49 protein-coding genes, 1 other RNA gene and 1 other annotated feature (1 of these 51 only partly in view) are annotated in these 57671 nt (G+C 33.3%); of the genes, 36 read left to right on the plus strand and 14 right to left on the minus strand.

Translation table 11 applies throughout. From position 1 onward, the window contains the following. Window positions 1-164 precede the first annotated feature (164 nt). The 3 genes from thyA (at window position 165) to NQ558_RS07450 (ending at window position 2998) form a co-directional block, all read left to right on the plus strand. Window positions 165-1013, plus strand: a complete 849-nt coding sequence (gene thyA, locus NQ558_RS07440) for a thymidylate synthase (RefSeq protein WP_005364040.1) — start codon at window positions 165-167, stop codon at window positions 1011-1013. Window positions 1014-1101: 88 nt separating this feature from the next. After that, a complete protein-coding gene (locus tag NQ558_RS07445) occupies window positions 1102-1590 on the plus strand; it encodes a dihydrofolate reductase (RefSeq protein ID WP_005364041.1) in 489 nt (162 codons plus the stop codon). A gap of 142 nt (window positions 1591-1732) precedes the next feature. Then, on the plus strand, window positions 1733-2998 hold the full coding sequence (locus tag NQ558_RS07450) for a peptidoglycan-binding protein (protein ID WP_005364042.1): 1266 nt from the start codon (window positions 1733-1735) through the stop codon (window positions 2996-2998). A gap of 82 nt (window positions 2999-3080) precedes the next feature. Here NQ558_RS07450 and NQ558_RS07455 read toward each other — a convergent pair whose 3' ends face one another. Then, entirely contained in the window at window positions 3081-3716 is a 636-nt protein-coding gene (locus NQ558_RS07455) for an endonuclease III domain-containing protein (RefSeq protein ID WP_005364043.1), read from the minus strand. Between the two features lie 268 nt (window positions 3717-3984). Here NQ558_RS07455 and NQ558_RS07460 point away from each other — a divergent pair, with 268 nt between their 5' ends. The 5 genes from NQ558_RS07460 (at window position 3985) to argS (ending at window position 12242) form a co-directional block, all read left to right on the plus strand. Then, a complete protein-coding gene (locus NQ558_RS07460) occupies window positions 3985-5064 on the plus strand; it encodes a carbamoyl phosphate synthase small subunit (protein WP_005364044.1) in 1080 nt (359 codons plus the stop codon). Continuing rightward, window positions 5057-8254 carry a carbamoyl-phosphate synthase large subunit gene (gene carB / locus NQ558_RS07465; protein WP_005364045.1) on the plus strand — a complete coding sequence of 1066 codons (3198 nt, stop codon included), beginning with the start codon at window positions 5057-5059 and terminating at the stop codon, window positions 8252-8254. The genes NQ558_RS07460 and carB overlap by 8 nt, the downstream gene beginning before the upstream one ends. 109 nt (window positions 8255-8363) lie before the next feature. Further along, window positions 8364-9191: a serine/threonine-protein kinase gene (locus NQ558_RS07470; protein ID WP_005364046.1), complete on the plus strand. Its 828-nt coding sequence runs from the start codon at window positions 8364-8366 to the stop codon at window positions 9189-9191. 55 nt (window positions 9192-9246) lie between these two features. Then, entirely contained in the window at window positions 9247-10476 is a 1230-nt protein-coding gene (locus NQ558_RS07475) for a UTP--glucose-1-phosphate uridylyltransferase (protein ID WP_005364048.1), read from the plus strand. Beyond that, complete coding sequence (gene argS / locus NQ558_RS07480; protein ID WP_005364051.1) at window positions 10476-12242, plus strand: arginine--tRNA ligase; 1767 nt, start codon at window positions 10476-10478, stop codon at window positions 12240-12242. Before NQ558_RS07475 ends, argS begins: the two co-directional genes overlap by 1 nt. Before the next feature lie 169 nt (window positions 12243-12411). On the opposite strand, the gene NQ558_RS07485 is transcribed toward argS, so the two are convergent. Continuing rightward, on the minus strand, window positions 12412-12747 hold the full coding sequence (locus tag NQ558_RS07485) for a hypothetical protein (RefSeq protein WP_005364053.1): 336 nt from the start codon (window positions 12745-12747) through the stop codon (window positions 12412-12414). A gap of 236 nt (window positions 12748-12983) precedes the next feature. Here NQ558_RS07485 and NQ558_RS07490 point away from each other — a divergent pair, with 236 nt between their 5' ends. From NQ558_RS07490 to NQ558_RS07550, 13 genes are all read left to right on the plus strand, one after another. After that, on the plus strand, window positions 12984-13640 hold the full coding sequence (locus NQ558_RS07490) for an HAD hydrolase-like protein (protein WP_005364055.1): 657 nt from the start codon (window positions 12984-12986) through the stop codon (window positions 13638-13640). A 188-nt stretch (window positions 13641-13828) separates the two neighbouring features. Continuing rightward, a complete protein-coding gene (locus NQ558_RS07495) occupies window positions 13829-14719 on the plus strand; it encodes a CPBP family intramembrane glutamic endopeptidase (protein ID WP_005364056.1) in 891 nt (296 codons plus the stop codon). A 65-nt stretch (window positions 14720-14784) separates the two neighbouring features. After that, window positions 14785-15798 carry a glycosyltransferase family 2 protein gene (locus NQ558_RS07500; protein WP_040447410.1) on the plus strand — a complete coding sequence of 338 codons (1014 nt, stop codon included), beginning with the start codon at window positions 14785-14787 and terminating at the stop codon, window positions 15796-15798. Window positions 15799-16027: 229 nt separating this feature from the next. Next, window positions 16028-16231 carry a hypothetical protein gene (locus NQ558_RS07505; RefSeq protein ID WP_005364060.1) on the plus strand — a complete coding sequence of 68 codons (204 nt, stop codon included), beginning with the start codon at window positions 16028-16030 and terminating at the stop codon, window positions 16229-16231. 101 nt (window positions 16232-16332) lie between these two features. Beyond that, window positions 16333-17607, plus strand: a complete 1275-nt coding sequence (locus tag NQ558_RS07510; RefSeq protein WP_005364061.1) for an O-acetylhomoserine aminocarboxypropyltransferase/cysteine synthase family protein — start codon at window positions 16333-16335, stop codon at window positions 17605-17607. A gap of 87 nt (window positions 17608-17694) precedes the next feature. Then, the gene (gene hisA, locus NQ558_RS07515; protein ID WP_005364062.1) at window positions 17695-18471 is read left to right on the plus strand and encodes a phosphoribosylformimino-5-aminoimidazole carboxamide ribotide isomerase; all 777 of its coding nucleotides are present in this window, start codon (window positions 17695-17697) and stop codon (window positions 18469-18471) included. A 63-nt stretch (window positions 18472-18534) separates the two neighbouring features. Continuing rightward, complete coding sequence (locus tag NQ558_RS07520) at window positions 18535-19188, plus strand: ClpP family protease (RefSeq protein ID WP_005364063.1); 654 nt, start codon at window positions 18535-18537, stop codon at window positions 19186-19188. Between the two features lie 346 nt (window positions 19189-19534). After that, the gene (gene yfbR / locus NQ558_RS07525) at window positions 19535-20110 is read left to right on the plus strand and encodes a 5'-deoxynucleotidase (protein WP_040447412.1); all 576 of its coding nucleotides are present in this window, start codon (window positions 19535-19537) and stop codon (window positions 20108-20110) included. A 106-nt stretch (window positions 20111-20216) separates the two neighbouring features. Then, entirely contained in the window at window positions 20217-22319 is a 2103-nt protein-coding gene (locus NQ558_RS07530; RefSeq protein ID WP_005364064.1) for a DNA topoisomerase, read from the plus strand. After that, window positions 22319-24136, plus strand: a complete 1818-nt coding sequence (gene glmS, locus NQ558_RS07535; protein ID WP_005364065.1) for a glutamine--fructose-6-phosphate transaminase (isomerizing) — start codon at window positions 22319-22321, stop codon at window positions 24134-24136. Before NQ558_RS07530 ends, glmS begins: the two co-directional genes overlap by 1 nt. Before the next feature lie 13 nt (window positions 24137-24149). Then, a complete protein-coding gene (locus NQ558_RS07540) occupies window positions 24150-24809 on the plus strand; it encodes an LbetaH domain-containing protein (RefSeq protein ID WP_005364067.1) in 660 nt (219 codons plus the stop codon). Between the two features lie 87 nt (window positions 24810-24896). Further along, a non-coding RNA gene (ssrS, locus tag NQ558_RS07545) (6S RNA) lies at window positions 24897-25074 on the plus strand. 164 nt (window positions 25075-25238) lie between these two features. Next, window positions 25239-26621, plus strand: a complete 1383-nt coding sequence (locus NQ558_RS07550) for a SpoIID/LytB domain-containing protein (protein ID WP_005364068.1) — start codon at window positions 25239-25241, stop codon at window positions 26619-26621. Here the strand turns inward: NQ558_RS07550 and NQ558_RS07555 are convergent. After that, a complete protein-coding gene (locus NQ558_RS07555) occupies window positions 26605-27453 on the minus strand; it encodes a YihY/virulence factor BrkB family protein (RefSeq protein WP_005364070.1) in 849 nt (282 codons plus the stop codon). The two genes, NQ558_RS07550 and NQ558_RS07555, sit on opposite strands and share 17 nt — an antisense overlap. A 137-nt stretch (window positions 27454-27590) precedes the next feature. Here NQ558_RS07555 and NQ558_RS07560 point away from each other — a divergent pair, with 137 nt between their 5' ends. Then, window positions 27591-28565 carry a hypothetical protein gene (locus tag NQ558_RS07560; RefSeq protein WP_005364072.1) on the plus strand — a complete coding sequence of 325 codons (975 nt, stop codon included), beginning with the start codon at window positions 27591-27593 and terminating at the stop codon, window positions 28563-28565. A 52-nt stretch (window positions 28566-28617) separates the two neighbouring features. Here the strand turns inward: NQ558_RS07560 and NQ558_RS07565 are convergent, their stop codons facing one another. The 11 genes from NQ558_RS07565 to NQ558_RS07615 all read right to left on the minus strand — a co-directional run bounded on the left by NQ558_RS07565 (window position 28618) and on the right by NQ558_RS07615 (window position 37803). Next, the gene (locus NQ558_RS07565) at window positions 28618-29424 is read right to left on the minus strand and encodes an InlB B-repeat-containing protein (protein ID WP_005364074.1); all 807 of its coding nucleotides are present in this window, start codon (window positions 29422-29424) and stop codon (window positions 28618-28620) included. A 15-nt stretch (window positions 29425-29439) separates the two neighbouring features. Beyond that, entirely contained in the window at window positions 29440-30246 is an 807-nt protein-coding gene (locus tag NQ558_RS07570; RefSeq protein WP_005364078.1) for an InlB B-repeat-containing protein, read from the minus strand. A gap of 82 nt (window positions 30247-30328) precedes the next feature. Next, entirely contained in the window at window positions 30329-31141 is an 813-nt protein-coding gene (locus NQ558_RS07575) for an InlB B-repeat-containing protein (protein WP_005364080.1), read from the minus strand. A 209-nt stretch (window positions 31142-31350) separates the two neighbouring features. Then, on the minus strand, window positions 31351-31959 hold the full coding sequence (locus tag NQ558_RS07580) for an InlB B-repeat-containing protein (protein ID WP_259907376.1): 609 nt from the start codon (window positions 31957-31959) through the stop codon (window positions 31351-31353). 268 nt (window positions 31960-32227) lie between these two features. Further along, the gene (locus tag NQ558_RS07585) at window positions 32228-32596 is read right to left on the minus strand and encodes a hypothetical protein (protein ID WP_259907377.1); all 369 of its coding nucleotides are present in this window, start codon (window positions 32594-32596) and stop codon (window positions 32228-32230) included. A gap of 126 nt (window positions 32597-32722) precedes the next feature. Next, window positions 32723-33493, minus strand: coding sequence for an InlB B-repeat-containing protein (locus tag NQ558_RS07590; protein WP_259907378.1), 771 nt, complete (start codon window positions 33491-33493; stop codon window positions 32723-32725). Window positions 33494-33508: 15 nt separating this feature from the next. Beyond that, entirely contained in the window at window positions 33509-34312 is an 804-nt protein-coding gene (locus NQ558_RS07595) for an InlB B-repeat-containing protein (RefSeq protein ID WP_005364082.1), read from the minus strand. Between the two features lie 74 nt (window positions 34313-34386). Beyond that, on the minus strand, window positions 34387-35211 hold the full coding sequence (locus NQ558_RS07600; RefSeq protein ID WP_005364084.1) for an InlB B-repeat-containing protein: 825 nt from the start codon (window positions 35209-35211) through the stop codon (window positions 34387-34389). A 15-nt stretch (window positions 35212-35226) separates the two neighbouring features. Further along, window positions 35227-36030 carry an InlB B-repeat-containing protein gene (locus NQ558_RS07605; protein ID WP_005364086.1) on the minus strand — a complete coding sequence of 268 codons (804 nt, stop codon included), beginning with the start codon at window positions 36028-36030 and terminating at the stop codon, window positions 35227-35229. A gap of 82 nt (window positions 36031-36112) precedes the next feature. Continuing rightward, window positions 36113-36925: an InlB B-repeat-containing protein gene (locus NQ558_RS07610; RefSeq protein ID WP_259907379.1), complete on the minus strand. Its 813-nt coding sequence runs from the start codon at window positions 36923-36925 to the stop codon at window positions 36113-36115. Window positions 36926-36999: 74 nt separating this feature from the next. Then, a complete protein-coding gene (locus NQ558_RS07615; protein ID WP_215716540.1) occupies window positions 37000-37803 on the minus strand; it encodes an InlB B-repeat-containing protein in 804 nt (267 codons plus the stop codon). Window positions 37804-37925: 122 nt separating this feature from the next. Between NQ558_RS07615 and NQ558_RS07620 the strand changes: the two genes are divergently transcribed. The 14 genes from NQ558_RS07620 to NQ558_RS07685 all read left to right on the plus strand — a co-directional run. After that, window positions 37926-39065, plus strand: a complete 1140-nt coding sequence (locus NQ558_RS07620; protein ID WP_005363011.1) for a hypothetical protein — start codon at window positions 37926-37928, stop codon at window positions 39063-39065. A gap of 14 nt (window positions 39066-39079) precedes the next feature. Continuing rightward, complete coding sequence (locus NQ558_RS07625) at window positions 39080-41002, plus strand: Ig-like domain-containing protein (protein ID WP_005363009.1); 1923 nt, start codon at window positions 39080-39082, stop codon at window positions 41000-41002. Between the two features lie 13 nt (window positions 41003-41015). Next, window positions 41016-42113, plus strand: coding sequence for a hypothetical protein (locus tag NQ558_RS07630; protein WP_005363007.1), 1098 nt, complete (start codon window positions 41016-41018; stop codon window positions 42111-42113). A 104-nt stretch (window positions 42114-42217) separates the two neighbouring features. Further along, window positions 42218-42477: a binding site (T-box leader), on the plus strand. Between the two features lie 374 nt (window positions 42478-42851). Beyond that, window positions 42852-43871: a phenylalanine--tRNA ligase subunit alpha gene (pheS, locus tag NQ558_RS07635; protein ID WP_005363006.1), complete on the plus strand. Its 1020-nt coding sequence runs from the start codon at window positions 42852-42854 to the stop codon at window positions 43869-43871. 22 nt (window positions 43872-43893) lie between these two features. After that, a complete protein-coding gene (gene pheT / locus NQ558_RS07640; RefSeq protein WP_005363004.1) occupies window positions 43894-46311 on the plus strand; it encodes a phenylalanine--tRNA ligase subunit beta in 2418 nt (805 codons plus the stop codon). A gap of 76 nt (window positions 46312-46387) precedes the next feature. After that, entirely contained in the window at window positions 46388-46840 is a 453-nt protein-coding gene (dtd, locus tag NQ558_RS07645; protein ID WP_005363002.1) for a D-aminoacyl-tRNA deacylase, read from the plus strand. 64 nt (window positions 46841-46904) lie between these two features. Further along, window positions 46905-47933: a tRNA preQ1(34) S-adenosylmethionine ribosyltransferase-isomerase QueA gene (gene queA / locus NQ558_RS07650; RefSeq protein WP_040447137.1), complete on the plus strand. Its 1029-nt coding sequence runs from the start codon at window positions 46905-46907 to the stop codon at window positions 47931-47933. 6 nt (window positions 47934-47939) lie between these two features. Further along, on the plus strand, window positions 47940-49232 hold the full coding sequence (gene aroA, locus NQ558_RS07655; protein ID WP_005362999.1) for a 3-phosphoshikimate 1-carboxyvinyltransferase: 1293 nt from the start codon (window positions 47940-47942) through the stop codon (window positions 49230-49232). Window positions 49233-49387: 155 nt separating this feature from the next. Then, complete coding sequence (locus NQ558_RS07660) at window positions 49388-49612, plus strand: phosphopantetheine-binding protein (protein ID WP_005362997.1); 225 nt, start codon at window positions 49388-49390, stop codon at window positions 49610-49612. A gap of 234 nt (window positions 49613-49846) precedes the next feature. Continuing rightward, window positions 49847-51406, plus strand: coding sequence for a hypothetical protein (locus tag NQ558_RS07665; RefSeq protein ID WP_040447094.1), 1560 nt, complete (start codon window positions 49847-49849; stop codon window positions 51404-51406). A 4-nt stretch (window positions 51407-51410) separates the two neighbouring features. Beyond that, window positions 51411-53024 (plus strand): MBOAT family O-acyltransferase, encoded by a 1614-nt coding sequence (locus NQ558_RS07670; protein ID WP_005362993.1) that lies wholly within the window; start codon window positions 51411-51413, stop codon window positions 53022-53024. Between the two features lie 85 nt (window positions 53025-53109). After that, complete coding sequence (locus NQ558_RS07675; protein WP_005362992.1) at window positions 53110-54594, plus strand: class I adenylate-forming enzyme family protein; 1485 nt, start codon at window positions 53110-53112, stop codon at window positions 54592-54594. Window positions 54595-54654: 60 nt separating this feature from the next. After that, window positions 54655-56076, plus strand: a complete 1422-nt coding sequence (locus NQ558_RS07680) for an SLC13 family permease (protein WP_005362990.1) — start codon at window positions 54655-54657, stop codon at window positions 56074-56076. 55 nt (window positions 56077-56131) lie between these two features. Next, window positions 56132-57671, plus strand: partial view of an Ig-like domain-containing protein gene (locus tag NQ558_RS07685; protein ID WP_005362988.1) — the 5' portion only. 62 nt of this gene lie beyond the right edge of the window; 1540 of the gene's 1602 nt are visible here — the first part of the coding sequence; it begins with the start codon at window positions 56132-56134; its stop codon lies beyond the right edge, outside the window.

A 57671-nucleotide genomic window follows, 5' to 3' on the forward strand; every position in this document is an offset into this window, starting at 1 on the left:
CAAAGTTAAAGGTCAGTAAAAAGTTTAAAAAAAAATTTTTAATCAATGTTTTTTATTTTATTTATAATATGTTATACTATTGAAAAGACAAACAAAAGTAATTGCAGAATGTTTCAAGTTGTTCTGCAATTATTTTTTAGTAATAAATTGATTGGAGAGTGGATATGAGTTACGCAGATAAAATATTTGTTGATATGTGTAGGAATATTTTGGATAATGGTACAGATACAAAAGGCGAAAAGGTTAGACCTAAGTGGGACGACGGATCTTTTGCATACACTATTAAGAAGTTTGGTGTAGTTAACAGATATGATTTAAAGAAGGAATTTCCGGCTATTACACTTAGAAAGACAGGCTTTAAGAATTGTCTTGATGAACTTCTTTGGATTTGGCAGAAGAAGTCTAATAATGTACATGATTTAAACAGCCATATTTGGGATGCATGGGCTGACGAAACAGGTTCTATTGGAAAGGCTTACGGTTATCAGTTGGGAATTAAGCATCATTATAAAGAAGGTGATATGGATCAGGTTGACCGTGTTTTATATGATTTGAAGCACAATCCATATAGCAGAAGAATTATGACTAATATTTATAATCATGAGGATTTGCATGAAATGAATTTATATCCGTGTGCATATAGTATGACTTTTAATGTTACAAAGAATGAAGAAACAGGCAATCTTGTGCTTAATGGTATTTTAAACCAGCGTTCACAGGATGTTTTGACTGCTAACAACTGGAATGTTTGTCAGTATGCAGCGTTAATTCATATGTTTGCTCAGGTTAATGATATGGAAGTCGGCGAATTTATTCACGTTATTGCTGATGCACATATTTATGACAAGCACGTTCCTTTAATTGAAGAGTTGATTACAAGAGAGCAGCATCCGGCACCTAAGCTTTGGATTAATCCGGAAATTAAGAATTTCTACGATTTTACAGTAGATGATTTGAAACTTGAAGATTACGTTACAGGTCCACAGATTAAAAATATTCCTGTAGCTGTTTAACAAGAGCTTGATATTTTGACAATACAATCACACAAAGTTTTAGTATAAATATTATGCTTGTTAGTGAATTTATGAAGGAGAAAACATAATGAATTTAATTGTAGCAGTTGATGAGAATTGGGCTATTGGTTATAACAATGAGTTACTTGTAAGCATTCCTGATGATATGAAGTTTTTTAGAGAAACAACAACAGGCAAGGTTGTTATTATGGGAAGAAAGACTTTGGAAAGTTTTCCGGGAGGTCGTCCATTAAAGAATAGAGTGAATATTGTTATTACTAAGAAAGAAGATTATGAAGTTGACGGAGCAGTTGTTGTTCACAGCGTTGAAGAAGCAGTGAAGGAAGCTTCAAAATACGACGAAAATGACGTTTTTGTAATTGGTGGCGGAAGTATTTACAAAGCTATGCTTCCATACTGCAATACAGCTTATGTAACATATATTAATCAGGCATATTCAGCAGATACTTTCATACCTAATTTGGATAAAGAGGTTGACTGGGTTTTGGCTGATGAAAGTGACGAAAATACTTATTTTGATATTGAATATTTCTTTAGAACATATAAAAGAAAATAATTATTAAAATACATATCCGGGCGTGTCCCAAGGTCGTTTTTCCACCATTGTGTAAACACAGGTGGGAAAACGGCCTTTTGACATTGTAATATAATTTTGTTATCTGCATATATTATAAAGATTAAGTTTGTATGGTAATTTTATGTTAATAAAAATGCAGGTAGGAGAGCAGGACAGAGGTGAGTTGCAGGTTAATGTAACGGATTCTGACAATGCTCCCATTAGGGATGCAAGGGTAACTATCAGTGAGCCTGAAACAGCCATTAATCCCAACAGTCCCATTGAAAGGCTTGAAACGGATGTTTCCGGGCAGACTCAGATTGTGGATTTAAATACTCCACCATTGGAATATAGTCTTAATGAAAATAATGAGAATATGCCTTATGCCAATTATAATATTCAAATTGAGGCACCGGGCTATGAAACGGAAAATATTAGTAATGTGGAGATTTTGCCTGATTCACTATCACTTCAAGATGTGCGTATGAGAAGGCGTGAAGGTGAACAGGTGGAGAATATAGATATTGATCCCCATACCCTTTATGCTGAGTATCCGGAAAAGATTCCTGAGGACGAAATTAAAGATGTAAATGAACCGGGGGAAATTGTTTTAAGCAGAGTTGTTATACCTGAATATGTTGTGGTTCACAATGGAACGCCTTCAAGCAATGCAAGGGATTATTATGTAACATATAAAGATTATATTAAAAACGTGGCTTCATCGGAAATATATGCAACGTGGCCTAGGGCAACTATTGAGGCAAACGTGCTTGCAATTATGTCATTTACCTTAAACAGGGTTTACACTGAGTGGTATAGAAACAAAGGCTACGATTTTACCATTACATCCTCAACGGCATATGACCAAAAATGGATTTATGGAAGAAATATTTTCCAGTCTATTGATGAGGTTGTTGACGAGATTTTCAACCAATATCTTTCAAGACCTGATGTAAGGCAGCCAATTCTTACTCAGTATTGCGATGGAAAAAGAGTTACCTGTCCTAATTGGCTTAGCCAGTGGGGGTCCTGCAATTTAGGTGAGCAGGGCTTTGGAACGTTAGAAATTATACGAAACTATTATGGCGATGATATGTATATTAACACTGCTGAACAGATTTCAGGCATTCCTGCATCATGGCCCGGCTACGATCTGACTATAGGTGCAAGTGGTCAGAAGGTTATGCAGATGCAGGAACAGCTAGATACCATTGCCAGAGTTTACACAGCCATTCCAAGAGTTTCAGCAGATGGAGTTTTCGGTGAAGGTACTCAGGCTTCGGTGAGGGCATTCCAAAAGATTTTTGATTTGCCACAAACAGGGGAGGTAGATTTTAGTACGTGGTACAAAATATCTCAGATTTACGTTGGCATAACAAGAATAGCAGAAGGAATCCCCAGAGGATAAAAATAAAGAAGCATATTCATTTGCCATATTTTTTCAAAAAGATTGAAAAATGCAAAGTGGATATGCTCCTTTTTATAATGTTTTATTTTATATTCTTTTTACACACATCATTTAAACAGCAACGGTCGCAATGAGGTGCTGTTCTAGCAGTACAGATTTCCCTTCCGTGATATACAAGTCGGTGGCAGAAGTCACTGCCTTCCTCGGGAGGGATAATTTTCCAGAGAGCCATTTCAACTTTCTTAGGCTCCTTAATGTTGTCTACAAGTCCCATTCGGTTTACAAGTCTTATGCAGTGAGTGTCAGTTACAATGGCAGGCTTGCCAAAAACATCACCCATTATAAGGTTGGCACTTTTTCGTCCAACTCCCGGAAGTTTTAATAATTGGTTAAAGTCGTCAGGAACTTTGCTGTCAAATTCATCTCTAAGCATTCTCATGCAAAGACTAATATCCCTAGCCTTGCTTCTTCCAAGACCGCAAGGTCTTACAATTTCTTCAATTTCGCTAACATCAGCGTTTGCCAAAGCATCAATTGTTGGAAATTTCTCGTACAAATGAGGCACTACAACGTTTACTCTTGCGTCAGTACACTGAGCAGCAAGTCTTACGCTTATTAACAATTTCCAAGCGTCATTGTAGTCCAAAGTGCAGTCTGCGTCAGGGTATTCTTCTTTTAATCTTTCTATAATAATTTTTGCTAATTCTTTTTTTCTCATAAAGTCTCCGTTTCAAATTGATTAATTACAAAAAATATTATAACATAGTAAGTAGAATTGTTAACAGATTTATATGTATGAATTTTAAATCAAATTTAAAATCAGATAGTAATTTACTTTATATTTTTAAGTATTAAAAAAAATCTAAATTGTTTTAGATATTTTGTTGAATTACGTCACTTTTTTTGGTATAATCTTTACAATTTGAGCAAAAATATTGAAAGATACTTTGACTCACTTAATGAAATGAAGAAAGGAAGACACATTTATGAACGCTTTTCTAATCTTAGAAGACGGTACAGTTTTCAAAGGAACATCTATTGGATCAACAAGAGAGATAATTAGTGAAATCGTATTTAATACATCAATGTGGGGTTATTTAGAAGTATTAACTGATCCTTCATATGCAGGTCAGGCAGTATGTATGACTTACCCATTGATTGGTAACTACGGAATTTGCCACGAGGACATGGAATCACTTAGACCATGGCCGGACGGATATATTGTTAACGAACTTAGCAGAATGCCAAGTAACTTTAGAAGTGATGATACTATTCAGAATTTCTTAGAAGAACATGATATTCCTGGTATTGCGGGAATCGATACAAGAGCTTTAACAAAGATTCTTCGTGAAAAAGGAACAATGAACGGAATGATTACAACTAACGAGAATTACAACCTTGACGAAATACTTCCTAAGATTAAGGAATACAGAGTAACAGGAGTTGTTAAGAAAGTTAGTTGCACTGAAAAGAAAGAATTAAAGGGAGATGGATTTAAGGTAGCTTTATTAGATATTGGTGCAAAGAACAATATTGGAAAATCTCTTAACGAAAGAGGTTGTGACGTTACTATTTATCCATGTGACACACCGGCAGAAGAAATTATTGCGTCAAACCCTGACGGAATTATGTTATCTAATGGTCCCGGGGATCCAAAAGAGTGTGAATATCAGATTGAACAGATTAGAAAATTATACAATACAGATATTCCAATTTTTGCAATCTGCCTTGGACATCAGCTTATGGCACTTGCTACAGGAGCAGATACAAAGAAGATGAAATATGGTCATAGAGGTGGTAATCACCCTGTTAAAGACCTTGCATCAGGACATGTATACATATCTTCACAGAACCACGGATATATGGTTGACGGAGAGACAGTAAATCCTGAAGTTGCAGAAGTAGCTTTCATAAATGTAAATGATAAAACCGTAGAAGGTTTAAGATATAAAAACAAGAGTATTTTTACAGTTCAGTTCCATCCGGAAGCATGCCCTGGTCCACAGGATTCGGACAGACTGTTTGACGAATTTATTCAAATGATGGAGGTGAAGAAGAATGCCTAAAGATCCAAGAATTAAGAAAGTTTTAGTAATAGGTTCAGGTCCAATCGTTATTGGACAGGCTGCAGAGTTTGACTACGCAGGAACACAGGCCTGCCGTTCTTTAAAAGAAGAAGGTTTGGAAGTTGTACTTGTAAACTCTAACCCGGCAACAATTATGACAGATAAGGATATTGCAGATAAGGTATATATTGAACCACTTACTGTACCTGTACTTGAAAAGATTATAGAAAAGGAAAAACCTGACAGTATCTTACCAACACTTGGTGGACAGGCAGGACTTAACCTTGCAATGGAAATCGCAGAAACAGATTTCCTTGAAAAACATGAATGTCGTCTTATTGGTACAACATCAGAAACAATTAAGAAGGCAGAAGACCGTCTTGAGTTTAAAGAGACTATGGAAAAAATCGGTGAGCCATGTGCTCCATCTTTGGTAGTAGAAAATGTTGAAGATGGCATTGCATTTACTAACAAAATCGGTTACCCGGTAGTTCTTCGTCCGGCTTACACATTAGGTGGTAGCGGCGGTGGTATCGCTCACAACCAGGTTGAATTAGTTGAAATCCTTGAAAACGGATTAAGACTTAGCCGTGTAGGTCAGGTTCTTGTTGAAAGATGTATTGCAGGATGGAAAGAAGTAGAATACGAAGTTATGCGTGATAGTGCAGGAAACTGCATCACAGTATGTAACATGGAAAATATTGATCCTGTTGGTGTTCATACAGGTGACAGTATTGTAGTTGCTCCATCACAGACTTTAGGTGATAAGGAACATCAGATGCTTCGTACATCAGCATTAAATATTATTAATGAATTAAACATTACAGGTGGATGTAATGTTCAGTACGCACTTCATCCTGAAAGCTTTGAATATTGTGTAATCGAAGTTAACCCTCGTGTAAGCCGTTCATCAGCTTTGGCTTCTAAGGCTACAGGTTATCCGATTGCAAAGGTTGCAGCAAAGATTGCGTTAGGTTATACACTTGATGAAATCAAGAATGCAATTACTAAGAAAACATATGCAAGTTTTGAACCAACACTTGACTATTGTGTAGTTAAGATTCCAAGACTTCCATTTGACAAATTTATTACAGCCAGCAGAAAGCTGACAACACAGATGAAGGCTACAGGTGAAGTAATGAGTATCTGTAACAACTTTGAAGGTGCTTTAATGAAAGCTATCCGTTCTTTGGAACAGCATGTTGAATGCCTTATGGATTATGATTTTACAGAACTTACAGATGATCAGTTAGAAGATCAGCTTCACGTAGTAGATGATAGAAGAATCTGGGTTATTGCTGAGGCACTTAGAAGAGGCGTAAGCTATGACAAAATTCATGAAATCACAAAGATTGATAAGTGGTTTATTGATAAGATTGCTATTATCGTTGAAATGGAAAATTCACTTAAGAATGAACCTTTAACACCTGAATTATTAAAGGCAGCTAAGAGAATTGAATTCCCTGACACAGTTATTAGCAGATTAACAGGCAAGTCAGAAGACGAAATTAAGCAGATGCGTTATGATAATAACATTGTAGCTTCTTACAAGATGGTTGATACATGTGCAGCAGAATTTGAAGCTGCAACACCTTACTATTATTCAGTATATGGTGGTGAAAACGAATCAGTAGAAACTAATCCGCCAAAGAAGGTACTTGTACTTGGTTCAGGTCCTATCAGAATCGGACAGGGTATTGAATTTGACTTCTGTTCAGTACATTGTACATGGGCATTTAAAGAAGAAGGTTATGAAACAATTATTGTAAATAATAACCCTGAAACGGTATCAACTGACTTTGATATTGCTGACAAGCTTTATTTTGAACCATTAACACCGGAGGATGTTGAAAATATTGTAAACATTGAAAAACCTGACGGTGCAGTTGTTCAGTTCGGTGGTCAGACAGCCATTAAGCTTACTGAAGCACTTATGAAGATGGGCGTTCCTATTCTTGGAACAAAGGCAGAAGACGTAGATGCTGCAGAAGATAGAGAATTATTTGATGAAATCCTTGAAAAATGTAGTATTCCAAGACCTACAGGTGGAACTGTATTTACAGCAGAAGAAGCTAAGGAAGTTGCTAACAGATTAGGATATCCTGTTCTTGTAAGACCTTCTTACGTACTTGGTGGTCAGGGAATGCAGATTGCAACATGTGATGAAGAAGTAGAAGAATTTATGGAAATCATCAACAGAATTGCTCAGGATCATCCAATTTTGGTAGATAAATATTTACAGGGAACAGAAGTTGAAGTTGACGCAATTTGCGACGGCACAGACATTCTTATTCCTGGTGTAATGGAACATATTGAAAGAGCCGGAGTTCATTCAGGTGACAGTATTTCAGTTTATCCTGCATACTCACTTTCAAAAGAGATTATTGATACAATTGAAGATTACACAGAAAAGCTTGCACGTTCACTTCACGTAAAAGGTATGATTAACATTCAGTTTATCGTTTGTGACGGTAAGGTTTATGTAATCGAAGTTAACCCACGTTCATCAAGAACAGTTCCATACATTAGTAAGGTTACAGGTATTCCAATTGTAAAACTTGCTACAAAATGTATTATTGGACATACAATTAAGGAAATGGGTTACAAACCGGGATTACAGCCTAATGCAGATTACATTGCAATTAAGATGCCTGTATTCTCATTTGAAAAAATCCGTGGCGCAGAAACAAGCTTAGGACCTGAAATGAAGTCAACAGGTGAATGTCTTGGTATTGCAAAGACATTTAACGAAGCACTTTACAAGGCATTCCTTGGGGCAGGAGTTGTTCTTCCAAAACATAAGAAGATTATTATTTCTGTTAAGGATGCTGATAAGCAGGAAGTTGTTCCACTTGCACAGAGATTTGAAAAGCTTGGATATGAAGTTTATGCTACAAGAAGTACAGCAGATGTATTACGTCAGAATGGTGTAGATGCAATTAAGGTTAACAAGATTCATCAGGAAGCACCAACAGTTATGGACTTACTTCTTGAACATAAGATTGATATTGTTATTGATACACCAACACAGGGACGTGATAAGAACCGTGACGGTTTCTTAATCAGAAGAACATCAATCGAAACAGGTGTTAACTGCTTTACAAGCTTAGACACAGTTGATGCATTACTTACAAGCTTAGAAAGCAATGCAAAAGAAAACTTAACATTAGTTGATATTGCAACCATCTAAGATTATTAGTGGACCAAGGTCTTATTTCACCTGTGATTACACAATGGTGGGATAATGACATTGTAATAAAAAAAGCCTTGGAGAGAAACACATCGGAAAGGTTGTGTTTATGGCAGATATTATAAATAATATTGTTGGAGGAAGATATTATATACTTGAACTTATAGGCAGAGGAGGAAGTGCTATTGTCTACAAGGCAAGGGATATTCACAATGGTGGAATTTATGCTCTTAAGAAGTATATAACATCTGATCCTGCCAACAGAAAAAGATTATTGGAAGGAATGGAAAGAGAACTTGAAGTTTTAAAGAACTGTACTCATCCGGTCCTTCCAAAAATTTTTGACTTAATAAAGATTGAAGATGCATTTTTTCTGGTAATGGAATATATAGATGGGATTGATTTAAAGAAATATGTGGATGAATATGGAACATTATCTACAAAAATGCTTATAAAAGTTATGGAACAGGTATGCAGTGGCTTTTATTATCTTCATAGTTTGTCGCCGGCAATAGTTTATAGAGATTTAAAGCCGGCTAATATTATCTTGTGCAAAGATGGAAGAATTAAGCTTATTGATTTTGGCATAGCAAAAAGATACAGAACAGATATTGATGTGGATAAGCTTGCCTTGGGAAGTAAGGGCTTTGCGGCACCGGAGCAGTTTGGTGATAGCAAAGGGAAGGGGCTTTATAATACTGACATTAGGGCAGACATATATGGAATAGGTACAACAATGTACTATTTAAAAACTGCAAAAACATATAATTCAGTGCCAGGCAGTAAATCACTTTACAGTTTTAAAGACTATTTTAAGACAAGCCATAAACTTAGAAAGATAATAAAAAAATGTACAAAGAATAATCCTGATTTAAGATATCAGAGCTGTATTGAAATACTTTGCAGCATTAAAACCTTGCATATTATTGGAAAATAATTTATTCTTTATAGTATGAAAATATGAAAAAATGGGAAGCCAATGGAGGTAATGAATGAATTTACAGGAAACAAAAGCAAAATTGGAAAAGTATAATCAGTCTCAGTTATTAAAGTATTATGATGAACTTGATGAAAACCAGAGACAGTCTTTATTAAAGCAGATAGATGAAATTGATTTTGATTTGCTTAAGTTAATTGAAGATGGCGGAAAAGAAACTGAAAAAGGTGTTATCACACCACTTGACGATGCAGTAAGCATTGCTGATATTGAAGCAAATAAGGATAAATACACAGCTATAGGTACAGAAGCAATTAAAGAGGGAAAAGTTGCAGCTTTACTTTTAGCAGGTGGAATGGGTACAAGACTTGGCTCAGATAAGCCTAAGGGAATGTACAATATTGGTCTTACTAGGGACGTATATATTTTTGAAATGCTTATTAAGAATTTAATGGATGTTGTTAATCAGACAGGTGCGTGGGTTCCACTTTATATTATGACAAGTGAAAAGAACAACGATGACACAGTTAAGTTCTTTGAAGAAATGAACTATTTTGGTTATGATAAGAATTATGTTGATTTCTTTGTACAGGAAATGGCTCCTGCAGCATCTTTTGATGGCAAGATTTTCTTGGAAGATAAAGATAGAATTTCAACATCACCTAACGGCAATGGCGGATGGTTTATTTCATTTGTTAAGGCTGGTCTTTGCGAAAAGGCTAAGAAGGCAGGAGTTGAATATATTAATATTTTTGCAGTTGATAATGTTTGCCAGAGAATGGCTGATCCTTGTTTCGTGGGTGCCATGATTGATGGCGGATACCGTTCAGCAGCAAAGGTTGTTTCTAAGGCTACACCTGAAGAAAAGGTTGGTGTACTATGCTTAGAAGATGGAAAGCCATCTATTGTTGAATATTATGAATTAACTGAAGATATGAGATACCAGACTAAGGCAGACGGAGAGCTTGCATACAAGTATGGTGTTATCTTAAATTATTTATTCAACATTGAAGATTTAGAAAAGAATATGAAAAATAATCTTTCAGTTCACATTGTAAAGAAGAAGATTGCTCATATTGATGAAAATGGTAATGCAGTAAAACCTGAAACTGAAAACGGATTCAAGTTTGAAACATTAGTACTTGATATGGTACATATGATGGATAATTGTCTTGCTTACGAAGTTGTAAGAGAGAAAGAATTTGCACCTATCAAGAATAAAACTGGTGTTGATTCTGTTGAATCAGCCCGTGAATTACTTAAATTAAACGGAGTAACATTATAATGAAAAAATTATTAGAACTTATTACAGAAGAGTTTGAAAAAGCTTTTGAACAGAATGAATATGACAAAAAATTAGGCAAGGTTGTTGTATCTAACAGACCTGACCTTTGTCAGTATCAGTGTAATGGGGCAATGGCAGGTGCAAAGCTTTATCACAAGGCACCTATTATGATTGCCAATCAGGTTGTTGAGTCATTACAGGACAATGAAATGTTTGAATCAGTTGAAGCAGTTATGCCGGGATTCATTAATATTAAATTAAATAGTGAATTCGTAGCTAAATATCTTAACGATATGAAGGAAGCTGACAAGTATGGATGCGAAAACAAGGCGCCTGAAACTATTGTAATTGATTACGGTGGAGCTAATGTAGCTAAGCCTCTACATGTTGGACATTTACGTTCAGCAGTTATTGGTGAAAGTGTTAAACGTATTGAAAGATTTATGGGTAATAAAGTTATTTCTGATGTTCATTTGGGAGACTGGGGACTTCAGATGGGACTTATTATTACAGAGCTTGAATGTCGTAAACCTGATTTAGTTTATTTTGATGAATCATACACAGGAGAATACCCTGAAGAGGCACCATTTACAATTTCTGAATTAGAAGAGATTTATCCATGTGCCAGTGCTAAGTCTAAAGTTGATGAAGAGTTTAAAGAGAAAGCACATCAGGCAACATTAAAGCTTCAGAGTGGATATGCCCCATATACAGCTATTTGGAAACATATTATGAAAGTTTCTGTTGAAGATTTAAAGAAGAATTATGGAAACTTAAATGTTGATTTTGATTTATGGAAGGGTGAAAGTGATGCTCAGCCATATATTCCAGGACTTATTCAGGATTTAATTGACAAGAAGTTAGCTTATGAAAGTCAGGGAGCTTTAGTTGTTGACATTTCAAAGGAAGATGACACAAAGGAACTTCCACCATGTATCGTTAGAAAGTCAGATGGCGCGGCTTTATATGCAACATCAGATCTTGCAACAATTATCCAGAGAGAACAGGATTACAAGCCTAACCACTATATTTATGTAGCTGATAAGCGTCAGGAATTACATTTTACACAGGTATTCCGTGTATCTAAGAAAGCTAACATTGTAGACGAAAATACTAAGATGGAATTTTTAGGTTTCGGTACAATGAATGGCAAAGACGGCAAGCCATTTAAAACAAGAGATGGTGGTGTAATGCGTCTTGAAAACCTTATTGCACAGATTAATAAAGCTGTATACGATAAGATTATGGAAAATCGTACAGTAAGTGAAGAAGAAGCTAATAACACAGCTAAGATTGTAGGACTTGCAGCACTTAAGTATGGCGATTTGTCAAACCAGGCATCAAAGGATTATATCTTTGACATTGACAGATTTGCTTCATTTGAAGGAAATACAGGTCCATATATTCTTTACACAATAGTACGTATTAAATCAATTCTTGAAAAATACAAAGCTGAAAGCGGAAACGCAGATGTAAACCTTCCTGTAATCAACACAGACAATGGCTCACAGATGCAGTTAATGCTTGAAGTAGCTAAGTTTAATGAAATAATTGAAAATGCAGCAGAAGAACTTGCTCCACATAAGATTTGTTCATATGTATACGATTTATCTAATGCATTTAACAGATTTTATCATGAAACAAAGATACTTGCTGAAGAAGATCAGACTAAGAAGGCAGGATACATTGCATTAATCAATCTTACAATTAATGTACTTGAACAGTGCATAGACTTGTTAGGATTTAGTGCACCTGACAGAATGTAGTGGAAAGAAGAGCAGTGGAATAGAGAAAAATATAAGAATCAATCTTGTAGTTGATTACATTATTGTAATTAATTGGCTGCAGGGTTGATTTTTTTGTGTAGTGGGGGACATTAAAAAATCCCTACAGCTTCAATAAAAGAAACTGTAAGGATTTTTATTTTCAATAATCTTATTTAGAAGCGCTTGTTTCAGCACTTGTAGCTGTTGTAGCAGCTTCAGTTGGAGCATCACTTGTTTTGCCCTGAACGTTTGAGTCGCCGTTTTTAATTAACTGCTGTCTTAAACTTTCAATAGCTTCTTTTGAAAGGGTGCTTCCCTGTGTTGTTGTGGCAGGAGTATAAAGTCCTGTGTCAATAGCAACAGAATATCCGATATAACCAATAAATGCTATAGCAATAAGTGTAGCAACAACGTATGCTGCAATCTTTTTAAAGTTACGCTTCTTAACATTTTTCTTTCTGTTGTATTTTTCCTGTTTATGCTTGTCTACTTTTGCCTGACTCATTATATGTACCTCACAAAAATTTAATAAATTCTTAAAATATTATAAATCAAAAGTTACTGTAAAACAAGGGCAAACTATGTTATACTACAAATAATGCTGTAAACAGTAATTTTAGAAAAAAGATAAGTTATATTAAAAATTAATTAAGAAAAAGATAAGTTTATACTAAACTTGTAAAAAAACAAGTTACATTAAAATAATTAAACAGAGATTGTTTTAAAACACAGGAGAAATATATGAATAACTACGATGTGATTATTTTTGACTTAGATGGAACATTAAGTAATTCAAAAGAAGGAATTACCAAGTCAGTTCAATATGCTCTCTCAAAGTTTGGAATTGAAGAGCCTGATTTAGATAAATTAGAGCATTTTATAGGCCCTCCATTGGTTGATGAATTAATGAAAAGTTATGATTTTACGAGAGAACAGGCGTTGGAAGGTGTTGGATTTTATAGAGAAAGATACAAGCCTATAGGAATATATGAAACAGAAATATATCCGGGAACTGAAGAAATGCTTGAGATGTTAAAGGGTAATGGTAAGTATATTGCATTGGCAACTTCTAAACCACTTCCTATGGCTGAGGAAGTTCTTAAGTATTTAAAGATTTACAGCTATTTTGATAAAGTTATGGGAGCTGAGCTTAAAGGACCAAGACAGAGTAAAGTTGATGTACTTGAAGCATTGTTTGATGAGATGCCTGACAGCATAACTAAGAAGCAGTGCATTATGATAGGTGATACATGTTTTGACATTGATGGCGCTAATATTGTTGGTATTGATTCAATAGGTGTTGATTACGGATTTGGCGACAAGGACGAAATGCTGGCTCATGGAGCTAAAGCCATAGCTTATTCTGCCACAGAACTTTGCAATATGTTGTTAAAATAAAAATTATAAAGAATTTTAAATAGAATTAAATCATACAAATTTTAAGATAGAATTTAATTATACAAATTTTAAAACGTAATTAAATTGCACAGAAGAGTATAGATAATTTTTTTTATACAAAGACACAAAAAGATAACAATATATAGATATAATGTATAAGTGTATAAAGCACAGAATTGAGGAAAAAAATGAGACAGAAAATAACAGCAGGAAGACTTTGGGGATTGATTAGCCCAATGGTTTTGTATATGATAGTTCAAGTAGTAGTATCAGGGATAGTAACATTTGGAATTATATTTGCAGCTAATTTTGTGTTACATGATTATGCTACTTTTTCAGCATCAAAGATTGGCATGAAAATAGCAGAGAAAAATATTTTACTTGAGTTGTTAATATCACAGATTATAACAGCACCGATATTAATTAAATGGTTAAAAGATGACATAAATTTGGATAAAGAAACAGGATTTTTTAAGAAGTTTAAAAGAACATCAGCATTTAAATTTTTACTTATAATTCCTTTTGGAATAACAATAATGTTTTGTGCCAATTATTTTGTTTCTATTCTACAGATGTTTATGCCGGAATTTATGATTGATTCATATGTAGGCACATCAGAGGCACTTACAAGCGGTCCGTTTATAATACAGGTATTGGCAACGGCCGTTGGTGCGCCTATTGTAGAAGAATTAATGTTTAGAGGTGTTATTTATAGAAGACTTAGAAGAATGGCCGGAGTAATTCCGTCAGCAATTATCGTATCATTGCTTTTTGGTGTATATCACGGAAACTGGATACAGGCACCATATGCATTTTTGTTAGGCTTGGCATGTGTTTATGTATATGAAAGATACAAGAGCATAATTGCACCAATGATTTTGCACGGAACAGCCAACTTTGTTGCAGTATTAATAACTTTTTTTGCAACAATTTCAGGAGAAAGCGTGGTTGATCAGCAGATTACTTACTCAGTACAGGACTTAATTGTGCTTATAGTTTTTGTAATAATAACAGGTATATTAACATTTTTATTATATAGAGTAATCAACAAAAAAGTAGTACCAGAGGAAATAAATTAAAAAGCATATTTCCCGACAATTGCCCACACAAAGGGGAGGGGCGGTACAGATTAGGAGGACAGGTAATGAAATTATTGACGATTACAATTCCATGTTATAATTCACAGGATTACATGGAAAAAAGTATTTGTAGTGCGTTAACAGGTGGAGACAGAGTTGAAATTATTATTGTAGATGACGGTTCATCAGATAACACATTGCAGATTGCAAAGAAGTATGAAGAAAAGTTTCCTAACATTGTAAGAGTAATTCATCAGGAAAACGGTGGACATGGAGAAGCTGTAAACACAGGAATTAAGAATGCAACAGGTTTGTATTTTAAGGTAGTTGACAGCGATGACTGCCTTGGAAGAAAAGCACTTGAAAAAGTATTAAATCTTTTGGAAGAAATGGTTGCAAAAGATGCAGGTCTTGATATGCTTGTGTCTAATTTTATGTATGACAAGCAGGGTGCAAGGCACAAGAAGATTATGAGATACAGAAGTGCCATGACACCAGGCAAAATGCTTGGTTGGGAAGATATTCATTTTGGAAGAACACAGTATTTGCTAATGCATTCAGTTATTTACAGAACAAAGATTCTTAGAGAATGTGGAATGGAACTTCCAAAGCATACATTCTATGTTGACAACATTTATGTATTCCAGCCGTTACCATATGTAAAGAATATCTATTACTTAGATGTTTGCCTTTACAAATATTTTATTGGAAGAGATGACCAGTCAGTTCATGAATCAGTTATGATTAAAAGACTTGACCAGCAGTACAGGGTTACAAAGCTTATGCTTGAAATCTACAATAGCAGTCCAAAGGACCAGAAGAACGCAAATGATGCAATGATTCATTATTTTGATATGATGATGTGTGTATCTTCAATTCTTTCAATTAGAGAAGGCTCTGAGGAAAGATTAAAGGACAAAGAAAAGCTTTGGAAACAGCTTGAAGAAACAAATCCTGAATTATATGGAATAGTAAGAAATTCACTTCTTGGAAGAACAATGAATCTTCCAGGAAAGTTTGGTAGAAAGTGTTCTGTAGTAGGATATAAGGTTGTAAACAAATTCTTTGGATTTAATTAAGGATAATATTTTTTAGAAAAATAAAACAATTAAAAATTTGTTATGTTAAGGGGCTATCGTTTTGCGTTATGAACTGCTAGTGCGATTGCCCCTCATCTTATTCCTACCAATGTGGTTGAGATTGCCATAAATATTAGCTAATGTTATAATAGTCGTTAAGTTATAACATTAGCTATTTTAAAATAATGTTACAGTTAAAGAATATCAAACAATACATGGAGAACGCTTTATGACAGAAGACAAAAAGATTAAGATTGGAAAATTATGCAACAAAATAGCCACGGTGCTTTTTGTTCTTTTTTTTATAGATACTTGTGTTATGCCTATAATGAACAAAAGATTTTTTATAACATCAGTTGTAATTATAGCAATTCTATTTGCCATATGCAGTATCACAAGTCATATTTTATTAAAAGATTATAAACCGGAATAAATGTTCCGGTTAAAGGATTGCAAGCATGAATTAATGAAAATTTAGCTCTTGCAATTCTATTTATATAAGAGAAAAAAGATATTTATTTAAGGAGAAAGAAAATGGAAAACAACAAAGGAACAATTTGTGTTCAGGGTGGATGGAAGCCAACTAAGGGAGAGCCAAGAGTTCTTCCAATTTACCAGAGTACAACTTTTAAGTATGACACATCTGAACAGATGGGAAGACTATTCGATTTAGAAGACAGCGGATATTTCTACACAAGATTACAGAATCCAACTAACGATGCGGTGGCATCAAAGATTTGTGAACTTGAAGGTGGTGCTGCAGCTATGCTTACATCTTCAGGTCAGGCAGCTAATTTTTACGCTGTATTTAATATTTGTGAAGCGGGAGATCACTTTATTGCTTCATCTAATATATATGGTGGAACTTTCAATCTTTTTGCGGTAACAATGAAGAAAATGGGAATCGACGTAACTTTCGTTGATCCTGATATTTCACCGGAAGATTTGGATAAGGAGTTTAGACCTAATACTAAATGCGTATTTGGTGAGTCTATTTCAAACCCATCATTGGTAGTATTTGATTTTGAAAAATTCAGCAAGGCAGCCCACGCTCATGGAGTGCCACTTATTGTTGACAATACTTTCCCAACACCTATTAATTGCAGACCTTTTGAATATGGAGTTGACATTGTTACACATTCAACTACAAAATATATGGATGGTCATGCTATGGCAGTAGGCGGAGCAATTGTAGACAGTGGCAATTTTGACTGGAAAGCACACGCAGACAAGTTTCCTGGAATGACTGAACCGGATGATTCATATCATGGAATTGTTTATGCAGAAAAATTCGGTAAGGCAGGATATATAACAAAAGCTACAGCACAGGTAATGAGAGATTTAGGCTCAATTCCAGCACCAATGAACTCATTCCTGCTTAATGTAGGACTTGAAACATTACACCTTAGAATGCCTAAACATTGCGAAAATGCATTAAAGGTAGCTAAGTGGCTTAAGAATAATGACAAGGTGGCTTGGGTTAACTATCCGGGACTTGAAGGAGACAAATACTACGATTTGGCACAGAAATATATGCCTAACGGAACTTGTGGAGTATTAACATTTGGAATTAAGGGTGGACGTGAAGCGTCAATTAAGTTTATGGACAACCTTAAATTCGTGGCAATTGTTACACACGTAGCAGATGCACGTTCATGCGTACTTCATCCGGCAAGTCATACTCACAGACAGATGACAGACGAGCAGTTAATCGAAGCAGGTGTACAGCCGGATTTAATTAGATTTTCTGTAGGAATTGAAGATGCAGAAGATATAATCGCAGATTTAGAGCAGGCACTAAATGCATAAAATTAAAGAATTTGATTATAAACTCTTGCGAGAAGCGGTATCATAAGAAAATCTAAATTATAAGTTACTAATCAAGGAGCATAGATTATGAAATTTAGACCGTGTATAGACATACATAATGGAAAAGTAAAACAGTTAGTAGGCGGAAGCCTTAAGGATAAAGGAAATCAGGCAGATGAAAATTTTGTATCAGAAAAAGATGCAGCCTATTATGCTAATCTTTACAAAAAAGATGGGATAAAAGGCGGTCATATTATAATTTTAAATGCCGGAGGTTCTGAGTTTTTTAAGGAATCAAAAAAGCAGGCATTGGCTGCACTTAAGGCATATCCTAATGGAATGCAGATAGGCGGTGGCGTTACGGCAATTAATGCAGACGACTACATAAGAGCTGGTGCGACTCACGTAATAGTAACATCTTTTGTTTTTAAAGACGGAAGAGTTAATTACGGCAATCTTAAAAGCCTTGTAAAAGCTGTTGGAAAAGAACATATTGTTTTGGATTTAAGTTGTCGAAAGAAAGACGGACAATATTACATAGTTACAGACAGATGGCAAAAGTTTACAGATGAAGTTGTAAATCTTGAAACCTTGAAAAAGCTGTCAGAATATTGTGATGAATTTCTTGTACACGGTGTTGATGTGGAAGGCAAATCAGGTGGAATGGAAGAAGAACTGGTTGAAATGTTGTCTAAGTTTACAGACATTCCAATAACATATGCCGGAGGAATAGGTTCAAAAGAACAGATTGAAAAGTTTGCTGAAATTTCACAGGGCAATCTGGATTTTACAATTGGCAGTGCACTTGATTTGTTTGGTGGAAAGCTAAGCTATGATGAAATCGTAGAGGAGTATAATAAATAATCTCTTATAATATTTTTTGAAAAAGCTTCCATACTACATAAAGAGTAGTATGGAGGTTTTTTTATGGATGAAATTAAAGAATATGGTCAGGTAAAACTTGATCACAATAATAATCACAAGAACATATTTTTGTTAAGCATTATAGGAGAGATAGAGGGGCACGAAAATGTGGCATCAGGTACTAAGGCTACCAAATATGAACATATCTTGCCAATGCTTGCAAAAATCGAAGACGATCAGGATATAGATGGCTTGCTGATTATATTAAATACAGTTGGTGGAGATGTGGAATGCGGACTTGCCATTGCGGAAATGATTGCAAGTCTAAGTAAACCAACAGTTTCACTTGTACTTGGAGGAAGTCATTCAATAGGAGTGCCGTTAGCGGTATCCGCTGATTATTCATTTATTGTGCCAACAGGAACAATGGTAATACATCCGGTAAGAATGAATGGTATGTTTATAGGAGTGCCACAGACTTATGAATATTTCAAAAAAATACAGGAAAGAATAAATGATTTCGTAATCAATCACTGTCACATTCGCGAAAACAGATTTTCAGAATTAATGAATGAAACAGAAATATTAACAAAAGATGTAGGTAGCATTCTTGTTGGAAAGCAAACAGTTAAGGAAGGCATAATTGATGAAATCGGCGGGCTGAAAGATGCAATGAAGAAACTGTATGAGATGGTTGATAGGGAAAGTAATAAGTAGATTGTTACTGTTAATTAAAAAACTTGTTTTAAAGAATGTACCACCATGGCGTAAGGTTGTGGTGGTACAAAATAAAAACTCAATAACAAACATTTATCACACTCAAATGTTAGCATTATTACTAAAAGTTTGCTATAATATAAAAGTTACATTAAATTTTAACGGGTACAATACAAGGGGATGTTGCAGAAAAAATTAGATTAAAGAATTCATCCTAATCTATATGGGGAATATATACAGAATAAAAATAGATAAGAAAAATAGATAAGAAAAATAGATAAAGCAAGAAAAACAGATATAACAAGAATAACATATAGATATCACACAGAAGAATAGGAGTTACACAATGAATAATTTCTTTGGTATGTTAGCCAGAATGAAATACATCAATCGCTGGGGATTGATGCGAAATACAAAAACTGAAAATATTGCGGAGCATAGCTTGGAAGTTGCTATTATAGCTCATGCTTTGGCAGTTATAGGTAATACTTATTTTGGAAAAGAGTTGGATGCTGAGCATATAGCAATGCTTGGAATTATGCATGACACAACAGAAATTATAACAGGGGATTTGCCAACACCGATTAAGTATTATGCACCTGAAATAAGAGATGCATACAAGAAGGTTGAAAATGTGGCGGCCTGCCAGTTGATTTCAGAGTTGCCGGAAGAAATGCAGAATGCATATGAAGACATATTAATTGAGAATGATGACATTAATTGGAAATATGTAAAGGCGGCAGATAAGATGTCTGCATATATTAAGTGCATAGAAGAAAGAAATACAGGAAACACTGATTTTGCAAAAGCTGAGGAAACAATAAAGAAGGCTTTGGATGAAATGCATATGGAAGAAATTGAGAAATTTATTGAAATGTTTCTTCCAGCCTATACTAAAACATTAGACGAAATCAGCAAATAAAACTTATAGAAAAAGCAAAATAAAAAATGTATATAGTAAATCAAACAAAAAACAAATCCAAATGTACATAAAAACGAAATCAGCAAATAGAACATAGGAGAGCTGTATGAAAGCAGTATTTATTGCAGAAAAACCTAGTGTGGCAGCAGAGTTTGCCAAGGCATTAAAGCTAAAGACAACTAGGAGAGACGGATACATGGAAAGTGAAAATGCCATAGTTACATGGTGCGTTGGTCATCTTGTAACAATGAGTTATCCGGAATGTTATGATGAAAAATACAAAAAATGGAATCTTAGAGATTTGCCATTTATACCTCAGGGACAATGGAAGTATGAGGTGATTCCCGGGGTAAAAAAACAATTTAATATAGTAAAAGAGATTTTGAACCGTGATGACGTGGACACAATATATGTTTGTACCGACTCGGGACGAGAGGGAGAATACATATATAGATTAGTTGCCCAGGAAGCGGGAGTTAAAGGCAAAAAAGAGAAGCGAGTATGGATTGATTCCCAGACTGAGGAAGAAATTCTTCGTGGAATAAAAGAGGCAAAAGACCTAAAGGAATATGACAATCTTTCTGACGCAGCATATCTTAGAGCAAAAGAAGATTATTTGATGGGAATTAATTTTTCAAGACTCTTAACCTTAAAATATGGAAATTCCATAACCAATTATTTAAAGGGAGAGTGGAAGTCAATTAATGTTGGTAGAGTAATGACCTGCGTTCTTGGAATGGTATGCAATAGAGAGCGTGAAATAAGAGGTTTCGAAAAAACACCTTTCTATAGAGTTATGGCAAAGACTGATATACACGGACGAAAAATAGATACAGAATGGAAATCACAGAAAACATCAAAATTCTTTGAATCTCCACTTTTGTATAAAGAAAACGGATTTAAAGAAAAAACGACAGCCCAGGCACTGATAAGAGCTTTAGAGGAAAATGGAAATCCATTAGAAATGACTATTAAGTCCATCACTATGAAGGATGAAAAAAAACAGGCACCGTTGTTATACAACTTAGCGGAACTTCAAAATGACTGTTCAAAGATGTTTAAGATTAGTCCTGATGAAACATTAAATGTAGTGCAGCAGTTGTACGAAAGCAAGCTTGTAACTTACCCAAGAACAGATGCCAGAGTTCTTTCGACAGCAGTTGCAAAGGAGATAAGCAAGAATATTTCGGGCTTGCAATATTATCAGCCATGCAGCGCTTTTGCGCAGAATATTTTAAAGCAACAGTCCTACAAGAACCTTGCAAAGACTAAATATGTAGATGACAAAAAGATAACAGATCATTATGCCATAATACCGACAGGTCAGGGATTAAACGGTTTGGCTAAGCAGAAACCAATTAATCAGAAAGTGTATATGCTTATAGTGAGACGTTTCTTAAGCATATTCTATCCACCGGCAATATACAAAAAAGCTACTTTGGTAGGAGTTATGCCGGCAACATTTAGTGATGGAACAACAACTACAGAACACTTCTCATCTAACTTTAAGATTTTGGCTCAAAAAGGTTATCTTGAAATAGCAGGAGTTCCTAGCAAAAAGAAAGCTACCGACAATAAGACAGACAATAAATCAGACAAAAAAACTAATGAAGAAAAAGCTAAAGAAGAGCTTGAAAATGAAAATACTATCAACGAAGAGGCAGAATTAGATGAAGAATTTTTTAAATTGTTGTATAATATGCCCAAAGGTGGTAAAATTACCGTTAATGAGATGAGTATAAAAGAAGGTGAAACAACACCACCTAAAAGGTACACATCAGGTTCGATTATTCTTGCCATGGAGAATGCAGGTCAGCTTATTGAAGATGAAGATTTGAGAGCACAGATTAAAGGCTCGGGAATCGGAACCAGCGCAACAAGAGCAGAAATAATAAAGAAACTGGTGAACATTAAGTACATATCATTAAATAAGAAGACACAGGTAATTACTCCGACTCAGTTGGGAGAAATGATTTTTGGAGTAGTTCACGGTTCAATTAAATCATTGCTTAATCCTGAATTGACAGCCAGTTGGGAACTGGGCCTTACCCAGGTAGCGGAAGGAAAAATAACATCAGAGGAATATATGAAAAAGCTGGATGATTTTATCAGGGGCAGATTTAATAACGTTATTAATTTAAATAACGCAGGTCAGATGACTAATTATTATAATTATGTGTCGCAATTTTATAGGAGGAACAATAAGTAATGTGTGGAATAGTAGGTTATGTAGGTGAAAGAGACTGTACAGACGTTTTATTAGATTCATTATCTAAGTTAGAGTATAGAGGATATGACTCAGCAGGTATTGCCGTATTTGAAAATGGAGAAATAACAGTAGAAAAGGCTAAAGGCGAGTTAAAGAACTTAAGAGAGAAAGTAGCTGAACACAAGCCAATGGGACATTGTGGTATCGGTCATACAAGATGGGCAACTCATGGTGAACCATCAGATATTAACTCACATCCTCATGGAAATAAGAGAGTATCAATTGTACACAATGGTATTATTGAAAACTACAAAGATATTAAGAATTTCCTTATTGACAAGGGATACACATTTATTAGTGAAACAGATACAGAAACAGTAGCTAAATTATTAGATTATTATTACGAAGGTGATCCTGTAGATGCAATTATCAAGACTCTTAAAGATGTAAGAGGAGCATATGCACTTGGTATTGTATTTAAAGATTTTCCTGACAGAATTTTTGCAGTAAGAAAAGATAGCCCACTTATAATCGGTGCCGGTGACGAAGAGAACTTTATTGCATCAGACGTACCTGCAATTTTGAAATATACAAGAAATTACTATCTTTTAGAAGAAAACGAAATTGCAACAATTAAGTCAGACAGAGTTGAGTTCTGTGATATGCATAAATTACCTATCAAGAAAGAAGTTCAGGTTTCTAACCTTGATATGGATGCTGCAGAAAAAGGCGGATATGAACATTTTATGTTAAAAGAGATTCATGAACAGCCTAACGCAGTAAAGACAACAATCACACCAAGAATTGTAAATGGAATGCCGGACCTTTCAGAATGTGGTTTAACATTAGAAGCTTTAAAGAATTACAGAAAGTTATTTATTGTAGCCTGTGGTACAGCAATGCATGCCGGTATGGTTGGAAAATACGTAATCGAAAAGCTTGCAAGAACAGAAGTAACAGTAGATATTGCATCTGAATTTAGATACAGAGATCCAATTATAACACCTGAAGATTTAGTTATTGTAGTTTCACAGTCAGGTGAAACAGCAGATACTAAGGCAGCACTTCATCTTGCACATGAGAAAGGTGCCAAGGTTTTATCAGTTGTTAACGTTAAGGGCTCATCGATTGCAAGAGAATCAGATATGGTTCTTTACACACATGCAGGTCCTGAAATTTCGGTTGCTTCAACTAAGGCATTTTCAGTACAGATGTCAGTAATGTACCTTCTTGCATTTGAAATGGCATATGCAAAAGGGCACATTGATGAAAATGAATGTAAGAGATTAACAGCTAAGCTTGCTGAAGTCCCTGACATTATTGAAAAGACAATGGAATGTGAAAAGAAATGTAAATATGTTTCAAGTAAGTTAATTACAGCACAGAGCTTATTATACATTGGTAGAGGTTTAGACTATGCATTAAGTATGGAAGGTTCACTTAAGTTAAAAGAGATTTCATACATTCATTCAGAATCATATGCAGCAGGTGAATTAAAGCATGGAACAATATCATTAGTAGAAGATGGAATGCCAGTAATCGGCGTAGCTACTCAAACAGAATTATTAGAAAAGACAGTAAGCAACATTGTTGAAGTTAAGTCAAGAGGAGCATTTACAATTGCCGTATGTAAGGAAGGAACAGAATTTAGTGAGGGCGTAATCGATGAAGCTATCGAAGTACCTGCAATGGAAGATGTTTTAATGCCTATGTTAACAGTAATTCCTTTACAGTTAATTGCATACTATACAACAGTACTTAAGGGATTAAACGTAGATAAGCCTAGAAACCTTGCAAAATCCGTAACAGTAGAATAAAGGAGAAAACCAAATGTATACAATAAAGGATTTATATGATTTAAATGAAACAATAGCTGCGAAATTATTTGAAGGAAAAACATACCCATGGGAAGTTTTAGCTGATATTGGAGACTTTATTATGAAACTTGGACCAACACTTCCAAAGGATGAATTTAATCAGATTGAAGATAACATCTGGGTTCACAAAACAGTTAAGATTGCTCCAACAGCAAGCTTAACGGGTCCTTTGATTGTTGACGCTGACACAGAAATAAGACCATCAGCTTTCGTTAGAGGAAAGGCAATTGTTGGGAAGAACTGTGTAGTTGGAAATTCTACAGAATTAAAGAACGTTGTTTTATTTAATACAGTACAGGTTCCACATTACAACTATGTTGGTGACAGTATACTTGGAACACATTCTCATATGGGAGCTGGTTCAATTACATCTAATGTAAAATCAGACAAAACATTAGTAGTAGTAAAGAACGGCGATGAGCAGATTGAAACAGGACTTAAAAAGTTCGGTGCAATGCTTGGAGACTATGTAGAAGTTGGTTGTAATTCAGTATTAAATCCGGGAACAGTAATCGGAAGACACTGTAATGTTTATCCATTATCAAGTGTTCGTGGAGTTATTCCTGAAGGACATATTTTTAAAGACAAAAACAACATCATAAAGAAAAAATAATCATAAAATGTAAACGAAAAGTGATTGCAAAAATTGCAATGATAAACTATAATTACATTATCAAAATAATTAATATTTATTAATTATTTTGACCTGAAATGTTCGTGAATCCTGCCTATTTTGAACCTACAGTTTGAATAAAGGGATTCCTAATCTCTAAAGGGATGTCAAGCCTCATTATCAGGTGGAAGGCAGAACTTTAGATGCGGTTGCCCACCTGGCGTTTGCTAGGACTCAAAACGCAGGCCGGCATTTCAGGTACATATTTTATAACCAATCACGAAGTGATTGATTATGATTTCGAGCACCTTATGCGAAGCATGACTTGAATGTGCGAGAAACGATTATAACAGATGAGAAACGTAGTATATTTTTTTATACTACGTTTTTTTTCTGAGAAATCTTATCAGAAGAAATAATGGGGGAAGTATGAAATTAAAACTAGCAGTATGTATTTTTGTGGCAGTGTTTTTGTCAGCGGTTATTTTTAAAGTTAATCAGGTAGAGTATATTCCTGAATATGATTCAGGAGAAAAGTCCCTGCAGGCGGTCAATAGCGAAAATATTACTGAAATAAAAACAGAAGCAGAGACCACAACAAATGACGAAAGCAAAAAAGATAACACAGTTAGAATTGTTATTTTAAATAATAATTATATCACAATGCACTATTCAAAATTTGTAGCCAAGGCATCAGTACTAAACATATATTTTGGAGAGAATTTTAAAAATAAAAAGAGCATAAAGAAGCAGATTGATATTGGAACAGGCAGTAAATATTTTAAACAAAGCAATGTTATAAAAGTGGAGCCTAAAGGTGAAATGTCAATACTGAAAGATGAAAAGAATATGCAAAGTTATAAGGGGATTTTCTACATATATAAAGAAAGCAGTGGTCTTGTGTTAGTTAATCAGGTTGGCATGGAAGATTATGTTGCAGCGGTAATTTCCAGCGAAATAGGGGAAGAATCGCCAAAAGAAGCCCTTAAGGCACAGGCAGTTTGTGCCAGAACATATATTATGAAAAGTCAGGGCAAAAAATATAAAAAATACAATGCCAAGGGAGACGACAGCGTAAGTTATCAGGTGTACAACAAAAACGTTCCCGGAGAAAACAGCATAAAAGCAGCAAATGAAACAAAAGGCACGGTAATGAAGTATAAAGGAAAATTAATAAATGCATATTATTTTTCTACGTCATGGGGATATACAACAGACTATAGAATATGGGGGATAAAGAAACAGAAATATTTAAAGGAAACCAATCTTACAACAATCACGGAAAACATATCAGATGAAAAAATCTTTGATAAATATATAAAAGAAAAACCTAAATCAGTAGAGAAAAAATCGCCTTTTTATAGATGGACAACATATCTGACAACTAAGCAGATAGAAAATTCCATATACAAAAATATGGCAGTAAATGTAGGCACAATTAACCGAATGGAAATAAACAAAAGAGGGGCAGGGGGAATAGTTGCCCAAATGACTATTTATGGAGATAAGAGACAAATATCCATTGTAAATCAAAATCAGATTAGAAAAATACTAAGCTCATATTACTCAACAATAAAACTAAGCGATAAAACCAAGAGAACAAAATTAAGCATGCTTCCAAGTGCGTTTATTTCAATAAAAAGTGTTTACAAAAACAACAAATTGGATGGAATAAAAATATACGGAGGTGGATTTGGACACGGAAGTGGAATGAGCCAAAGTGCTGCCTGCCAAATGGCAAAAAAAGGAAAAGGTTACAAGGAAATACTTGCAACCTTTTATAATGACGTTGAAATTACATCTTTACAGTAACTGTAGCTTCAGTTTCAGGGAAGAGAAGCTTATTAATTTCCGCACCAATAAACATTATATAAATCAAAAAATAAATCCATAACATAAATACGATTACAGCGGTAAAACTTCCATACATATAAGACATTCCTGAAAAGCTGTCTACATAAATAGAAAAGATATAGGAAAAAACAACCCAGCCAAGTGCTGAGAAAAAAGCACCCGGAAATACTTTTCCAAAAGTAGCAAGCTTAAAATTGGCAAGTCTGTATATTAATGAGAAGAAAAGCACCAGAAGTAAGAATACCAAAAGATATCTAAGCATTAATGTAACAATAGATATCTGTCTTAACCATGGAGCCAGTGATATGGCAAGGTTAAAGAGCTTATTACCAAAAACAAGTAGTACCATTGTAGAAGCCAATGCAACAGTAAATATTATTGTATAAAGCATTGATACAAATCTTGATATGAAATAATTACGTTTCTGGTGAATTTTTGCTATTTCGTACAAGCCAAACATTACAGACAACACGCCTTTAGATGCTGACCATATTGCAGCAATGGCTGTAATGGACACAGCAGTGCTTGATACATGTTCATATATTTCACTAACAACCTGAATAAATAAAGGCTTAAGAGAATCAGGTGCATATGAATGAATCAAATAAATAATAGTATTCTGATTAATTGAAGCATGACCTATTAAATTAAAAAACAAAAGTATAAATGGAAAAATGGACAAAATAATAAAGAAAGAAGCCTGAGCTGTATAGATACCTACTTTGTCCTGCCCAATAGTGTCAATAAAGTCATATGCTTTTTTTATAAAATTAAATAATTTATGTTTCATAATAAAATCCTTTACTTAATCATATGAGTTAGTATAGCATTTTTTACTATTATCAACAATAAATAAAAATATAAAAGTGTAAGCAACATTATGAGTAATACGGCATAAAATATAATAAACAAAAAGAGGAGATAAAAATGTCAGATTATAAAATGATGTCGTGCAATCAGTGTTGCCATACCGGAAAAGATTGTGATGTATGTGTAAGCCCCGGATGTGGTGAACCTGAAAACTTGTCTATATATTCCCCTATAATATATGATGAGGTAGGAATAAATCTGTGTAGAACAATAACCATACCTGAGAATATTTTAACACTTTATCCAACAACAACTTACGTTCAGCTTTTGGTGGCGGATATAAAAATATATTCAGGAAAAGGCTATTTTACAGGTGAAGAAGAAACAGTTGAATATACTGAAGAGGAATTGGCAGAAATGGGAAATCCACCTACTTTTTCAACAGTATCAACCATACCGGGAAGAGCAAACTGCCTGCGTGTAAAACTTACAAACCTAAGAGTAGTATTTAAAATCAGACTATACGATAATTGTAAGAAATACATTACAACAGTTTCATTAGAAGCAGTATATTTGCCGGCAGTTGGAACAACAAACTACAATCCGGACACAAATCCAAGAAGTGTAACCGTTGACATGTATGCACCTTATGGAGCATCAACAGTTTACAATTCATACGAAGAATACTATATCAACTACGTAGGCTTTAATATGTATGACAATACGGTAGAAAATGGTTTAAATATGAATGCAGTTGCGAAAGTTATGGAATTTAATCCAACAACGGGAACAATGTCTGCCGGAATAACATTATACCTTAGAACAGTTTATTATCAGGCATACAAATTCAACTCATTAGGAAAAACAATGCCACCGAAAATGAACACCCACGAAGCAGAAAGCAATCCTTGCCTTAAATTCGTAGAGGGAGACTTGTTATTAAACGATGTAAAACCACTGGAACTGGAACCGCCAATGTGTGAGGGAGAAACTAAAAGAGAAATAAAAGACAATAACGAAATAAACCAGTGTTTAAAAGAAATATTAAATACATGCAACAGCGAAGATGAAGAAGTAGATGACAAAATATAAAAAACAGGTCTGCCATGAAAGTGGCAGACCTGAAATAAGTAAGGGAAAAATATTAGTAGCGTTTCCAATCATCTGTTAATACAAATGAGACGTTAGTGTTTGGGAATATTTGATTCTTTTTATCAAGATATATTTGCCAAACTACATCAATATATTTATGTTCAGAGGCATAATAAGTTTTGCAACAGATAAAATCTAAAAATTTAGAATTAGAATCGTAATTGTAATATTTTACGCCTAATTTTCTTAAGAAAATTTTAAAATTGGTAGCTTTATTTATATTAATCAAATTTTTTAGCTTACAGTTTAAACTAGAAAAACCATAATCATATAAAAAGTTACCATTATCATCTAGGGCATTAACATTGCTGGTAACATAAAAATAATCTTGCTTTTCATTAATCAAAGTATAATCATAGGAATAAGAGCCTTTTTTCTTCTTTAGTATTTTTAAAGTCCCCCAATAGGGTTCATAATCAGATAAATTAGGATAAGTTGTACCTAACGGTATAAAGTATTTATTATTGACTTTATATTTCTTTAACCAATGAGAATAAAGTTTTTGATTCTTTGTAATAATGGTAGAAGCTGAATATTTCTTACCCCCTTTTTTCTTGGTGTACCAGCCATCAAAAGTATATCCATCACGTCTGATAGCAGGAGCATAACCACGCTTTTTGTTTATTTTATTTTTGATAGTAATTTTGCTCTTGCTACGGTTAGATTTTGCTTTGAAGTAACCGTTATTTGCATAATATGTAATATTAACCTTTGATGCTGCATTAGTCTGAAAGGTAGGGATAAAGGTTAGTGATAAAATAATTGTAAATATAATAGTTAATTTGATTAGTTTTTTCATTTTCAATTCTCCATTTTAATATTGTTCCCAATCATCATTTGCATCAAAAGAAACAATGGTGTCAGGAGTTACTTGATTTTTGCTGTTGAGATTTATTTGCCAAATGATATCAGTGTCGTATGTTTCATCGGCAAATCGTGTTGAACCACATACAAAATCAATATAGTGTTCAGATGCATCGAAATCATAACGTTTAATACCTAATTTTTTTAGAAAGTTTTTGACATAAGTTGATTTCTTTATGTTAATTAGGTTTTTTAGTCGGCAATTGATAGAGTAACAGGAATAATCGTATATATAATCACCGTTGTTATCTATCGCTTTAACAATACCACTGATAGAAAAAGTATCTTTTTGAGTATTAGTTAAAATATAGCTACAAGAATATGCTTTTGTTTTCTTATTTAATATTTTTAAAGTTCCCCAGTAAGGTTCATACTCGGGTAAACTACTAAATTTCATACCAATAGGAACAAAGTATTTAGTATTAATTTTGTATTTTTTAATCCAATGAGGATATAGCTTCTGTTTCTTTGTAATAATAGTGGAGGCTGAATATTTCTTGCCACCTTTTTTCTTGGAGTACCAGCCATCAAAAATATATCCTTCACGTCTGATGGCAGGAGCGTAGCCACGCTTTTTGTTTACTTTGTTTTTTATTGTGATTTTTCGCTTGCTACGATTGAGCTTTGCTTTGAAATAGCCATTGCTTGAATAATATGTAATGTTAACCTTTGAAGCTGCATTAGTTGGAATGGCAGGAATAAAGGATAGTGATAGTATAATTGTTGAAAGAATAGTTAGATTAATTATTTTTTTCATATGTTATATTTCTCCTATAATGCAACAAATTAGATACAATAAATTGCATCTAATTTGTTTAAAGTATTAAGTTAAAAGATGACTACCATATTTGCCAGTCAGTTATAAGTTCAAATTTTACAACTGTACTAGGCATAATTTGATTTTTATTATTCATTTTTATTGTCCACCATACATCTTCGTATTCGGCATCGTCATCGTCATCGACATTAGAAATGCAATAACATTTTCCACATATGAAATCTAAAGTATGAGTTTTTGAATTATAATTGTACTGTTTTACACCTAGTTTTTTTAAAAACATACCCATAGAAGTTGTTTTTTTTATGTTAATAACGTTTTTTAGTTTGCATTTTGTATAATCAATAAAGTAAGCATCGGAATCTGATGTGGGCCAACTAGATATATAAATCAAATCTTTTTTGTGGGTTTTGCATATATAATTACCAGGATAAACATCTTCTTCAACATTTTTATTGATTAAAGTAAGTTTACCAAAGTATTTTTGAAAGCTTTCTATATCGGGTAAACCTAATCCCATAGGAACAAAATAATTAGTATTAATTTTGTATTTTTTAATCCAACGTGGGTAAAGTTTAAGCTTTTTTTTGATGATGGTGGAAGCTGAATACTTCTTGCCTCCTTTTTTCTTGGTATACCAACCAGTAAAAGTATATCCGTTGCGTCTAATGGAAGGAGCATAGCCACGTTTTTTATTTAATTTATTTTTGAGAGTAATTTTATTTTTGCTACGGTTAGGTTTTGATTTAAAGTAACCATTACCTGCATAATATGTAATATTAACCTTTGATGCTGCATTGGTTTGAACAGCATGAATAAAGGTTATTGATAAAATAATTGTAAATAGAATAGTTAAGTTAAGTAGTTTTTTCATTTTCAATTCTCCGTTTTAATATTGTTCCCAATCATCGTTGGCTTCAAAAGAAACAACAGTGTTAGGAGTTACTTGATTTTTGTTGTTTAGAGTTAATTGCCAGACAATATCTGTTTCGTCGGTTTCGTCAGCATAGTGTGTAGAACCACAAACAAATTCTAAATACCTGTATGAAGAATCATAATTATAGTGTTTTATGGCTAATTTTTTTAAAAGGTTTTTAGAATGGTTATTTTTGTTATATTTATTATATTTTTTAATTTACAATTCATATTAGCATAAAAGCAACGATAAGAAGAATTATTCACATCTAGAGAATTGCTGCGGCTACCAATATAAAAATAATCATTTTTAAAATTTGTTAAGGTGTAGTTATAATAATAAGAGCCTTTCTTTTTATTGACAACTTTTAAATCTCCCCAGTAAGGTTCATAGTCAGATAAACTATAACAAGTCATACCAACAGGAACAAAGTAGTTAGTATTAATTTTGTATTTTTTAATCCAATGAGGATATAGCTTCTGTTTCTTTGTAATAATAGTGGAGGCTGAATATTTCTTGCCACCTTTTTTCTTGGAGTACCAGCCATCAAAAGTATATCCTTCACGTCTGATGGCAGGAGCGTAGCCACGCTTTTTGTTTACTTTGTTTTTTATTGTGATTTTTCGCTTGCTACGATTGAGCTTTGTTTTGAAATAGCCATTGCTTGAATAATATGTAATGTTAACCTTCGAAGCTGCATTAGTTGGAATGGCAGGAATAAAGGATAGTGATAGTATAATTGTTGAAAGAATAGTTAGATTAATTATTTTTTTCATACGTTATATTTCTCCTATAATGCAACAAATTAGATACAATAAATTGCATCTAATTTGCTGTTTTAATATATTATTTACCATACTTCCCAATCTGTTATACGTTGAAAATTAACAATGGTATCAGGAGTAAGTTGATTTTTATCATTCATTTTGATTGTCCACCAAATATCTTCGTATTCGGCATCGTCATCGTCATTATCAAACTTACAATAACATTTTCCACATATAAAATCTATTGTATGCTTTTTTGAATTGTAATTATATTGTTTTACACCAAGTTTTTTAGAAAAACATTCATAGAAGTTGTTTTTTTGATATTAATTACATTTTTTAATTTACAATTAGCATATTGAATTGAATAAGAAAAAGGTTTATCTTTATCTTCATCAGAGGATTCCATTACTAAAAAGTTGAGAATATCTTCAGATGATGTTTTGCATTTTACGATGCCGAAAAACATGCTTTTTTTTAATTTTTTTTTAATACAGTCATAGAACCATAATAGCTTTTTTGAAATAGCCATTCTTAAATAATATGTAATGTTAACCTTTGAAGCTGCATTAGTTGGAATGGCAGGAATAAAGGATAGTGATAGTATAATTGTTGAAAGAATAGTTAGATTAATTATTTTTTTCATATTTTATTTCTCCTATAATGCAACAAATTAGATACAATAAATTGCATCTAATTTGTTTAAAGTATTAAGTTAAAAGATGACTACCATATTTGCCAGTCAGTTATAAGTTCAAATTTTACAACTGTACTAGGCATAATTTGATAGTTTTTTATTATTCATTTTTATTGTCCACCATACATCTTCGTATTCGGCATCGTCATCGTCATCGACATTAGAAATGCAATAACATTTTCCACATATGAAATCTAAAGTATGAGTTTTTGAATTATAATTGTACTGTTTTACACCTAGTTTTTTTAAAAACATACCCATAGAAGTTGTTTTTTTTATGTTAATAACGTTTTTTAGTTTGCATTTTGTATAATCAATAAAGTAAGCATCGGAATCTGATGTGGGCCAACTAGATATATAAATCAAATCTTTTTTGTGGGTTTTGCATATATAATTACCAGGATAAACATCTTCTTCAACATTTTTATTGATTAAAGTAAGTTTACCAAAGTATTTTTGAAAGCTTTCTATATCGGGTAAACCTAATCCCATAGGAACAAAATAATTAGTATTAATTTTGTATTTTTTAATCCAACGTGGGTAAAGTTTAAGCTTTTTTTTGATGATGGTGGAAGCTGAATACTTCTTGCCTCCTTTTTTCTTGGTATACCAACCAGTAAAAGTATATCCGTTGCGTCTAATGGAAGGAGCATAGCCACGTTTTTTATTTAATTTATTTTTGAGAGTAATTTTATTTTTGCTACGGTTAGGTTTTGATTTAAAGTAACCATTACCTGCATAATATGTAATATTAACCTTTGATGCTGCATTGGTTTGAACAGCATGAATAAAGGTTATTGATAAAATAATTGTAAATAGAATAGTTAAGTTAAGTAGTTTTTTCATTTTCAATTCTCCGTTTTAATATTGTTCCCAATCATCGTTGGCTTCAAAAGAAACAACAGTGTTAGGAGTTACTTGATTTTTGTTGTTTAGAGTTAATTGCCAGACAATATCTGTTTCGTCGGTTTCGTCAGCATAGTGTGTAGAACCACAAACAAATTCTAAATACCTGTATGAAGAATCATAATTATAGTGTTTTATGGCTAATTTTTTTAAAAAGGTTTTTAGAATGGTTATTTTTGTTATATTTATTATATTTTTTAATTTACAATTCATATTAGCATAAAAGCAACGATAAGAAGAATTATTCACATCTAGAGAATTGCTGCGGCTACCAATATAAAAATAATCATTTTTAAAATTTGTTAAGGTGTAGTTATAATAATAAGAGCCTTTCTTTTTATTGACAACTTTTAAATCTCCCCAGTAAGGTTCATAGTCAGATAAACTATAACAAGTCATACCAACAGGAACAAAGTAGTTAGTATTAATTTTGTATTTTTTAATCCAATGAGGATATAGCTTCTGTTTCTTTGTAATAATAGTGGAGGCTGAATATTTCTTGCCACCTTTTTTCTTGGAGTACCAGCCATCAAAAGTATATCCTTCACGTCTGATGGCAGGAGCGTAGCCACGCTTTTTGTTTACTTTGTTTTTTATTGTGATTTTTCGCTTGCTACGATTGAGCTTTGTTTTGAAATAGCCATTGCTTGAATAATATGTAATGTTAACCTTCGAAGCTGCATTAGTTGGAATGGCAGGAATAAAGGATAGTGATAGTATAATTGTTGAAAGAATAGTTAGATTAATTATTTTTTTCATACGTTATATTTCTCCTATAATGCAACAAATTAGATACAATAAATTGCATCTAATTTGCTGTTTTAATATATTATTTACCATACTTCCCAATCTGTTATACGTTGAAAATTAACAATGGTATCAGGAGTAAGTTGATTTTTATCATTCATTTTGATTGTCCACCAAATATCTTCATATTCTGCATCGTCATCATCATTATCAAACTTACAATAACATTTTCCACATATAAAATCTATTGTATGCTTTTTTGAATTGTAATTATATTGTTTTACACCAAGTTTTTTTAGAAAAACATTCATAGAAGTTGTTTTTTTGATATTAATTACATTTTTTAATTTACAATTAGCATATTGAATTGAATAAGAAAAAGGTTTATCTTTATCTTCATCAGAGGATTCCATTACTAAAAAGTTGAGAATATCTTCAGATGATGTTTTGCATTTTACGATGCCAGGAAAAACATGTTTTTTAATATTTTTCTTTAATACAGTCATAGAACCATAATATTTTTGAAATTCGTCTAAATTATCAAAACTTAATCCCATAGGAACAAAGTAATTAGTATTAATTTTGTATTTTTTAATCCAATGAGGATATAGTTTCTGTTTCTTGGTAATTATAGTAGAGGCTGAATATTTTTTTCCACCTTTTTTCTTGGTATACCAACCATCAAAAGTATATCCGTCACGTCTGATGGCGGGAGAATAACCACGCTTTTTATTTAATTTATTTTTGATAGTAATTTTATTTTTGCTACGGTTAGGTTTTGCTTTGAAGTGACCTTTACCCGCATAATATGTAATGTTAACCTTTGATGCTGCATTAGTCTGAAAGGTAGGGATAAAGGTTAGTGATAAAATAATTGTAAATATAATTGTTAAGTTAAGTAGTTTTTTCATTTTCAAATCTCCATTTTAATATTGTTCCCAATCATCGTTGGCTTCAAAAGAAACAACAGTGTTAGGAGTTACTTGATTTTTGCTGTTTAGAGTTAATTGCCAGACAATATCTGTTTCGTCGGTTTCGTCAGCATAGTGTGTAGAACCACAAACAAATTCTAAATACCTGTATGAAGAATCATAATTATAGTGTTTTATGGCTAATTTTTTTAAAAAGGTTTTTAGAATGGTTATTTTTGTTATATTTATTATATTTTTTAATTTACAATTCATATTAGCATAAAAGCAACGATAAGAAGAATTATTCACATCTAGAGAATTGCTGCGGCTACCAATATAAAAATAATCATTTTTAAAATTTGTTAAGGTGTAGTTATAATAATAAGAGCCTTTCTTTTTATTGACAACTTTTAAATCTCCCCAGTAAGGTTCATAGTCAGATAAACTATAACAAGTCATACCAACAGGAACAAAGTAATTAGTATTAATTTTGTATTTTTTAATCCAATGAGGATATAGCTTCTGTTTCTTTGTAATAATAGTGGAGGCTGAATATTTCTTGCCACCTTTTTTCTTGGAGTACCAGCCATCAAAAATATATCCTTCACGTCTGATGGCAGGAGCGTAGCCACGCTTTTTGTTTACTTTGTTTTTTATTGTGATTTTTCGCTTGCTACGATTGAGCTTTGCTTTGAAATAGCCATTGCTTGAATAATATGTAATGTTAACCTTTGAAGCTGCATTAGTTGGAATGGCAGGAATAAAGGATAGTGATAGTATAATTGTTGAAAGAATAGTTAGATTAATTATTTTTTTCATAAGTTATATTTCTCCTATAATGCAACAAATTAGATACAATAAATTGCATCTAATTTGTTTAAAGTATTAAGTTAAAAGATGACTACCATATTTGCCAGTCAGTTATAAGTTCAAATTTTACAACCGTACTAGGCATAATTTGATTTTTATTATTCATTTTTATTGTCCACCATACATCTTCGTATTCGGCATCGTCATCGTCATCGACATTAGAAATGCAATAACATTTTCCACATATGAAATCTAAAGTATGAGTTTTTGAATTATAATTGTACTGTTTTACACCTAGTTTTTTTAAAAACATACCCATAGAAGTTGTTTTTTTTATGTTAATAACGTTTTTTAGTTTGCATTTTGTATAATCAATAAAGTAAGCATCGGAATCTGATGTGGGCCAACTAGACATATAAATCAAATCTTTTTTGTGGGTTTTGCATATATAATTACCAGGATAAACATCTTCTTCAACATTTTTATTGATTAAAGTAAGTTTACCAAAGTATTTTTGAAAGCTTTCTATATCGGGTAAACCTAATCCCATAGGAACAAAATAATTAGTGTCAATTTTGTATTTTTTTATCCAATGTGGGTAAAGCTTAAGTTTTTTTGTGACAATGGTAGAAGCTGAATATTTTTTCCCACCTTTTTTCTTCGTATACCAACCGTTAAAAGCATATCCTTCACGTCTGATGGCTGGAGCGTAGCCACGCTTTTTATTTATTTTGTTTTTTATTGTGATTTTTCGCTTGCTACGATTGAGCTTTGCTTTGAAATAGCCATTACTTGAATAATATGTAATATTAACCTTTGTTGCTGCATTGGTTGGAATGGCAGGGATAAAGGTTAGTGATAATATAATTATTGAAAGCATAGTTAGATTAATTATTTTTTTCATACGTTATATTTCTCCTATAATGCGACAAATTAGATGCAATCTATTGCATCTAATTTGCTGTTTTAATATATTATTTACCATACTTCCCAATCTGTTATAAGTTGAAAATTAACAATGGTATCAGGAGTAAGTTGATTTTTATCATTCATTTTGATTGTCCACCAAATATCTTCATATTCTGCATCATCATTGTGGAAATTGCAATAACACTTTTTACATATAAAATCTATAGTGTGTGTTTTTGAATTGTAGTTATATTTCTTTACACCTAATTTTTTGAAAAATGTGCTCATAGAAGTTGGCTTTTTTATATTAATGACATTTTTTAATTTACAATTTAGGTAGTCAATTTGGTAGGAATCAGAATCGTATCCGTACCAGGATGATATATATATCAAATCTCCTTTTTCATTTTTGCAATTAAACTTACCAGGATAAACACGCTTTTTCACACTTTGGCTAGTGATTGTAAGTTTGCCATAATACTTCTGAAAATCGTCAACCCCAGTCAAACTTAATCCCATAGGAACAAAATAATTAGTATTAATTTTGTATTTTTTTATCCAATGTGGGTAAAGTTTTTGTCTTTTAGTTACAATTTTAGAAGATGTATATTTTACACCACCGCTTTTCTTTGAATACCAACCGATAAATGTGTAACCATTACGTCTTATAGCAGGAGCATAACCTCTTTTTTTATTAGTCATATTTTTTATGACAATTTTATGTTTGTTACGATTAGTTTTAGCTTTAAAATAACCTTTACCAGAATAGTAAGTAAGATTAACTCTGTTAGAAGCGTAAATACTTGAAACTGGAATAAAAGCAAGTGAAAGTATTACTGCAAATAAAGTTAAAATATTAATTGTTTTTTTCATGTTTAGACCTCCCTTTTAGAAAATTATAAAAAAAAGAAGGATATATGTCAAATTTGGTAGTAAAAAAAGTAAAAAGCATGTTATAATGCAACAGATGTTAAAAAGAGAAGGAGAAAAATAGAATGAAAAATGGGACAATTAAAAGAATGATTATTTTTATGGTACTTTGTATTATTATGTTAGCCAATGATAATAGTGTTGAGGCAAAGGAGAGAAAAGTAGAATCGATTAGAATTAAGGAAATAAAACAAGATATTGATGGAAGAGAGGTATACATAAAATGTGGTGTGGAAGATTGCCCAGCAAGTCATAATAAGAAATTTATTGATAAACCTTGTGCAGGTGGGTCAGATTTGAGGCAAATATATGCAAAAACAAAGAAGGGTAAGTGGAGAACATTAGAACAGTTAAATTTTAAAAATATGCAAGGCGGATGCATAAATGGTAATAAAATGATTATTGCATTTGTAGATAAGAATAGACATAAAAAGGGTGATTTGACAGCGTTTGTCGAAATCGATTTAGTGAAAAACAAAGTAATAAAGGTTACTATGGTACAGGGAGCCAAAGATTTGAATATAAAAGCTTTTGGTCATTCCAATGACTTTACGTATCTTAATGGAAAATATTATGGAAGTTGGTATCAAAAAAATGGAAAGAAAAATTATACAAGCAGAATAGGAAAAATAAATACAGAGTTATCAGGAAAAGGCACAAGTAGCGATTTTTCTGAAAATAATAAGGGAAAGGCAGCCTTTGGCATTACTTCGTACATAAAAGAAAATCAATTAGCATTGGGCATTCGCGAGGATGTAAAGGTGGGTAAAAGTTCTCATTTAGAAAGGTACGTTAGCACCTGCAGTGTGAAAAATACAAAAAAAGGAAAAGCTAAATATAAGCTAGATAAAAAATTGTTTAACATTAACAGAAATACTAAATATTCGGTTCCACAATGTATGGAACAATTTAATAAAAAATTTTACATTGTAAGGTTTAATAAAAAAATAAATAAAGATAATAATTGCATTGAAGTTATTAATAGTAATGGAAAGAAAGAAAAACAATATATAATAAAAAATCCAAAAAAAATATCAATATATGAAAAAGATGGGAAAAAGAGTACTATTGAATTTGAAAATACAAATTGGGAAATTGAAAGTTTATCACATTATAAAAAGAAGATTTTTTACTACACAATGTATAAACCGTCTAGTAAGAATATAGGCAAACAGGCTTATTTATACAAAGTTAATTTAAAATAACAGGGGAGGTTACAATGAAAAAGTTTACAGCAAATTTATTACTTATTTTATTAAGTATACTTATTGGATTTAGCGTACATAGCAGCGTGTATGCAGCAGATGATGCTAAAGTGGAAATTTGGAGTTATAGTTTAAATGAGAGAATAGAGCACAGGTCTATTGAGGTTGGAAAGAGTAATCCAAATTTCGGAATTATGTTTACGCCATCAGATATAGTGGCTAATAAGATTAAGTGGTCTATTGATGATACATCAATTGCAACAGTTACAGGAAATAATGATACGGCGACAGTTAATGCAGTAAAAGAGGGAATGACAACATTAAGATTGAATGTTTCAACAGAGTCTAATGGTAAATTATCACATTCATCAGTTATTTCTGTTTATACGGCAATAGACAATGTTTATGGTAAAGTTAATGGGAAAGCATGTACTTTTTATAGAGGAGCAACGAAAAATTCATGGATTAGGTCAGAAAAAGTAAAACAAGGACAGGAACTTACTATAATTGGTAGTTGTGGTAGCTTTTATTATGTTGAGTTACCGGATGATTACACATTTGATGATGGAAGAGATACTAGAAAAGCTTATGTTGAAAAATCAAAGGTATATGTTCCGGTTACTGATGTTAAGGCATGGAGAAATTCTAATGATGTAAAAGTGGGAGAAACAACTACTGTAACAAGTGTTGTTTATCCACAAATAGCTACAGTTAACAAAGCTACATACACCACTGACAATAGTTCAATTTCAACATGTGATGGAAATGGTAATGTTCAGGGAAAAGGTGAAGGTTATACAAGAATAAGTGCAACAGCGGAGAACAAAAAAGCAATTTGTGGTTTATCTGTTTATTCACAATGTAGTGACGTGTCAGGCAGCTTAAAGGAAGAAGCAGATTTTCTTATAGGAGCAGACTCGGGAGAAAATATAAGAAAGGCAAAAGTTCCTAAAAATCAAAAAGTTACAGTGATTGGCAGTTGTGGAAATTACTTTAGAATAAAGATGCCAACAGATTTTAATTTTGATGATGGTGACAATAGTAGAATAGCATATGTACTGAAATCAAAAGTTTATGTACCTGTTACTGAAATAAAAATTAACAAATCAGAATTAAACTTAGGTGAGAAAGATGTGGATCAGTTGAAAGCTGAGGTTATTCCTGCACAGGCTACAAATAAGACGATAGTTTGGTCTGTAGCTAAGAAGGGAGTAGTTGAAGTAGATCAAAATGGAAAGATTAAAGTAGTTGGCACAGGTAACACTACTGTTATTGCAAAGTCTCCGGAAGGACCATCAGCAGCATGCAAGATTACTGTATTTAAAGACCTTGATACAGCTAAGATGGGTGATTTTACACTTAGACTTGTAAAAACAACAGCAGGTTGTAATACATTAGAATATTCAAGATGCAAGGGCGCTACTCAGTGTGAGGTATATTCAGGAGTTAAGAGACCGGATGGTACATTTAAGTGGACCTTTTTGGAAGGGGAGTATGGACAGCTTTGTGAGGGAGGCGAGTTCGATGAGGAAGTAGACCTTGGTTCAACTCATTATTATAAAGTTGTAGCAACGAAAGAGTATGTAAGAGATTCATTTGATTTTGTTACTCTTGATGAAAAGACTAGCAATATAGTCAAAGTTACTAATGGTACGCTAACACTTTCAGGAAAACAGAAAAACAAGAAAAGAAATACCCTGTCATGGAACAAACTTAAGAGAGAAGATACAAAGAAGCAGGGGTACGTAATTTACAGAAAAACAAATAATGACAAAAAATACAAGAAATTAAAGGAAGTAACAAAAAATTCATACACTGATAAGAGTATTAAGAAAAAGAAAAAATATTCTTACAAAGTGAGAATGTTCTATGTTAACGAAGACGGCAAGAGAGAATATTCTCCATACAGCAATGGAATTACAATTAAGGTAAAATAGGGAGCGAAGGATTATGAAAAAAGCAAGTAAGATTATAGCAATTTTTATATTTGCGATGAGTGTTTTTGTAGGCGTTGGTACCGTTGGAGTTTTTGCAGATACAGCATCTCAGACCAACACGGTTAATGAACCGGTGAAATTCATTGCAAAACAAAAAGGAAAAAAGGTTGTTTTAAAGTGGAACAAGTCTAAGAATGTGAAAGGCTACATTATATATAAGAACGGAAAGAAGTTTAAAACATTAAAGAAAAACAAACTTACTGACAAAAAGGTAAAGAAGAACAAAGTGTATAGCTACAAAATAAAGGCTTATACTTTTGCTAATGGTAAGAAAGTATTTAGCAATTCAGGTCAGACTGTTTCAATAATTGTAACTGATAAAAAATCAAAAAAGGTAAACGCAGGAAGATTTAAATACATAAAGAATCAGTACACAATAAGTCTTAACGGAAAAGTTAAACTACAGGGCGAAGCATATCCGTCTAAGAAATTAAAAAAGAAAAAAGTACTGAGCAGAAAACTTACATGGAGTTCTTCAGACACAAGCCTTGCAACGGTAAATGCAAGAGGCGTTGTTAAAGCTAACAACAATATGAAGACCGGTACTGTAATAATATACGCAAAGGCTCACAATGGTTTAACAAAGAAAGTTAAAATTAATATTGAAAACTATGCATATCCGTCAAAGATTAAAAAAATGTACATGTTAAGCGATGATATTAAACCACTTGTAACAGAGCATATGGCTGAAATGACAAAAATAGTTTCCTATTTTGAATTTGAAAATAAAAATAACGAAACAACATTTGACATTGACGAAAAGGGAAATCTTTCAATGAGCAAAAAGATTGCCATAAGCAGCGAAATGGAAAAAACAATATTTAATCTTATTTCAAGCATGCCTATAACTGTAGAAGTGCATAAGGGATATGTGGCATTCAACAGAATAGACTTTACAGTTTACGACACTGGAATAATCAACTCAATTGCTTACGTATTCCAAGGCATGGAAAATGTTGATACAGGATATGAAAGAATAGAAATAGCACCTAACTGGTATTATCAGTATGGAGAATTTTCAAAGGGATACTTTGAAGAAGAACAGGAATAATTGACATATAATGAACTTGCAAATGCACAGAAAAGCAGAAAAAATGCTAATCTGTGCATTATTGTTTGACACTGTTTTTTTTGTGTGTTAGAATTGTCGTATTGTAAAAGGCGATGAGTGTGTAAGTAGATATATATTTTCCGTCAGAGAGAAAGACTCACAGGCTGGAAGGTCTTTCAGGTTCAGATATATATTGAAATTCCCACAGGAGCTGCATTCACCAACAGATTATAAGTATGAATAATACTAAAGAAGGAAACTAATCTAAGTAATGAATGACGTGTGTAGCGCGTTAAGCAGATAGAGTGTTCGTGATAATGATTACGGAAACTAGGGTGGTACCGCGGAGCAATCCGTCCCTATGGAACAGGTGCTTTTTTTTATTTTTAGTGTAGAAAAGTCTTAATCCACATATGCTTGCATAAATGTGGATTTAAGACCTTTCTACACGCTCCCATAATGAGCATAAAAGTGAAGCGAAAGCTTCACGATATGCGAATGATGGGAAAAGGATTGCGAGAGTGCGAAGCACGTAGCAATCCAAAAAATAAAATATGAAAAAGTGTGAGAGTTGTTTTTGCGTACTTCAATGAGCATAAAAGTGAAGCGAAAGCTTCACGATATGCGAATTGAAGTTAACGGATTGCGAGAGCACGCAGTGCGTAGCAATCCGTTAGGAAAACAAAAAATTGACTCACAAACCTGTTATTTTAAAATCTATAAAGAGAGGAATTTATCATGAAAGAAAAGTTACAGGCAATTAGGGAAGATGCCATTTCCAAAATTACAGCCTCAGACAATTTGGACAAACTTAACCAGATTAGAGTTGAAGTTTTGGGCAAAAAAGGTCAGTTAACAGAAGTTCTTAAGGGCATGAAAGATGTTGCTCCTGAAGACAGACCTAAAGTTGGTCAGTTAGTTAATGACACAAGAAAGATTATTGAAGAAAAAATGGAAGAAGTTAAGGCAGAACTTCAGGCTAAGGCTAGAGAAGCTAAGTTGAAAGCAGAAGTTATTGACGTTACTCTTCCGGCTAAGAAGAATAAAATCGGACATAAGCATCCTAATACATTAGCTCTTGAAGAATTAGAGAGAATTTTTACAGGTATGGGATACGAAGTTGTAGAAGGTCCTGAAGTAGAATATGACCATTATAACTTTGAAGCTTTAAATATTCCTGACAATCATCCTGCAAAAGATGAACAGGATACTTTCTATATAAATAAGAACATTGTACTTAGAACACAGACTTCTTCAGTACAGGCAAGAGTAATGGAAAAAACTCAGCCACCTATCAGAATTATTTCTCCGGGTAGAGTTTTCCGTTCAGACCAGGTAGATGCAACACATTCACCTTCATTCCATCAGGTTGAAGGTCTTGCAATCGACAAGAACATTAATTTCTCAGACTTAAAGGGAACATTGGCAGAATTTGCCAAGGAACTTTTTGGACCTGAAACAAAGACTAAATTCAGACCTCATCATTTCCCATTTACTGAGCCAAGTGCAGAAATGGACGTTTCATGCTTTAAGTGTGGTGGAAAAGGATGTAGATTCTGTAAGGGTGAAGGCTGGATTGAAATTCTTGGTTGTGGTATGGTTCATCCACACGTACTTGAAATGTGCGGTATTGATCCTAAGGAATATCAGGGATTTGCCTTCGGTGTAGGTCTTGAAAGAATTGCATTATTAAAATATGAAATAGATGATATGAGACTGTTATACGAAAACGATGATCGTTTCCTGAACCAGTTCTAGTTAGCAGGAAGGAGAAATAAAAATGAATACACCATTATCTTGGATTAAAGCATACGTTCCTGAACTTGAATGTACTGATCAGGAATACATGGATGCAATGACATTGTCAGGTACAAAATGTGAAGGCTTTGAAAGACTTGATGCAGACCTTGACAAAATCGTTGTTGGACAGATTGAAAAAATAGAAAAACACCCTGACGCAGATAAGCTTGTTATTTGTCAGGTTAATATTGGAACAGAAACAATTCAGATTGTTACAGGAGCACCTAATGTTAAGGAAGGACAGAAAGTACCTGTAGTACTTGACGGTGGTCGTGTTGCCGGAGGTCATGACGGTTCAAAGACAGAAGGCGGAATTAAGATTAAAAAAGGAAAACTTAGAGGAGTTCCTTCAGATGGAATGATGTGTTCTATTGAAGAACTCGGCTCAACAAGAGAATTTTATCCTGAAGCACCTGAATACGGAATTTATATTTTCGATGACAGCGTTCAGGTAGGAGCAGATGCAATTGAAGTTTTAGGACTTCACGATTCAGTTTTTGAATATGAGATCACATCTAACAGAGTAGACTGTTACAGTGTTATCGGTATTGCAAGAGAAGCAGCTGCAACATTTAAGAAGCCATTTAAGGCACCTGTTACAGGACCAGTTGGAACAGACGGAGATGTTAATGATTACATTTCAGTTGAAGTAAAGGATAACGACTTATGTAAGCGTTATTGTGCAAAGGTTGTTAAGAATGTTAAGATTGCACCATCACCTGAATGGATGCAGAGAAGACTTTCAGCCTGTGGTATCAGACCTATCAATAACTTAGTAGATATTACAAACTATGTTATGGAAGAATTTGGTCAGCCAATGCATGCTTATGATCTTGATACTATTGCAGACCATAAGATTGTAGTAAGAAGAGCAGAAGACGGTGAGAACTTCGTTACTCTTGACGGACAGGAAAGAGAATTAGACAGTGGAATGCTTATGATTTGCGATGGTGAAAAGCCTGTAGGTCTTGCCGGAATTATGGGTGGCGAAAACTCAATGATTACTGATGATGTTAAGGATATGCTTTTTGAAGCAGCTTGTTTTGACGGAACTAACATTCGTCTTTCATCTAAGAGAGTTGGTCTTAGAACAGACGCTTCAGGTAAGTTTGAAAAAGGACTTGATCCTAACAATGCAGAATCAGCTATTAACAGAGCATGTCAGTTAATCGAAGAATTAGGAGCAGGTGAAGTTGTTGCAGGTATGGTTGATGTTTATCCTGAAAAGAAGACAGAAACAACAATTAAGTTTGATCCTGACTATGTAAATAAATTAATCGGATTTAATTTAACAGAAGAGCAGATGGTAAGTTACTTCCCTGCTTTAGAGTTAAAATATGATCCTGAAACAAAACTTATTACAATCCCAACATTTAGACAGGATTTAGTTGGTATGTGTGATATTGCTGAAGAAGTTGCAAGATTCTATGGATATGATAACATTCCTACAACTCTTCCAAGTGGAGAAGCTACATCAGGAAAATTATCATACAAATTAAGAATTGATGAAATCGCAAGAAGGGTAGCTTTATACAGCGGATTTTCACAGGGAATGTCATATTCATTTGAAAGTCCAAAGGTTTATGATAAGTTATTACTTCCAAAAGATTCAAAATACAGACAGTCAATAGTTATTTCAAATCCTTTAGGAGAAGACTTTAGTGTTATGAGAACTACACCTTTAGGTGGAATGCTTACATCACTTGCTACTAACTATAATAGAAGAAACAAAGATGTAAGACTTTTTGAAATGGGTAATGTTTATCTTCCAAAGGAATTACCACTTAAGGAACTTCCTGATGAAAGAATGCAGCTAATATTAGGTTTCTATGGCGAAGGTGATTTCTTTACAATGAAGGGTGTTGTAGAAGAATTATTGGAACAGGTTGGAATGAAGAAGAGAGTTCATTATGATGCTAAGGCGGGAAAGACTTTCCTTCATCCGGGACGTCAGGCTAACATCGTTTATGATGGAACAGTTATCGGTTATTTAGGTGAAGTTCATCCAACAGTTTGCGAAAACTACAATATGAAGACTAGAGCATACATTGCAGTAATTGATATGCCATATGTATACGAAATGTCTTCATTTGATAAGAAGTACGAAGGAATTGCTAAGTTCCCTGCTGTATCAAGAGATATTTCAATGGTTGTACCTAAGGATATTCCTGTTGGTAAGATTGAAGAAGCTATTGAAAGCAAGGCAGGAAAGAACCTTGAAAGCTACAGCTTATTTGACATCTATGAAGGTGATCAGATTGAAGACGGCTTTAAGTCAGTAGCATATTCAATTGTATTTAGAGCTAAGGACAGAACATTGGAAGATAGTGATATTCAGTCAGCTATGAATAAGATTTTGAAAGAACTTGAATCAATGGGTATTGAATTAAGAGCATAAAAACATTAAACCACCCGCTTTGGAATAAATCTATGTTTCAAGGCGGGTGGTGTTTTGATGAAAAGAGAGGAAAGTTATGCGTTTTGTAATACAGAGAGTAAATGAAGCTTCCGTAAAGGTTGATAATAAAGAGATAGGTTCAATTAACAAGGGATTTCTTGTTTTAATTGGTGTGTCTAATGAAGACACTAAAGAGATTGCCGACAAGATGATTAAGAAAATGATTAATCTTAGAATATTTGATGATGCTGATGGAAAAACTAATCTTGCACTTAAGGATGTTAACGGAGAGTTGTTATTGGTATCCCAGTTTACTCTTTATGCTGATTGCAAAAAGGGTAACAGGCCATCATTTATTAATGCTGGAAAACCTGATATGGCAAATGAAATGTATGAATACATTATTTCAAAGTGCAAGGAAGAAATAGAGGTTGTTGAGCAGGGTGAGTTTGGAGCAGATATGAAAGTAAGTCTTTTAAATGACGGACCTTTCACTATTGTTCTTGACAGTTCTGAAATATGCAAATAATATAGATTACAGTGTAAAAAAAGTATTATACAGAAAAGAGATAAAAGTTATGTTAAAAAAAGAAATGAGTTTACATGATTATTATTATGATTTGCCTGAAGAATTAATAGCACAGGATCCTTTAGAGGACAGAAGCAGTTCAAGATTAATGGTTCTTGATAAGGACACAGGCGAAATAGAACATCATATATTTAAGGATATTATAGATTATTTGAATCCAAATGATTGTTTGGTAATTAATGATACAAAGGTTATTCCTGCAAGATTATATGGAAGCAAGGTTGGCACTGATGCAAAGATTGAAGTGTTGCTTCTAAAGAGAAAGGAAAACGATGTTTGGGAAACATTAGTTAAGCCGGGAAAGAAATGCAAGCCGGGTACTGTTATAAGTTTTGGTGACGGAATTTTAACGGGCGAGGTTATTGATGTTGTTGAAGAAGGCAACAGATTAATTAAGTTTACTTATGAAGGTATTTTTGAAGAAGTGTTGGATAAGCTTGGAGAAATGCCACTTCCACCATATATAACACATAAACTTGAAGACAAAAACAGATATCAGACAGTTTATGCAAAATACGAAGGTTCAGCGGCTGCACCAACAGCAGGTCTTCATTTTACAAAAGAGTTATTAGAAAAGATTAAAGAAAAAGGTATTAAAATAGCTCACGTTACATTACATGTTGGTCTTGGAACTTTCAGACCGGTTAAGGTTGAAAATATTCTTGAACACCATATGCATTCTGAATTTTATATGGTTGACGAGGAAGATGCAAATATGATTAATGAGTGCAGGGCTAATGGCGGCAGAGTTATTGCTGTTGGAACTACAAGCACAAGAACATTGGAAACTGTAACAGACGAAAATGGTATTGTACATTCTGGAAGTGGATGGACACAGATATTTATTTATCCTGGATATCAGTTTAAGGCTATTGATTGCCTTATTACTAATTTCCATTTGCCTGAATCAACATTATTAATGCTTGTTTCAGCGTTGGCCGGAAGAGAGAACGTTCTTAATGCATACAATAAGGCTGTAGAAGAAAAATACAGATTTTTTAGTTTTGGCGATGCAATGTTTATAAAGGAATAGCATCCTATGGAAAAATATACAGTAAAGAAATTAAACAAAAAAAATAATATAAATGTGTCAGTGCCGGGCTCTAAAAGTATCACTAACAGAGCTTTAATGCTGGCGGCTATGTCAGATGGCATATGCACACTTAACGGTGTATTGTTTAGCAGTGATTCAAGAGCTTTTCTTGACTGTCTTATTTCATTAGGTTTTAGTGTTCAGATAGATGAAGAAAGTGCTAATGTAGTGATTAAGGGTGAAAATGGAAGAATCCCTAACAGGAAGGCTACAATTAATGTTCAAAGTGCAGGAACAGCAGCAAGATTCATGACTGTTTTTCTTGCTGTGGCAGGTGGTGACTATACTCTTCAATCTTCAGAACAGATGAAGAAGCGTCCAATGAGTGAGCTTCTAGGTAGCCTGACAGCTAAGGGTGTAGAGATTAAGTGCTTAGAAGAAGAAGGACATTTTCCTTTTGAAATTCATTCTAAGGGAATTAAGTCAGGTAATATTAAAATCGACACGACTACCAGCAGTCAGTATGCCAGCGCATTGCTTATGGCATCTGTAATGAATGGCATGAATGTGGAACTTACGGGTTCAAGAGTGGACGGTGCCTATATTAAGATTACAACAAATATGCTTAAGCAGTTTGACATTGATTTTGATAGAGAAGGCAATACATATATAATAAAGAAGCAAAGCTATATTTGTAATGTATATAATGTTGAACCGGATATGTCTGCTGCATGTTATTTTTATGCTATGGCAGCTATTCTTGGTGTTAAATCTATTGTTAAGGGAATACATAAAGATTCAATGCAGGGGGATATTAAGTTTATTTATGCTCTTGAAAGAATCGGTTGTGTAATAACAGATAAGCCGGAAGGTCTTGAAGTGGATGGAATAAGTGCTGTAGGATATGAAGGCATTGATATAGATATGTCTGATTTTTCAGACCAGGCACTTACAATGGCTGTTGTGGCAGCTTTTGGAAAGACTGAGACAAGAATCAGAAATATTGGTCATATAAGAGGTCAGGAATCAGACCGTGTTCAGGTTATTGTTAACGAACTTAACAGAATGGGATGTGATGCTAAGATTGTAGAAGAAGGCGGTAGTACAGATGTAATTATAACGCCGGGCAAACTTCACGGAGCAGAAATTGAAACTTATGATGACCACCGTGTGGCAATGAGTTTTGCAGTGGCAGGTCTTGCAGTTGATGGAATTGTAATAAAGAATCCAATGTGCTGCAGAAAGACTTTTGAAAACTACTTTGATGTTCTGGAAACAATTGAAAAGGAAGACGAATAGATTTTAGTCAAATGGATTGTAATATAAAATAAATATTTGTTGCATATTTGCTATTTTTATAATAGAATGAAAAAAGTTATGAGTAGTAAGTAATTCATAATGAGTTAAATTATAAAATTAAAGAACGTGTAACAAACGAAAAAGGAGAATTACAAATGAAAGATAAGATTAAAGAAATTATTTTAAGTGTAAATCCCGGCATGGATGTTGAAGATGAGGATTTTAACATTGCAGAAGATATGGACTCAATGGATATTCTTGCATTAATGGAAGAATTAGAGGACGCTTTTGATATTGAAATTACAATGGAAGAAAAGAATGAAGAGAACTTTAGCAGCATTGATGCATTAGCAGAAATGATTGAAAGACTTCAGCAATAATATGACAAATATGATTATAGGGCTCTTAAGTTAACTTAGGGGCCTAATTTTTTGCCAAAGAAAGTAGAAAAAGAGAAACAAAAGTTTCATTTTGTAAAAAACATAAAATCTTTGTGAAACTTTTTGGTTATCACAATTATATAAAAATTATTATATATTATATTTTTGTTTTTGAGTGTAAAGGGGACTAATGTGTGTGAAAAAACAATAAAAGATTAAGCAGTGGAGTTTATTATGAAATTAAAATTAGTTCGTATTACAAAAATCATATGTTTTTGCATGGTGGCAGTTTTAATGGTTGGAGGGTTAACAGACCTTTTAAAGCCTAAGTGGTTAGAAAACAGATGGGTATCGGCGAAAACAAACAAAAGTTTTTATGAATTGCAGGATAACAGCGCAGAGGTTGTCTTTTTTGGAGCAAGTATTATTTCAGCAGCAATGGATCCGTTCCAGCTATATGAGGAGCAGGGAATTTCTTCATATAATCTAGGTGTTATGTCTCAGCCAATGATTGGAACTTATTATTGGTTTAAGGAAGCACTAAAAACTCAGAATATGAAATTAGCAGTAATAGAGATTAAGTCTGCCGGACGTTCTTCTGAAAAAGCAGAAGAAAAGGCAAGAAAGTCTTATGATTATATGAAATGGGGTAAGAACAAGATTCAATATGCCTTGGATTACAAGGACTTCCATAAGGAAGCTGATGGCACAGACGAAGAAGTTGATTTGTGGTCATATCTTTTCCCATTATCTTTGTATCACACAAGATGGTCTGAACTGTCTTATGATGACTATGATTTCTTCTTAGGAAAAAACAATAGTAATACTAAGGGATTTTCAGTACTTTCAACACAGTTTAAAAATTCAACAAGTTTTGACGCTGAAAAAGAAGCAAAAGGAAAGTATGATGGATTTGAAGTTAAGTCTAATGATAAGGAAACACCAAATCCTATTAATGAAGAATATGCTCTTAAGCTTATTAAGGAAGCAAAACAACAGGGTGTGGAATTATTATTTGTAAGAACACCTGACACAACATGGCATGAAGACCAACACAATTATATACAGGAACTTGCCGACAAGAATAATATTAAATTTCTTGATTTGAATTTGAAATCAAATATGGACAAGATGCAGTTTGATTATTCAGAGGATGCGGCAGATACGGTTCACGTAAATATTTTAGGGGCAAAGAAGATTACTAAGTTCGTAGGTCAGTATATTGCTGATAATTACAAACTTACAGATTATAGAAAAACAGATAATAGTATAAAGAAGGATTTTGAGTCACAGAAATCAAACTATCAGGCCGCTTTAAATGAAGGAAAGTTAAGTCTTATAACTAACTTTGATGAATACCTTAAGGCTATTAATACTGATGAATATTCAGTAATTATTACTTCTGGTTCAAATGTTAGGAATATTACATTTACTGACAGTCAGAAGAAGACTTTGATTAGTATGGGAGCTGATGAAGCGTTATTTACAGACAGTACTTATGGAAATAATGTTATTTGTGTTCTTGATGGAGATAACTCTAAGAATAAAGTAAAGAAACAGCTTGAAGATAACTCAAAAGTTACAACCCTTGGAGGAACACTTACCTGTGGTACTGATTATGATATAACAGCTAATTCCAAAGGTGGAACAATGAGATTAAACAATAGTAAATACACAGGATTAATTTCATGGGGAATGAACATTATTGTTTATGACAAGAAACTAAAAGAGGTTGCAGATACAGCATTTCTTCATTTTGAAAACAATGCAACTGTAATGCACAGAGGAGAGTAGTAAGATGGGTTTTAACACATTATCATTTATCCCTTTTCTATTAATTGTTATACTATTATATTTTACAATATTTAGAAAATGTCAGTGGGTATTTTTACTTTTGGCAAGTATAGCATTTTATTTATTTGCCGGACCAAAATACATAATATTTATTTTTATTTCATCACTTAGCACATATACATTGGCAAGAAAGATTCAGAAGTTACACGACGATGAAAGCAGAATTACAAAGACAAGAGAGTTTTCTTCAAAGGAAGCTAAGAAGGCTTTTAAGAAAAGATTTACTAAGAGAAGAAAAAGAATTTTACTTCTTGACTTTGCAATAAATCTTGGAATTTTATGTGTAATTAAATATACTGATTTTATTTTGTCAGGAGTTTCTTCAGTTCTTGGAAAATTTGGACTTGACTGGAGTAAGGAGTTTAATTTTGTATTACCTTTAGGAATATCTTTCTATACATTTATGGTAGTTGGATATATTCTTGATATTTATTGGAAAAGATATAGAGCAGAGACTAATTATTTGAAACTGGCATTGTTTACAATGTATTTTCCACATATAGTACAGGGACCTATTGGTCGTTATAATAAGTTGGCACCACAGTTTTTTGCAGATCATCCATTTGATTATGACAGAGTAACTAAGGGATTCCAGTTAATTCTCTGGGGTTACTTTGAAAAAATGGTTATTTCTGACAGATTGCAGACTTTTACTAATGGTGCTCTTGCAAAATGGGACCAGATTACAGGTTTCCCACTTATTCTTGCAATATCATTGTTCTCAATTCAGATGTATTTGGATTGGATGGGATGTATGGATATTGCTCATGGCGTATCGGAAATATTTGGCATTAATTTGGACAAGAACTTCTGGCATCCGTTCTTCTCAAAGAATATGCCGGAATTCTGGAGAAGATGGCATATTTCACTTGGTGCATGGTTTAAGGATTATTTATTATATCCTGTATCAATGTCAGCATTGTGTAAGAAGATTAATAAATTCACAAGAAAGAAATGGGGCAATCAGGTTTCACGTTCACTTTCAGTTGTAATCCCTGCATCATGTGTATGGATTGTTACAGGTGTTTGGCACGGAGCGGCAAGTTGTTTTGTACTTTGGGGCATTTACCACGGTATTTTAATCGTATCAAGTGGATTGTTTGAAATTCCAATTCAAAAATTATGCAAGTTCTTGCATATGGATACAGAATGTTTCAGCTTTAATCTTTTCAGAATGGCAAGAACATTTATGTTATCAACTATTGGACGTATATTCTTTGCAGTTTCTGCAGGATTTACAACATTCTTTGAATTTTTAAAGAGAATGTTTAATTTCAGACAGTTTGGACTTCATACTCTTTTGGATGAAAGCTTGTATTCTTATGGACTTGACCAGCATAATTTCACATTGGCAATGCTTTTAGTTGCATTAGTTTGGGGTGTAAGTATGTTGCAGGAAAAATTTAACAAGGACGGAATGACAATAAGAGATGTTATTGCAAAACAGAATATTTTATTCAGATGGTTATTGTACTTAGCTCTTATTGCAGGTATTCTTGTATTTGGAATGTACGGTTCAGGATATAATGCAGGTGCATTTTTCTATGGTAAGTTCTAAGGTATGTAGAGTTTTGAAATACAATTGTTGTAATGAATAGTTTTGTGATATAGAACTTTGAAATACATGGTTTTAGGAGGTTGTAATGAGTTACAGTTCAATTTTGGAAGCTATAAAGAGTGCTTCAGAAATAACTCCTGACAAAATATGCTTAGGAGACAAAAAAAATAAAGTTACATATAAACAGTTTTGGAAAATGATTAACAAAGGGGCTTCATTTTTGGAAGAAAATGGAGTGAAAAAAGGAGACGTTGTTGTTTTAAAGGGAGCCCAGAAGGTTGAGTATCTTTTTGCAATGTTTTCAATTCAGCTTTTAGGTGCAGTTGCATGCCCACTTGAAAAAGCAGTTAAGGAAGACAGGATTCTTGAAATTATGGATTTTGTTGAAACAGATTATTTCCTTGATAAGAAGAAATTAAAGAATGAAAACAAGAAATCAATTAGCTTAAAAGATATGTTTAATGAAGCAATTGATTTTGATAGCTATGAGGTTGAATATAAGTTTGATTTGCCTAAGGAAGATGATTTGTCAGAGATTCTTTTTACAACAGGAACAACAGGTAAGTCAAAGGGAATTAAGATTGTTTATAGAAATAATGTTGCCATAGCACAGAATGTTAGCGAAGCAATTGGCATAACAAATGATGATGTGGAAATGGTTACAGCACCAATGAATCATTCTATGGCACTTAGAAGAACTTATACAGTTTTCTACAAAGGTGGAACTGTAGTTTTAACAGACGGAGTTAAGTTTATTGAAGATTTCTTTAAACTTCTTGATATGTATAATGTTACAGGTCTTACATTTGCACCTGCTATACTTGAACAGTTACTTAAGTTCGCAAAGGACAGATTTGGAACATATAGTGACAGACTTAGATATATTCAGTTAGGTTCAGCACCGTTAAGTGAAAAAGCTAAGGAAACTTTAAAAGAGATGTTCCCTAATACTAAGTTGTTTAATATCTATGGTGCAACAGAATCAGGATGTACAGTAAGTCTTGAGTTTAGTAAGTATGGAGATAAGAAGGGCAGTATTGGTAAGCCTAATGTTAATGCTGAAATTATTTTCGTTGACGATAATAGAAATATTGTTAAGGCTTCAGCACAGAATCCGGGCAATCTTGCTTTTAAGGGAGCAATGAATATGCCGGGATATTTGAAAGAGCCTGAGATTACAAAAGAAGTAATGGATGATGAAGGAACTCTTTACACTAACGATTTAGGTTATATGGGTGAAGACGGATTTGTTTATTTGCTTGGAAGAAAAGGCGATGTAATTAATATGGGGGGAATTAAGATTGCACCATCTGAAATAGAAGAAGTTGTAGCACAGAATGAAATGATTAAGGAATGTGCATGTATTCCAATTCCTGATGAAATTACAGGGGAAGCACCTAAGCTTTTCATTGTAATTAATGAAGGTTTTGAATATGACGAAAAATCTTTACATAGATTTATGCTTGAAAAGCTTGAAGCTATCAGAGTTCCAAAGGTAGTACAGGTTATTGATGCATTACCAAGAACTTTTAATGGAAAAGTTATCAAGCGTATGCTTAAGGAAATGTAGAGGATAGAAAACAGAGATTAAATAAAAGACGTAAATGTATACTTAAAAAAGGAGAAAAATATGTCAAAAACAAAACAGCGAATTTATTTAATAATAGGACCAGTCATATTTGTATTATGTTGTCTTGCAATACCTAAAAGTGCTTTTCCGGTGTTAGCGGAAAGAGCGGCAATAGGTACTGTTGCATGGATGGCATTTTGGTGGGTAACAGCACCTATAGATTATGCAGTAACAGCATTTCTTCCAATAGCGATTAATGCTTTAGTGACAATGTGTGACATGTCTGCAGTAATATCAAATTATGCTTCAGAAACTATCTTGTTATTATTAGGAGCATCAATTCTTACTGTTTCATGGGAAGAAACAGGACTTGATAAGAGAATAGCAGCATCTTTACTGGGATTAATCGGTGATAATTTAAGAATTCAGTTAATATTCTGGTTTATGCTTTCAACTTTATTGTCGGCAATTTTGCCTAACGCAGTTGTATGTGCAACAATTACACCAATTGCAGTGTCAATGTTAAAATATATCGGTGAAGGAGATATTGCAAATAGCCGTATAGGTTCAAAGTTATTGTTATATATTGCATATGGTGCAGGTCTTGGAGGACTTACATCACCACTTGGCGGTGCAATGAATCTTGTGACAGTTGATTATTTACAACAGTTAACAGGTAAGGAATATATGTATGCATCATGGGTTGTAAGATTCCTTCCTATTATGATTGTTCTTTTATTAATAAATATTATATTTATGATAAGAGATGTTAAAAAAGGAGAAAGCCTTGGTGGTTCAAGAGAGTATTTTAAGAAAGAGTACAAGAAGTTTCCACCAACAACTATAGAGGAAAAAATCTCTTTGGCTTTATTTATAATTGCTACAGTATTGGCATTTACAAGACAGTTCTATCAGAATTTATTGCCGGGACTTAAGCCTGCATATGTATTTATTATATGTGCAATTTTATCATTTTTAATAACACGTTCTGATGGAGAAAGGCTTATGCTTTGGAAGTCAGTTCAGACAAAAATTATTTGGGAAATGATTTATATCTTCGCAGGGGGTCTTGCAGTTGGTACATTAATTAATGAATCAGGGGCAGCAGAAAGAATTGGTGAATTAGTATCAGGCATGGGACTTACAGGTGGTCTTACAACAGTATTTGTTATTGTTACAGTTACATTATTAATGTCAGACGTAACATCTAATACTGCAACAGCGGCAGTTGCAATTCCTATTGTAATCTCAATTGTAAAAGGTATGGGACTGAATCCTATTCCATATGTATATGTTGCATCAGTTGGTGTAAACTTATCATATATGCTTCCAACATCTATTAGAGCAATTCCTGTTGGATACGGATTACAGCCTAAGTATATGCTTAAGGAAGGTTGGAAGATGACAGTATTTATTATTGTATCAATGACAATCGTATGTACATTATTACTTAAATTCTGGCCTGCATTTAGTACAGTTTAAAAGAAAAATAGTGAAACTAAGGGGATGAAAAACAGTTGAGAGGAGTTATGTAAAGATGAAGAATAAGTATGGATTTTGTAAAGGATTGGCAGCTTTAGTACTTTTGATGTTATGTGCTTTAACAATAAAAGACAATGCATATGCACAGACAGCAAAGACATACAAGATACTATTTATTGGAAACAGTCATACATATTATAACGATATGCCAAATATTTTTAAGGGAATAGCCAAGGCAGATGGCATTGATTGTGAGGTGTCATCAATTACTTCTGCAGGATACAAACTTAGTCAGTTTGCAGACACAACAGACACATATGGAGCACTGGTATACGAAGCTCTTACAAAGAATACATGGGATTATGTTGTTGTACAGGAGAACCGTGCTGTTTTAGTTGAAAAAGAGTATAAAACAGAGTCAGCAGTAAATACTCTTCATTCTTTAATTAAAAAAGCAGGTGCAAAGATGATTATTTATGCTACACAGCCTAATAATATCGGCAGTACTTTTAGTGTTAATTCAACATCTTTTTATTTAACTGATTTGCAGATTGAACAGATTCTTACAAGAAATAACTTTAAAATAGCTAATAACTATGAAGGTCTTGTTGCTGCATCAGGAACAAACTTTATGAGAGTAATGGCTGATTATCCTGACATAACTTTGTATCGTACAGATAATCTTCATCCTACAGTTGCAGGAAGTTATTTGGCAGCCTGCACAATTTACTATAGAATGTTTAACAAGAGTCCTTATGGAAATAAGTTTTTGCCGGGAAGCGAATATGACACTGACAAGTTAATATCAAAGTTAGCAATGGATGATGCTTTAATTTTGCAGCAGATTGCTGATGGCAGATTATTAATTAACACTCATTATACAACCATTAATAAAGGTCAAAGTTCAAAGCTTACAGCAACATTTACAGCTAATGCTAAGAATGAAACATTGACAGATTATAAGAATAACATTATATGGGATAGCACTGATTTAGCAGGCGTATCCATTAATAAGTTGACAGGTGAATTTACAGCTCTTAAAACAGGAAAATATCAGGTTATGGCAACTACAGATAGTGGTCTTATCTGTTATTCAACAATTGATGTAAAGCAGCCTGCCACATCTTTAACTATTAAAGAAGACAAAATCCTTAAAGTAGTAAAAGGTTATAGTGGTCACTATACTACAGAAATGGGACCTAGTGATACAACAGATAAGATAACATGGAAAAGTGACTTGCCAAGCGTTGTAAGCGTAAACAGCAATGGGAACATTACCGCAAAAAAAGTAGGAATTGCAAAAATTACAGCAACAACAACCAGTGGCATTAAAGTTGTTCATTATGTTCGTGTAAAATTAAAAACACCTACAGGTGTTAAGCTTACAAAGAAATCTAAGAAGATTACAAAGAAGAAAAAATCCTATAGTGTTACAGTTAAATGGACTAAAAATACAAATGCTGTTAAGTATTATGTATATAGAAGACTTTCAACTAGGAGCTCATATACAAGAATTGCAACAACTACTAAACCTAAGTACATAGACACAAAGGTTAAGAAGAATAAAAAGTATTATTACAAGATTAAAGCAATCT

This window comes from Eubacterium ventriosum, from assembly GCF_025150745.1.
In the GTDB taxonomy this organism is placed as follows: Bacteria; Bacillota; Clostridia; order Lachnospirales; family Lachnospiraceae; genus Eubacterium_G; species Eubacterium_G ventriosum.

Coding starts and splice junctions, on each gene's coding strand:
- thyA (WP_005364040.1), top strand. CDS start 165: ATGAGTTACGCAGATAAAATATTTGTTGATATGTGTAGGAATATTTTG.
- NQ558_RS07445 (WP_005364041.1), top strand. CDS start 1,102: ATGAATTTAATTGTAGCAGTTGATGAGAATTGGGCTATTGGTTATAAC.
- NQ558_RS07450 (WP_005364042.1), top strand. CDS start 1,733: ATGTTAATAAAAATGCAGGTAGGAGAGCAGGACAGAGGTGAGTTGCAG.
- NQ558_RS07455 (WP_005364043.1), bottom strand. CDS start 3,716: ATGAGAAAAAAAGAATTAGCAAAAATTATTATAGAAAGATTAAAAGAA.
- NQ558_RS07460 (WP_005364044.1), top strand. CDS start 3,985: ATGAACGCTTTTCTAATCTTAGAAGACGGTACAGTTTTCAAAGGAACA.
- carB (WP_005364045.1), top strand. CDS start 5,057: ATGCCTAAAGATCCAAGAATTAAGAAAGTTTTAGTAATAGGTTCAGGT.
- NQ558_RS07470 (WP_005364046.1), top strand. CDS start 8,364: ATGGCAGATATTATAAATAATATTGTTGGAGGAAGATATTATATACTT.
- NQ558_RS07475 (WP_005364048.1), top strand. CDS start 9,247: ATGAATTTACAGGAAACAAAAGCAAAATTGGAAAAGTATAATCAGTCT.
- argS (WP_005364051.1), top strand. CDS start 10,476: ATGAAAAAATTATTAGAACTTATTACAGAAGAGTTTGAAAAAGCTTTT.
- NQ558_RS07485 (WP_005364053.1), bottom strand. CDS start 12,747: ATGAGTCAGGCAAAAGTAGACAAGCATAAACAGGAAAAATACAACAGA.
- NQ558_RS07490 (WP_005364055.1), top strand. CDS start 12,984: ATGAATAACTACGATGTGATTATTTTTGACTTAGATGGAACATTAAGT.
- NQ558_RS07495 (WP_005364056.1), top strand. CDS start 13,829: ATGAGACAGAAAATAACAGCAGGAAGACTTTGGGGATTGATTAGCCCA.
- NQ558_RS07500 (WP_040447410.1), top strand. CDS start 14,785: ATGAAATTATTGACGATTACAATTCCATGTTATAATTCACAGGATTAC.
- NQ558_RS07505 (WP_005364060.1), top strand. CDS start 16,028: ATGACAGAAGACAAAAAGATTAAGATTGGAAAATTATGCAACAAAATA.
- NQ558_RS07510 (WP_005364061.1), top strand. CDS start 16,333: ATGGAAAACAACAAAGGAACAATTTGTGTTCAGGGTGGATGGAAGCCA.
- hisA (WP_005364062.1), top strand. CDS start 17,695: ATGAAATTTAGACCGTGTATAGACATACATAATGGAAAAGTAAAACAG.
- NQ558_RS07520 (WP_005364063.1), top strand. CDS start 18,535: ATGGATGAAATTAAAGAATATGGTCAGGTAAAACTTGATCACAATAAT.
- yfbR (WP_040447412.1), top strand. CDS start 19,535: ATGAATAATTTCTTTGGTATGTTAGCCAGAATGAAATACATCAATCGC.
- NQ558_RS07530 (WP_005364064.1), top strand. CDS start 20,217: ATGAAAGCAGTATTTATTGCAGAAAAACCTAGTGTGGCAGCAGAGTTT.
- glmS (WP_005364065.1), top strand. CDS start 22,319: ATGTGTGGAATAGTAGGTTATGTAGGTGAAAGAGACTGTACAGACGTT.
- NQ558_RS07540 (WP_005364067.1), top strand. CDS start 24,150: ATGTATACAATAAAGGATTTATATGATTTAAATGAAACAATAGCTGCG.
- NQ558_RS07550 (WP_005364068.1), top strand. CDS start 25,239: ATGAAATTAAAACTAGCAGTATGTATTTTTGTGGCAGTGTTTTTGTCA.
- NQ558_RS07555 (WP_005364070.1), bottom strand. CDS start 27,453: ATGAAACATAAATTATTTAATTTTATAAAAAAAGCATATGACTTTATT.
- NQ558_RS07560 (WP_005364072.1), top strand. CDS start 27,591: ATGTCAGATTATAAAATGATGTCGTGCAATCAGTGTTGCCATACCGGA.
- NQ558_RS07565 (WP_005364074.1), bottom strand. CDS start 29,424: ATGAAAAAACTAATCAAATTAACTATTATATTTACAATTATTTTATCA.
- NQ558_RS07570 (WP_005364078.1), bottom strand. CDS start 30,246: ATGAAAAAAATAATTAATCTAACTATTCTTTCAACAATTATACTATCA.
- NQ558_RS07575 (WP_005364080.1), bottom strand. CDS start 31,141: ATGAAAAAACTACTTAACTTAACTATTCTATTTACAATTATTTTATCA.
- NQ558_RS07580 (WP_259907376.1), bottom strand. CDS start 31,959: ATGAAAAAAATAATTAATCTAACTATTCTTTCAACAATTATACTATCA.
- NQ558_RS07585 (WP_259907377.1), bottom strand. CDS start 32,596: ATGAAAAAAATAATTAATCTAACTATTCTTTCAACAATTATACTATCA.
- NQ558_RS07590 (WP_259907378.1), bottom strand. CDS start 33,493: ATGAAAAAACTACTTAACTTAACTATTCTATTTACAATTATTTTATCA.
- NQ558_RS07595 (WP_005364082.1), bottom strand. CDS start 34,312: ATGAAAAAAATAATTAATCTAACTATTCTTTCAACAATTATACTATCA.
- NQ558_RS07600 (WP_005364084.1), bottom strand. CDS start 35,211: ATGAAAAAACTACTTAACTTAACAATTATATTTACAATTATTTTATCA.
- NQ558_RS07605 (WP_005364086.1), bottom strand. CDS start 36,030: ATGAAAAAAATAATTAATCTAACTATTCTTTCAACAATTATACTATCA.
- NQ558_RS07610 (WP_259907379.1), bottom strand. CDS start 36,925: ATGAAAAAAATAATTAATCTAACTATGCTTTCAATAATTATATTATCA.
- NQ558_RS07615 (WP_215716540.1), bottom strand. CDS start 37,803: ATGAAAAAAACAATTAATATTTTAACTTTATTTGCAGTAATACTTTCA.
- NQ558_RS07620 (WP_005363011.1), top strand. CDS start 37,926: ATGAAAAATGGGACAATTAAAAGAATGATTATTTTTATGGTACTTTGT.
- NQ558_RS07625 (WP_005363009.1), top strand. CDS start 39,080: ATGAAAAAGTTTACAGCAAATTTATTACTTATTTTATTAAGTATACTT.
- NQ558_RS07630 (WP_005363007.1), top strand. CDS start 41,016: ATGAAAAAAGCAAGTAAGATTATAGCAATTTTTATATTTGCGATGAGT.
- pheS (WP_005363006.1), top strand. CDS start 42,852: ATGAAAGAAAAGTTACAGGCAATTAGGGAAGATGCCATTTCCAAAATT.
- pheT (WP_005363004.1), top strand. CDS start 43,894: ATGAATACACCATTATCTTGGATTAAAGCATACGTTCCTGAACTTGAA.
- dtd (WP_005363002.1), top strand. CDS start 46,388: ATGCGTTTTGTAATACAGAGAGTAAATGAAGCTTCCGTAAAGGTTGAT.
- queA (WP_040447137.1), top strand. CDS start 46,905: ATGAGTTTACATGATTATTATTATGATTTGCCTGAAGAATTAATAGCA.
- aroA (WP_005362999.1), top strand. CDS start 47,940: ATGGAAAAATATACAGTAAAGAAATTAAACAAAAAAAATAATATAAAT.
- NQ558_RS07660 (WP_005362997.1), top strand. CDS start 49,388: ATGAAAGATAAGATTAAAGAAATTATTTTAAGTGTAAATCCCGGCATG.
- NQ558_RS07665 (WP_040447094.1), top strand. CDS start 49,847: ATGAAATTAAAATTAGTTCGTATTACAAAAATCATATGTTTTTGCATG.
- NQ558_RS07670 (WP_005362993.1), top strand. CDS start 51,411: ATGGGTTTTAACACATTATCATTTATCCCTTTTCTATTAATTGTTATA.
- NQ558_RS07675 (WP_005362992.1), top strand. CDS start 53,110: ATGAGTTACAGTTCAATTTTGGAAGCTATAAAGAGTGCTTCAGAAATA.
- NQ558_RS07680 (WP_005362990.1), top strand. CDS start 54,655: ATGTCAAAAACAAAACAGCGAATTTATTTAATAATAGGACCAGTCATA.